Raw genomic sequence first — 56,518 nt, 5'->3', positions numbered from 1 at the left:
CCAGGTCGCCGTACGCTCCGACTCGGTGGAGACCGGCATCGACCGGGCCGCCCGCGGGCTCGCCGTCGTCGCCGCCGCGGGGGTGCTGCTGGCCGCGGTGCTCGGCTACTGGGTCGCGCGCACGGGTCTGGCGCCGGTCACCCGGCTCACCGCCACCGCCGAGCGGATCGCCGCCACCCGGGACCCGAGGCACCGGATCGAACTGCCGCCTCCGGGGCGGGGCCGCGAGGACGAGGTCACCCGGCTCGCCGGGAGCTTCAACACCATGCTCGGGGAACTGGAACAGTCCGTCACCGCGCAGCGCAGGCTCGTCGCGGACGCCTCGCACGAGCTGCGGACCCCGCTGACCGCGCTGCGGACGAACGCGGAGCTGCTCGCGCGGGGGGACCGGCTGACGGCGGAGCAGCGGGAGCGGGCCTCGCTGGCGCTCGGGCGGCAGTTGCGGGAGGTGACGGGGCTGGTCAACGACCTGATCGAGCTGGCCCGCGACGAGGAGCCGCAGCTGCTGGTGGAACAGGTGCGGCTGGCTCCGCTGGTGGAGTACTGCGCGGGGGCCGCGCGGGCGCACTGGCCGGGGGTGGCCTTCCGGGTGCGGGCGCCGTCGCCGTCCCCGTCCCGGGAGGAGGGGGAGGTGGTGGTTCCCGGGGTGCCGGCGCGGCTCAGCCGGCTGCTGGGGAACCTGCTGGACAACGCGGCGAAGTTCAGCCCGGCGGGAGCGGAGGTGGAGGTGGCGCTGGCCGTTCGGGGGGACGGCCGCGCGGAGGTGACCGTAAGGGATCACGGGCCGGGGATCGCGGAGGCGGATCTGCCCTACGTCTTCGACCGGTTCTACCGGGCGGGGGCGGCGCGGGCGCTGCCCGGGTCGGGGCTCGGGCTGGCGATGGCCCGGCAGATCGCGCGGGCGCACGAGGCGGAGCTGGTGGCCGAGGCCGCCCCGGGCGGAGGCGCGCTGTTCCGGCTGACGTTCGCGGCCCGGTCCTAGGCCGGCTGTTTCGGATCTTGCCGGGCCCGGCCGCCCGGCACCGCACCTCGCCGCGCTGCCGGGGCACCGGAGCGGGGGCCGGTCCGCTTCGCGCCTCCGGTTCGCGCATCCGCTCCCCGTAGGCCTCACCGTGCCCCCGGCGGGCGGGTCAGCGCAGGCCGGCGAAGAGGTCGTTCTCGGGCAGGGCCGCCCCGGTGGAGTCCTTGACGCGTACGAAGGTCTCCGTGCCCATCAGCTCGCCGAACCTCTCCTTGCCCATCTTGAGGAAGAAGATGCCCTCGCCCTGGCTGGCGTGTGCGGCCAGGGCGTCGAACTTCTGACCGCTGTAGGCGAGGGTGTCCACCCAGGTGGAGATCTCGTCGTCGGGGAGGCCGATCTCGGCCAGCGCGGAGGCCTCGGCGGACTCGGAGGCCTCGGTGGATTCGGAGGGCTGGGCGGATTCGGCGGTCTCGGAGGTCTCGGCGGGGGCCGTCTCCGGCGCGTCCGGCGTGTCCTCGCTGAACTCGTGCATGATCTCGCCGAACCGCCGCATCGTCGAGCGGGGCATCGTCGTCCAGTAGACCTTCGGCGTCAGCTCGGTCATCTCCAGCGCCGCCATCGTGATCCGGTGGGCCTGGATGTGGTCGGGGTGGCCGTAGAAGCCGTTCTCGTCATAGGTGACGACCACGTCGGGCCGGTAGTGCCGCATGAGGTCCGCGAGCCGGGCGGCGCCCTCCTCCACGGGGGTCTGCCAGAAGGATCCGGGGACGTCGTTGCTCGGCCAGCCCATCATTCCGGAGTCGGCGTAGTCCAGCGTCTCCAGGTCGCTGACCTTGAGGACTCCACAGCTCGCGTCGAGCTCCCGGCGGCGCACGGCGGCGACGGCCTCGGGGTCGTGGCCGGGACCGCCCGGTTTGGTGCCTCCCGGCCCGTCACCGCAGCGGCCGTCGGTACACGTCACGAGAACCGTGCGGATGCCCTCCGCCGCGTACTTCGCGAGGACCCCTCCGGTGCCGGTGGCCTCGTCGTCGGGGTGGGCGTGCACTGCCATGAGCGTCAAGGGCCGGTCAGCCATGGAACAGTCCTCCTGCGGACGTACGTCGTGGTCCGAGCACGCGGCGGACGTGCCGCGATCCCGGGGGGCCGGATCCTGGTGGGGCGCACGACCTCGCGGTCTCCGTGTTCCCCGCCCGTGCGGCGCCGGTCCCCCGGTCGGTACAACCGTGGCGGCCGTACCGGGTGTTCCCGGTACGGCCGCACGGTATTCGGACGTGGGCGTCCCGACCCGTCAGAAGCGCGGCGGAACGGAACCGACCGGCTCGGTGACGACGACGGCCTCGAAGACCTGCTCGCCGTCCTGGAAGCCCGTCACCCGGACCGACCGGGACGCGGCGGCGCCCAGATCCGCCGGGGCGGGTTCCGCGTGGATCCACAGCGGGCTGCCGAACTCTGCGTAGCGCTGGTAGGTGCTCATGACGGAGACCGGCATGACACCGGGTTCGCCGCCGACGGTCACGGCCTGGCGGGCGGCCTCCAGGAGGACCATGCCGGGCACGTGGTCGCCGACGTGGTCGAAGAGCACGGGGTGGCGGATGTCGTAGCGCAGTTGCCATACCCGTGGGTAGGAAGACGCGGAGAGGACGACGTCGAAGGGGGAGAGGCGGCCCACCTCGGCGGGCGGGAGCGGGGTGGACCCGGGCACGGAGACCGGCTCCGCGGCCAACTGCTTGGCGCGCAGCCGCTGGTACACGGCGGGGGAGGTGACGGTGTAGCCGACGCGGCCGGTGGCGACGACGCGGTCGTCCTGACGGATGACCACCTCGTAGGTGAGCGCCGTGAGTCTGGTGCCCCGGCGTCTTATCTCGGGGCAGGTGACGATGAGGTCGAGGTCCGCGGGGGCCCCGCCTAAGACGAGCTGCTCGGGGACGGTGGAGTACTCCAGCGACCAGAGCAGGAACTGGTGGCCGATCGGTACGTCGAAGGCCTCGTGGGCCAGGTACGCGCCGACCTGCCGGATGGTCTCGGCGATCAGCATCGGGTCGTAGTGGGAGCCCGCTATGGGCGCGAAGAAGCTGTGCCCGCGCGGCCATTGGGCCTTGATGTGGAAGCGGTCCTCGGTGATGCGGCACATGCCGGTGAGGAACACCTCGGCGACTGCCGCCCGGTGGACGAGGGCCCTCGGAACCGTGGCCGTCAGCCTGTTGTCCGTCTGGGCCCTACACGTGCAGTGCTCGGCCGGAGTTGACGTGGTGAAGTCCGTCGGTTCCAAGGTCGTGATCATGAAGTCCCTCATCGTGGACGAGTGCAGCAAACCTCTACGGGGTCCAGAGTACGTACTTCCGAGTTTGGTTATCGGGTCGATTTTGGCTGAAGGGGCACCCCTGCGTCCGCATCGAGTGACGCACGCCACATGTCAAGTTGCCCTCAGGGTGCACGAGTTACGGCAAATATCCGCTCACACGCCGGTTTGTGGTGTGGGCTACGGAACATCGGCGAGATCATGCGGCCTGGCGAGAATCAGAGGACGTCCGGTATCTTTCCCGCTGCAGAGCAACGCGGATACTGCTGGGTATTTTTCGGGGGCTACCAAGTGCGCCCGCGTCGCGGCTGATTCGGAGTCCGGAAAACCTCTGCGCCGGCCCTCCCCCGCGTGATCGGAGCGCCATGCGCCCCCTGCAGCACCTGCGGCTCGCCGCCCTGAACATCGACGGCGTCCTGCTCAACGACACCTTCAGTCCGGTCATCCACGGGTTCGTCACCCGCCGGGGCGGAACCTACGACGGCGACGTGGAGCGCACGATCTTCTCCCAGCCCCGGGCGGTCGCTGCCCCGGCCCTGGCCCGGGCCGCGGGGCTCGACTGGCCCCCGGAGCGCATGCTGGAGGTGTACTTCGAGGAGCGCGCCGCCTATCTGGCCGAGCACCCGCTGCACGTGATGGAGGGGGTCGAGGAACTCCTGCTCCGGCTCAGGGGTCTCGGGCTGCGGACCGTCTGCTACGGCGGCCTCGACAAGGAGCACTTCGACCGCCACCTGGGGCACGTCGCGCACCTCTTCGACGGCCCCGGCTACATCAGCACGGACACGTTCCGCCCGGGCGTCCACGAGATCACCGTCGACCGGTTCGGACTCGACTACTCCCGGGCGCTGTTCGTGGACGACGTGGCACGCGTCGCCGCGGTGGCCCTCGACCTGGGTGTGCCGTTCATCGGGCACCCCAGTACCTTCGAACACGGCTTCCAAGGGCGCCAGATGCGCGAAGCCGGGGTGCGGAACCTGGTCGGCTCGCTCGGCGAGATCGACGAGGAACTCCTGCGCGCGGTGGACGCGCAGGCCGCCGCGGGCGCCGGCCGCGCGGCCTGAACCCGCCGCCGTGCCCGCCGGCGCGGAGCGGCACACCGAGTGCGAGGACGTGGAGAGCGCGTGGAGACGAAGGGAACGGCGATGCAGGGGAACGGCCTACTGGAGGGCAAGGTCGCGCTGATCACGGGGGCGAGCAGTGGCATAGGAGCCGCGGCCGCCCGGGTGTTCGCGCGGGAGGGCGCCCGGGTGGTGCTCGCCGCCCGGCGCGAGCAGCGGATCAAGGAGCTCGCCGAGGAGCTGCGGGCGCAGGGCGCGCAGGCGGCGTACGTGGTGACGGACGTGACCCGGCGCGCCGACGCGGAGGCCGCCGTCGCCCGCGCGGTCGGGGAGTTCGGCCGGCTGGACTGCGCCTTCAACAACGCCGGCTGGGGCGTGGGGCGTACGCCGCTGCACGAGATGGACGACAAGCTCTACGACGAGATCATGGAAGTCAACGTGCGCGGGGTGTGGAACTGCCTGCGCCCGGAGATCGCCGCGATGCTGGAGACCGGCGGCGGCGCGATCGTCAACAACAGCAGCGTCGGCGGGCTGCTCGCCACCCCGGTGGCAGCCCCGTACGTCGCGGCCAAGCACGCGGTCATCGGCCTGACCAAGGCGGCCGCGGCCGAGTACGGTGCCCAGGGCATCCGGGTGAACGCGGTGGCGCCCGGAACCACCCGCACCGAGGTGGTCGAGCAGTGGTTCGCGGCCGTGCCCGGCATCGAGGCCCAGCTGCACGCGGGGACGCCGCAGCCGCGGACCGCGGAGCCCTCGGAGATCGCCGAGGCCGCCGCCTGGCTCTGCAGTGCGAGGTCCTCATTCGTCACGGGTGTGACGATGCCGGTGGACGGCGGGTTCTCCATGGTGTGAAACTGCCCTGAGTAAGAACGTACCCGACGGCATGTAAAGCGTCGGTGTACGAGGGATGGCGGGGGAGATAAAGACTCCATCCGCCGCTTGCCCCGGAAAGGCGGGCGCAGCGGCATGACGGATGGGGGCGGGAGAGGTCGCATCACATGAGGACAGAACGACCACAGGTCAAGCAGGACCGTGCGGTACGCACCCGCCGGGCGATCCTGGAGGCGGCCGCGGTGGTGTTCGAGGAGCGCGGCTACGAATCGGCCAAGCTCTCGGACATCGTCAACATCGCCAAGGTGACCAAAGGCGCGCTCTACTTCCATTTCGACTCGAAGGAGCACCTCGCCCAGGCGGTGATCGACGCCCAGGTGGCCTCGGCCCCGCGCGCCATGCCGCAGGCGTTCAAGGTGCAGGAGTTCGTGGACACCGGGATGATCTTCTCGCACCGGTTGCGGCACGACGTGCTGATGCGGGCGAGCGCGCGGCTCACGCTGGACCAGACCGGCCTGAGCCTCGACCGGGCCTCCCCGTACGAGGCGTGGATAGATCTCCACCTCACGCTGATGACGGAGGCCAAGGAGCGCGGCGAGTTGCTGACGACCGTGGACCCCATCGTGCCGGCGCGGCTGATCGTCGGGTCCTACGCGGGGCTCAACATGATGTCCCACATGCTCGGATTGGACATGGAGGAGCAGGTTTCGGCCCTCTACACCCATGTCATGCCGAACCTGGTGGTGCCGTCCCTGGCGATCCGGCTGGACACGGCCCCGGGCCGGGGCGCGCGGGCGCTGTACGGGCCGCAGGGGACGCATCCGTGCGACTACGGCTGCGTATCGGGCGTGCCGCGGTCCGCGGCGGGCGTCGACGCCGAGCCGTGGACCTCGGAGGCCGGCGTGCAGGAGGAGAGCCGCGCGGGCGGGGCGCGCCCCTGACGGTGGCGTGCCGCAGGCGGCGCTGACGGATGTGCGGATGCCCGGACGGGGCCCGGAAGGGTTCCCCGTCCGGGCATCCGCATGTCCGCGCCGGCAGGTCCGCGCCCGCGCGTCCGGGGCCCCGTTCCGCGCGTCCGGGCCTCCGTTCGTCATGGCTTGCGAAAAATCCTTCCGGGTATTATTTTTCTGATTCCCAGCGTCGCTGTGTCGTGCCTCCAGGGAGGGAACCGTGGACATTGACGTACTCGGAGGGCTGCGTGTCACCGAGAACGGGGTCCCCATCGCGACGCCCACCCCGCAGGCCCGGCACGTCCTGGCGGTCCTCGCGGCCCACGCCGACCAGGTCGTACCCGTGTCGGTACTGGCCGACGAGCTGACCAGCTGCGCCCCGCCCGAGCACACCCGGGCCGTCGCCCACGCCGCGGTGCGCATGCTGCGCGAGCAGTTCGCCGGCGCCCTGCAGTCCGGTCCGGGTGCGGTACGGACTCCCGACACGGTGCTGTCCGCGGTGCCCGGCGGGTATCTTCTCGACACCGGCGGCGGCCGGTGCGACTTCCGCGAGTTCGAGCGCGAGGCGGGCGCCGGCTACCGGGCCATCTCCTGCGGGGACTTCGAGAAGGCGGCCCGCCGGCTGCACGGCGCCCTGGAACTGTGGTCCGGCCCGGCCTTCGCCGGGGTCGACGCGGGCGCCTGGCTCGGCGAGCGCATCGCGGCCCTGGAGGAGACCCGGCACGCCGTGCTCGGCCAGTGGGTGGAAGCCGGACTGGCGCTCGGCCGCCACTGCGAGCTGGACTCGGAGCTCTCGGCCCTGCTCGTCCGGCACAGCGGCCACGGACACCTCGACGAGCGGTACTTCGCGGCCCTGCGCCGCTCCGGGCGGCGCGTCGTACCGCAGCGCGGCCACTCGCTCGCGGCGGAGCGGCGCCCGAACGGCGGACCCGCGACGGTGGTCTGGCCCGCGGGCCGCGGCGTCCTGCTGGGCGCCGCCCCGGCCCACCGGGCGGCCTGACCGGGGCGTCCGGCTCCGGGCGTTCCCGTACGTCCGGCTCCGGCCGGCGACGTCTCCGCCCGTCCGGCCCGCGACGGCGCGGGCCGGACGGGCGGTGGGGACCAGCCCCCAGCGCGGATCAGCCCCAGCGCGGATCAGCCCGCGGGGCGGGCGCTGCCCGCGTGGGGGAGTGCGTCGACCGAGATCGCACCGAGGACCGCGTCGAGCAGTCCGGGGAAGCGCGCGTCGAGATCCTCGCGCCGCAGGGACAGCAGCAGCTCTCTGCCGGACGGGCGCTGCCAGATGATGCCGCCCTCGCGCAGTACCCGCCAATGGTGGGTGAGCGTCGATTTGGAGACGCCTTCGAGCAGGCTGCCGCACGGGTACTCGCCGCCGGCCGCCAGGGCGCGGACCACGGTGAGTCGCATGGGGTTGCCCAGCGCGGTGAACACGTTCTCCAGCTTGATCTGGTCCCTGGTCGGGTGGTTGACAGTCATGCCTTCAAAAGTAGCTCGTATGTCCAAGGATGGTCGAACAGTTGCTGGTCAGTACTCGTGCGCGAACCGGCCGAGGTCGTTCCCGACCTGACACACCCACCGGATCCGGTTGACAGGCACCTCAGAACCGTACGACTATCCGTGAACAGTAATTGTACGTACACAGTCGTACCGTTGAGCCCTGGAAAGGTCGTCACTCCCCATGTCTGCCACCCGTTCCGCCTCCCCGTCAGGCACGGGGACTCCCCGCCTCGGCTGGATTCTTGCTCTCCTGGCCTTCGCCCAGCTGATCATTTCCCTGGACTTCAACATCGTCTACGTGGCCCTGCCGGAGATCGGCGAGGAGCTGGGCTTCACGGACCAGTCGCTCCAGTGGGTGGTCAGCGCCTACGCGGTGGTCTTTGGCGGTTTCCTCCTGCTCGGCGGCCGTGCGGCCGACCTGCTCGGCAAGCGCAACATGTTCGCCCTCGCCCTCGGCCTGTACGCCGTGTCCTCGCTGGTCGGCGGCTTCGCCGGCAACCCGGAGACGATGATCGCGGTCCGCGCGGTGCAGGGTCTGGGCGGCGCCCTGCTCTTCCCGGCCACGCTGTCGCTGATCAACACCCTGTTCGCCGAGGGCAAGGAGCGCAACAAGGCACTCGCGATCTGGGGCGGCGCCGGTGCCTCCGGCCTCACCCTCGGCTCGCTCCTCGGCGGCGTCCTCACCGGCGCCTTCGGCTGGGCCTCGGTCTTCTTCGTCAACGTCCCGCTGGCCGGCATCGTGCTCATCGCCGCCCTCGCCGTCATGCCGCGCGACACCAAGGCCACCGAACGCCGCAGCTTCGACCTGCCGGGCGCCATCACCGCCACGCTCGGCGTGACCCTGCTGGTCTACGTGCTGGTCCAGGGCCCCGAAAGCGGCTGGGCCTCCACCGAGATCATCGTCAGCGCCGTCGTCGCCGTGGGCCTGCTCGCCCTGTTCGCCCTCATCGAGGCGAAGAGCTCGGACCCGCTGATGCCGCTGCGCCTCTTCGGCAACCGCAGCCTCGCCGTCGGCATGGCCGTCACCTTCATCTTCATGGGCACCTTCAGCTCCCTGCCGTACTTCCTGACTGTCCTCTTCCAGAGCGTGCACGGCTTCAGCGCCCTGGAGACCGGCCTGGCCTTCCTGGTCCCCTCGCTCTCCATCGCCGCGGGCACCCAGATCGGTGAGCGCATGGCCACCCGCACCGCGACCCGGACGACCCTCGTCACCGGCCTCGTCGTCGGCGCGATCGGCACCGCGGTCCTCGCCTACTCGATCTCCGCCGACGCTGGCTACGCGAGCGTCGTCCCCGGCCTCGTCATCGCGGGCATCGGCCAGGGCATCACCTGGACCGGCATGTGGATCGCCGCAGCCTCCGGCGTGGCCCCGCACGAGCAGGGCATCGCCTCCGGCATGGCCTCCACCACCCAGCAGATCGGCGGCGCGGTCGGCCTCGCCATCCTGATCGCCATCGCCAACGCCAACATCGACGGCCTCGCCGGCGACGCCCTGAAGACCAGCATGGCGGACGGCACCCAGACCGCCGTCTACATCGCCGCCGCGGGCATCCTCCTCGGCGCACTCATCTCGCTCGCCCTCCCCGGCAAGCCCGCCGCCACCACCCAGACCCCCGTCCAGGGGGCCCCGGACCAGCGGGGCGAGGAGCACACCGTCAGCTCCCCCGCGAAGGTGTGACCTCGTCACCACCGCTGGACGGAGGGGAAGCGGCGCACGATCTGCCCGCTTCCCCTCCGTCATGTCCTGACACCCCGTACGCCCGAGATCCAGCACAGCACCACCCAGCAACCTGGAGGTCCCCCATGTCCCTGGACACCGACGTCGCCGTGGTCGGCGGCGGCCCGGTCGGCATGCTGCTCGCCGCCGAGCTCGCCCTGTACGGCGTACGCGCCACCGTCCTGGAACACCTGCCCGAGCCCACCGGGGAGTCCAAGGCCGGCACCCTGCACGCGCGCACCGCGCAGACACTGCACCGGCGCGGCCTGCTGGGCGCCGTACAGCCCGGAGCGCACAAGTCCCTGGGGCATTCCCGCGGGCCGGTGCCGTTCCACTTCGGCGGGATGTTCGAGCTCGACCTGTCGGCGGTGGTCCACGAGGGACCCGCCATGGTCGGCAGCCCGCAGGCCTACGCCGAACAGGTCTTCGCCCGGCGGGCCACCGCGCTCGGCACCCGCGTCGAGCGCGACAGCGAGGTGATCGGACTCCGGCAGCACGAGGACCACGTCACGCTGACCGTCCGCAACGAGGCCGGGACCGAGCGGACGCTCACGGCCGGCTGGGTCGTCGGCTGCGACGGTGCGCGCAGCGCCGTACGCAAGCTCAGCGGCATCGACTTCCTGGGCACCCCGGCGACGGTGGGCGCACTGATGGGCGAGGTCGAGCTGCTCGACCCGTACCGCGCGCCGTCCGGCTGGGAGCGCAACGCCCGCGGCTGGACGCTGATCTGGCTCAACCCGTACGGCCGCAGCCGGGTCTCCACCTACGATTTCCGCGGCCCGCACGCGGACCGCGGCGCGCCCGTCACCCTCGACGAGATGCGCGGCGAGGTCGAGCGCATCGCCGGATACCCCGTACCCATGGCCAACCCCCGCTGGCTGACCCGCTTCAGCGACGCGGCCCTGCAGGCCGAGCGCTACCGCACCGGACGGGTACTGCTCGCCGGCGACGCCGCGCACGTCCACTTCCCGGCCGGCGGCCAGGGCTTGAACCTGGGCCTCCAGGACGCGGTCAACCTGGGCTGGAAGCTCGCCGCGCAGGTGCAGGGCTGGGCCCCCGAGGCACTGCTCGACACCTACCACGCGGAGCGCCACCCGGTCGCCGCCAAGGTGCTCCACAACGTCCGCGCGCAGGTCGCGCTGATGAACCCGGACCCGCGCACCGACGCACTGCGCGAGCTCTTCACCGAGCTGATGCACATGCCCCAGGTCAACGAGTACCTCAGCGGAATGATCAGCGGCACCGCGGTGCGGTACGACATCGGCGACCCGGCCGACCCCATGGCGGGGCTGCTCGCCCCCGACATCCCGCTCAAGACCGGTGACGCCGAGACGGGCCTGGCCGAGCTGCTGCACGGCGGGCGGCCGCTGCTGCTGGACCTCGGCGGGCGCGACGACCTGCTCGAAGCGGCCCGGCCCTGGGCCGACCGCGTCACCACGGTCTCGGCGGTGACCGACGTACGGACACCCGGCGCGCTCCTGGTCCGTCCCGACGGCTACACGGCGTGGAGCGCGGCCGGCATCCCGGAGGACGCGCGGACCCTGACGGCGGCGCTGCGCGCCTGGTTCGGCACGCCGCTCCAGCGGTGATCCGCGGGAGCCGGCGGTGAACCGGAGAACGCGAAGGGCCCGCCCGGCACACGAGGTGCCGGGCGGGCCCGCCGTCGTGCCGCCCGTCCTACGGCAGCCGGACGGACTGCCCGTGGCTGAAGCGGTTCGCCGGGTCGTACTTGGCCTTGATCTGCTGCAGGCGCGGGTAGTTGGAGCCGTAGTACAGCGTGTACCAGGGCACGCCCGACGTGTTGTGGGCCGGGTCGTTCAGGTCGATGTCGGCGTAGTTGATGTAGCAGCCGTCGGTGACGTCGTTCAGCACGGGGACGCCGCCGGTCGCCGCGTACGTCTCCTCGTACAGGTCGCGCAGCCAGGAGATGTTGACCGCGTCGTCGGCCGCGGACGGCCAGTAGCTCTGGAAGAGCAGCTTGAAGACCGAGTCCCGGTGCACGGTGGCCGTGGCGCCGGGGCTGACGGTGTTCACGTTGCCGCCGTAGGAGCTGAGCAGCACCATCGCGCCGGGGTTGTGCAGGTCGGTGCGGTTGAGGTGCTTCCAGAAGGCCGCTATCTGCGCGTCGGTCACGTTCTTCTTGTGGAAGGCCGACTTGTAGTCGCCGCGCAGGGTCGGGTCCACCAGGGTGCTGTTGGTGGTGCCCAGGTAGCGGGTGGCCTGCAGCCAGCCCATGCGCTGCGGGGTGAAGTACTCCGGCATCGGGCCGTGCTCGCCCATGGCCTTGGTGACCGGGCCGTGCGGGATGTCCACGCCCTCGGTGACCGCCGCGAGGAAGTCCTCCAGGAGCTGCTCCGCGTTCGGGACGGTGGCGTCCAGCTGGGTGAGCAGACCTATCTCGCCATTGGACTTGTGGTTGAGCTTCAGGAAGCTCATCAGGCTTCCGTACGTGCCGCCGGGCGCCCCGTTGGCCACGTGCCAGGCGCCGAAGTTGCGGGTGAGGCGGGTGAAGGCCGCCTCGGTGACCTGGTCCCACTTCCAGGAAATGGCGCTGATGAAGACCTCGGCCGGCGGCTTGACGAGCGACTGGTCCGGCGCCGTGCCCGTGGCCTTCGGCGACCGGAACCAGTAGCGGGTGATGACGCCGTAGTTGCCGCCGCCCGCTCCCGTGTGCGCCCACCACAGGTCGCGGTGGGGGTCGTTCGCCTCGCGGGTCGCGACGACGGTGCGGGCGGTGCCCGCCGCGTCCACGGTGACGACCTCGACCGCGTACAGGTGGTCGACGATCAGGCCGTGCTCGCGGGCGAGCATGCCCCAGCCGCCGCCGCTGACGTGGCCGCCGGCGCCCACGGAGTAGCACATGCCGCCCGGGACGGTCACGCCCCAGACCTTGAACAGCCGCTCGTACACGTCCAGCAGGGTGGCGCCCGCCTCCACGGCGAAGGCCTTGTACGTGGCGTCCCAGTAGACGGAGGTCATCTCGGACATGTCGAGGACGATCTGCGTGTCCGCGTTGAAGACGAAGTCCTCGTAACAGTGGCCGCCACTGCGCACGGTGAGCTTCTTCTTGGCCTTCGCGGCCTCCTGGACGACCGCGAGGACCTGGGCGGTGGAGTCCACCACCCGCACGCTCTCTGGACGGCCGGTCCAGCGCTGGTTCATGCCGCGCACCAGGTCCTGGTAGCGCGGGTCGGTCGCGGAGACTTTCGCCGCGGGGAACTCCGCGGCCGGTCCGGCCACGGGACCCGTCGCGGGACCCGTCGCGGACCCGGCGGCCCGCGCCGTGAGGGCGCCGCCCGCGGTGACCGCCGCGCTCGCGCCGACGACCGCCGCCGCGTTGCCCAGCAGCTTCCTGCGACTCCACTGGCCGTTCGATACGTCTGTCATTGCTGTTGGCAAACCTTTCGTGGAATGTGCGTGGTCCCGCTGCGCCCAGAGGCGTCAGGAGGCCTTCTCGATCCGCTCGGACAGGCGGGGCAGGAGGCGCAGCGCGTTGGTCCGGCCGATGGCCGCGCGCTCCTCGTCGGACCACCCGGGGAAGGCGCGGAAGCCCGCGGTGTTCTCCGTGGTGTGCGCGGCGGGCATGAAGGGGAAGTCGCTGCCGAACAGGATGTTCCCGGTGCCCGCGAGCTTGGTGAGCGCCGGAAGGGCGTACTCGGTGGCGGACATCGCGATGTCGTAGTGCAGGCGCCCGAGCGAACCGATGAGGTCCTCGGGCGCGCGCTCCTTGAGGTACGCGCCGATGGTCGGCCCGTACGTCATCCGCTGGGCCAGGAACGGCAGGGTGCCGCCCGCGTGCGACAGGATCAGCTTCAGGCCGGGCAGCCGGTCGAGGGTCCGGTTGAACAGCAGGCTGGCGACCGTGCGGGTGGTCTCGAAGGTGAACTCGTAGAGCGAGGGCGGCAGATCGAAGGTGGCGAGGTCCTTCGCCGGCGGGGTCATCGGGTGCACGTGGACCGGCAGGCCGCGCTCGGTGAGCTCGGCGAGGAGCGGCTCGAACTCGGGGTCGCCGAGGTAGCGGCCCTCGTAGCTGGTGAGCAGTCCGACGCCGTCGAGCCCCAGCTCGTCGATGGCGTACGCCAGTTCCTCCCGCGCCGCGGCCACGTCGGGCAGCGGCAGGATCGCGAAGGCGCCGAAGCGGCCGGGGTGGCGGCGGATCAGCTCGGCGAAGTACTCGTTGACCTGGCGGGCGAGCTTGCGGCTCTCGTCGCCCTCGAGGAAGGTCACGCCCGGAGCGGTGATGGACAGGACGGCCGCGTCGATGCCGTGCCGGTCCATGACCTCGAGGCTCTCCTCGGGCGTCCAGGTCGGGTAGTCCACGCCGGGGATGGCCGTCTTGCCGCCGAGCGCCTCGGCGTAGACGGGCGGAATCGCGTGGTGGTGAACGTCAATCAGTCCGTGGGGTCCGGGCATGAGGGGCTCCAACGTCAATAGTTCGTGAAGAGATTGCCGCCTTCGGGGAAGGCGTTCACAAGGAATTTACGAGAGGTATTCGTCGCCGTACTGCGCGGCGACCCTGAGCGCCCGCTCCACGTCCAGCTCATATTGCGAGGCCGGTGGCATCGGAGCATTGTCGTCCGCCGATACACCGGCGCCGAGAAAGAATCCGTCCTTGCCGCCGGGCATGAACATAATGAGAAGTTTCGACGGCTCGTCACTGACGTTCTTGAACGAATGGACGCTGCCGCGAGGCACGTGGATGAAAGAGCCGGAGTTCAGCTTCAGCTGCTCGGTTCCGTCGAACATGTCCACCTTTCCCTCGAGGACGTAGAACGCCTCCTCCTCGTGGTGGTGGATGTGTGGAGGCGGGCCGCCACCCGGTGGGACCAGCGCTTCCATCATGAAGAAGTGCTTTCCGGTGTTGTGCTCGCCCGATTTGACCGTGTACTTGTCGCCGAATGCCCAGCGGCTCGGGCCCTCGCCCGGGGGTACGTGCACGATCTTGCGCGACCACTGTTCTTCGAAACTCAAGGCGCCGCTCCGTCCTCTGCTTTTGTCGGGACACCCGTCCTGTCCCGGAATGGCCCAGCAGAGTGTCCGACGGTCGGCAGGCCGGGACAACCGCGAACGAGAGAGTAAGTCATGTCCAAACGGATATTCGGCGCCATCTGACATAGTCCCGCGGTCGCCTTTGATCCCCTCCGCAGGCTTCGTCCAGAGTCGGCGGCGGCCGCTTTCCCGAACCCGATCGGAGGCGGCATCACTTCACCCCAGGAGGTACCAGGTGAACGGTGTCCACGCATTCCTCCGCTCCTTGCCCGCCGCGCAGCAGCCGGACTGGGCAGGGCACGCGGAGCTCGGGCGGGTACAGGAGGAACTGGCATCCCTGCCCCCGCTCGTCGACGCCGACGACGTCGACGGACTGCTCGCCCTGCTCGCCGGGGCCGCGGAGGGCCGCGTCCAGATCATCCAGTCCGGCGACTGCGCGGAGGACTGGGCCGACTCTTCCGCGGACAGCGTGGCCCGCAAGGCCGGCCTGCTGGAAGTGCTCGCCGGCACCATGAAGATGATCTCGCACAAGCCCGTGATCCGGGTGGGCCGGATAGCGGGCCAGTACGGCAAGCCGCGCTCCAACCCGACCGAGATCGTCGGTGGCGTCGAACTCCCCGTCTACCGAGGTCACATGGTCAACGCCCCCGAGCCCGACCCCGAGCTGCGCAAGCCCGACCCCACCCGCATGCTGACGGGCTACGAAGCGGCGCGGGGCGTCATCGAGGGCCTCGGCTGGCACCGGGACGAGCGGAGCCCGCGCCCCGACACCACCGTGTGGACCAGCCACGAGGCGCTGCTGCTCGACTACGAACTGCCCATGATGCGGACGCGGGCCGACGGCCGGGTGCTGCTCGGCTCGACCCACTGGCCGTGGATCGGCGAGCGCACCCGTCAGGTCGAAGGCGCGCACGTCGCGCTGCTGGCCTCGGTGTCGAACCCGGTGGCCTGCAAGGTCGGCCCCGGCATGACGACCGAGGACCTGCTCGCGCTGTGCCTCAAGCTCGACCCGGACAAGACGCCCGGCCGCCTGACCCTGATCGCGCGCATGGGCGCCGACACGGTCGGCGAGAAGCTCCCCCCGCTGGTCGCGGCGGTCCGGGAGGCCGGCCACCCGGTCATCTGGCTGACCGACCCGATGCACGGCAACACCGTCAGCGGCCCCGAGGGCCTCAAGACGCGCCTCGTGAAGACCGTGGTGCGCGAGGTCCTGGAGTTCCACCGCGCCGTCACCGGGGCGGGCGGCGTCGCCGGCGGCATCCACCTGGAGACCACGCCCGAGGCGGTCACCGAATGCGTGGCCGACCAGGACCGGCTGCACGAGGTCGGCAACAAGTACACGAGCTTCTGCGACCCGCGCCTCAACCCGCGGCAGGCCGTCGCCGTGGCCGCCTCCTGGCTCGGCTGAAGGGGACGGGGACAGTGATGTACGGAGAGGGAACGATGGACAGCGGGATCGCCCTGGTCACCGGCGCGGCCGGAGGCATCGGTGAGGAGGTCGTCCGCACCCTGGCCGAGCGCGGCCTGACCGTAGCGGCCGTGGACCGGCACGCCGAGACGCTCGGCGACACCGTCGCCAAGCTGCGCGCCGAGGGACGAGACGTCGAGGGGTTCACCTGCGACGTGACCGTCTCGTCCCAGGTGGACGGCCTGGTCGACACCGTCGAGCGGGTCCTGGGGCCGGTGGAGTACCTGGTCAACTCGGCCGGCGTGCTGCGGCTGGGCCAGGCGGTGGCCCTGTCCGACGAAGACTGGGCGGCCACCTTCGCGGTCAACACCACCGGCGTCTTCTTCGTCTCGCGCGCCGTGGTCGGCCGCATGGTGGAACGCCGCTCGGGAGCGGTGGTCACCGTCGCCTCGAACGCCGCCGGCACCCCCCGGACCGGGATGGCCGCCTACGCGGCGTCCAAGGCGGCGACGGCCATGTTCACCAAGTGCCTGGGCCTGGAAGTGGCCCGGTACGGGATCCGGTGCAACGTCGTGGCCCCCGGATCCACCGCCACCCCGATGCTGACCTCCCTCTGGACGGACGGCGGCGCGGACGGCAGCGGCGCGCGGGGCTCGATCGACGGCATCGCCGACGAATTCCGGGTGGGGATCCCCCTCGGCAAGCTGGCCCACCCCCGTGATGTGGCCCAGGCGGTGGCGTTCCTGCTCTCCGACCACGCCTCGCACATCACCCTGCACGACCTCACCGTCGACGGCGGCGCCGCACTCGGCGTCTGAACCGCGGCCGAACCGCCGCCGAACCGCCGCCGAACCGGCACCAGAGCCCACACCCAAGCGAGAGGAAGGCGACCATGGCGGGAATTCCGCCCATCGACCCGTACCCCATGCCCTCCGAGGGCGACCTCCCCGTCAACACCGCCGACTGGACGGTCGACCCCGACCGGGCGGTGCTGCTGATCCACGACATGCAGCGCTACTTCCTGCGCCCGTTCCCCGAGGGCGAGGCCCCGGTCGGCGACCTGGTGCGCAACGCGACGCTGCTGCGCGAACAGTGCGCCGCCCTCGGCATCCCGGTCGCGTACACCGCGCAGCCCGGCGGCATGTCGGAGCAGGAGCGCGGTCTGCTCAAGGACTTCTGGGGCCCCGGAATGAAGGTCTCACCCGAGGACCGCCGGGTGGTCGACCCCATCGAACCGGGCCCCTCCGACTGGGTGTTCACCAAGTGGCGCTACAGCGCCTTCTTCAAGTCGGAGCTGATGGAGCGCATGCGCTTCCAGGGCCGCGACCAGCTCGTCGTCTGCGGGGTGTACGCCCACGTGGGCGTGCTGGCGACGGTCGTGGAGGCCTTCACCAACGACATCCAGTCCTTCCTCGTCGCGGACGCGGTGGCCGATTTCTCCGAGGCACAGCACCGGATGGCCCTGGACTACGTCGCCCAGCGCGCGGGGGTCGTCAAGACCACCAAGTCCGTGCTCTCCGAGCTCACCACGAAGTCCGTGCTCGCCGGACTCACCACGACGGGCGGTGCCCGGTGATCCCGGACCTGCTGAACCAGGTGCTCACCGGCCACGCGCCGGCGTACGCCCTGCTGTACCGGCCCGAGACGACCGGGCAGGAGCTCCTGGAGGTGCTGCTCGGCGAGGTGTCGAGCGCGGACACCCTCGCCGAGATCCCCGTGCCGCAGGGCCCGGCCACCGGACCGCGGCACGAGACCCTGGCCGTCATCCCCTACCGGCAGATCACCGAGCGGGGGTTCGCCGGCACCGACGACGGCGAACCGCTGATCACCATGGCGGTCGGCGAGCAGGCGCTCCTCCCGCTGGCCGACGCGCTGCGCAGGCTCCCCGACGAGCCCGTCACCCTGACCGGCGGCCACTTCGACGTGGACGACGACGCGTACGCCGCGGTCGTCCGCGAGGTCATCGAGCGCGAGATCGGCAACGGCGAGGGCGCGAACTTCGTCATCAAGCGCTCGTTCGTCGCGGAGATCACCCACTACTCGCCGACCAGCGCGCTCTCCTTCTTCCGGCGGCTGCTGGAGCGCGAGTCGGGCGCCTACTGGACCTTCCTCGTCCACACGGGGGAGCGCACCTTCGTCGGTGCCAGTCCCGAGCGGCACGTCAGCCTGCACGACGGCACCGCCGTGATGAACCCGATCAGCGGCACCTACCGCTACCCGGCCGCGGGTCCCGACCTGCCCGGCGTGATGGCCTTCCTCGCCGACCGCAAGGAGGCCGACGAGCTGTACATGGTCGTGGACGAGGAACTCAAGATGATGGCCCGGATCTGCGAGGGAGGCGGCCGCGTCGTCGGCCCGTACCTCAAGGAGATGGCCCGCCTCGCCCACACCGAGTACTTCATCGAGGGGCAGACCTCCCGCGACGTACGGGAGATCCTGCGCGAGACGATGTTCGCCCCCACCGTCACGGGCAGCCCGCTGGAGAGCGCCTGCAAGGTGATCAACCGGTACGAGCCGGAGGGCCGCGGCTACTACAGCGGCGTCATGGCCCTCATCGGCCGGGACGCCGACGGCGGCCGCACCATGGACTCCGCGATCCTCATCCGCACCGCCGACATCGCGGCCGACGGCCGGGTGCGCATCGGCGTCGGCGCGACGCTCGTACGGCACTCCGACCCGCTGAGCGAGGTCGCCGAGACCCGGGTGAAGGCGGCCGGACTGCTGTCCGCGCTCGAAGCGGGCGGCGCGAGCCGCTTCGCCCGGCACGCCGACGTACGCGAGGCCCTGGAGGAGCGCAACGAGGGCATCGCCGGATTCTGGCTGCGCAAGACCGCCGAGCGGTCCCTGCCGGTCCCGGAGCTGGCCGGCCGCAGCGTGCTCATCATCGACGCCGAGGACACCTTCACCTCGATGATCGGCCACCAGCTGGCCTCCATGGGCCTGGAGGTGACGGTCAGCCGGTTCGACGAACCGTACGACACCGATGCCCACGACCTGGTCGTCATGGGACCGGGTCCCGGCGACCCGGGCGAGAGCGCACACCCCAAGATCGCGCACCTCAGGGCGGTGGTCACCCGGCTGCTGGACGAGCGGCGGCCGTTCCTCGCGGTCTGCCTCAGCCACCAGGTCCTCTCCACCCTGCTCGGCCTCGACCTGGTCCGCAGGACCGTGCCCAACCAGGGCGTCCAGCGGCGGATCGACCTCTTCGGCGCACCGGAGCGGGTCGGCTTCTACAACACGTTCGCGGCGCGGCTGGCCGAGGACAAGTTCGAGCACCCGCAGGCCGGCATCGTCGAGGTCAGCCGCGACACCGAGACCGGTGAGGTGCACGCCCTGCGCGGACAGGGCTTCGCCTCGATGCAGTTCCACGCCGAGTCGGTGCTCACCGAGGACGGCGTGCGGATCACCCGCGACCTGCTGATCGGAGTGGTGCGCTCGTGCGAGCGGTGATCGTCTGGTGGGACCTGAAGGACTCCGCGCAGACCATCGACTCGCTGCGCGGGTTCCTGCGCGACGAGGCGGTCGACCGGTTCAGCCAACTGGCCGGTCTGCGGCTTAAGTTCTGGATATCCGACCGGGAGACCGACCGGTGGGGCGCGGTACTCCTGTGGGAGTCCGCCGAATCGGCCGCGCTCGCCGCGGCGCTGCCCAACCGGGCCGCGGAACTCATCGGCTACCCGCCCACCGAGCGCTCCTTCTTCGACGTCGAAGCCACCGCGGAGGGCGTCTTCTCGCTCGACCGGCTCGCCGGCCGCGGCCTGGCCCTCGAGAGCTGAGCGGTGCCCGGACCGGGGGAGGGGGGCGGGCCGGGCGGTCCCCGCCCCGGCCGCCCTCACGCACTACCCGTACGCCGTGCGGGACGCCGTGGCCGTGGCCACGGCCACGGCGCCGGTCATCGAGGCGCACCTGTCCAACCCCGGGGCACACGAGTCCTTCCGCCACGTCTCCGAGCCCACTCCAGCGGTCACCGCGACCATCGCGGGGCCCAGCCCAGCCCTTGCCCACGCCCACGCCCGAGCCCACGCCAGCGAACAAGGAGCCCTGACCGTCCGGTGAATACCCAGGCGAGCACCAGCAACCCCGCCTTCGAGTGGTCCGCACTCGACCAGCAGTCCGTCGAAGTCGCTCGCGCCCTCGCGGTCGACGCAGTCGAGAGGGCCGGGCACGGCCACCCCGGCACGGCCATGAGCCTGGCGCCGGCGGCGTACCTCCTCTTCCAGCGGCTGCTGCGCCACGACCCGGCGGCCCCCCGCTGGACCGGTCGCGACCGCTTCGTCCTGTCCTGCGGACACTCCAGCCTCACCCTCTACACCCAGCTCTACCTCTCCGGCTACGGCCTGGAACTCGACGACCTCAAGGCGCTGCGCACCGAGGGCAGCCTCACCCCCGCCCACCCCGAGTACGGGCACACCCCCGGCGTCGAGACCACCACGGGCCCCCTCGGCCAGGGCCTCGGCAACGCCGTCGGCATGGCCATGGCCGCCCGCCGCGAACGCGGCCTCTTCGACCCGGACGCCGCCCCCGGCACTTCCCCGTTCGACCACACCGTCTGGGTGTTCGCCTCCGACGGGGACCTCGAAGAGGGCATCAGCCACGAGGTCGGCTCGCTCGCCGGACACCAGCGGCTCGGCAACCTCGTCGTGCTCTGGGACGACAACCGGATCTCGATCGAGGACGACACCTCCATCGCCGTGTCGGAGGACGTGCTCGCCCGCTACGCCGCCTACGGCTGGCACGTCCGGCAGGTCGACTGGACCCGGACCGGCTCCTACGAAGAGGACGTTCCGGCCCTGCACGCGGCGCTGGCCGCCGCCCGCGAGGAGACCGGCCGTCCCTCGATCGTCGCGCTGCGCACGATCATCGGCTGGCCCGCCCCCACCAAGCAGAACACCGGCAAGATCCACGGATCCGCGCTCGGCGCCGGCGAGGCGGCCGCGGCCAAGGCCGCCATGGGCCTGGACCCGGAGGCCGCCTTCCAGGTCCCCGCCGAGGTGCTCGCCCACGCCCGCGAGGTCGCCGACCGCGGCCGGGCGGCCCGCGCGGAGTGGGACAAGCGTTACCAGGACTGGCGCACCGCCCGGCCCGAGCAGGCGGCCCTCTTCGACAGGGTCGACGCCAAACGGCTGCCCGAGGGCTGGAGCGGCGCGCTGCCGGAGTTCACCGCGGGCGGCGAGATGGCCACCCGCAAGGCCTCGGGCGAGGTGCTGTCCGCGCTGGCCGGCGTACTGCCCGAACTGTGGGGCGGCTCCGCCGACCTCGCCGAGTCCAACAACACCACCATGAAGGACGAACCCTCCTTCATCCCCTCGGAGTTCGCCACCCGGGCCTTCCCCGGCCACCCCTACGGCCGCACGCTCCACTTCGGCATCCGCGAGCACGGCATGGGGGCCGTCCTGAACGGCATCGCCCTGCACGGCGGAACCCGCCCCTACGGCGGCACCTTCCTCGTCTTCTCCGACTACATGCGCCCCGCCGTCCGCCTCGCCGCCATGATGAAGCTGCCCGTCACCTACGTCTGGACCCACGACTCCATCGGACTCGGCGAGGACGGCCCCACCCACCAGCCCGTCGAGCACCTCTGGTCCCTGCGCCTGATCCCCGGCCTCGACGTGGTCCGCCCGGCCGACGCCAACGAGACCGCCGCCGCCTGGCGGGCGATCCTGGAGCGGGACGACCGGCCCGCCGGACTCTGCCTGACCCGCCAGAACGTCCCCGTCCTGCCCGACCCCGGCGCCGCGGCCGTCGCCCGGGGCGGCTACGTACGGGCCGAAGCCGAGGGCGCAGAGCCCCGGGCGCTCGTCCTGGCCACCGGCAGCGAGGTCCACATCGCGCTCGCGGCACGCGAACTCCTGCAGCAGGACGGCATCCCGACCCGGGTCGTCTCGCTGCCCTGCCTGGAGTGGTTCGCGGAGCAGCCCCGGGAGTACCGCGACCGGGTACTCCCGCCGCGCCTGCGCGCAAGGGTCTCGGTGGAGGCGGGCTCCACCCTCGGCTGGCCCACCCTGATCGGCGATGCGGGCGAGGCCGTCGGCATCGACACCTTCGGCGCCTCCGCGCCGTACCCGGCCCTGTACGAGAAGCACGGCCTCACCCCGGAGCGGGTCGCGGCGGCCGTCCGTACGAGCATAGCCCGCGCCGCCGAACGGCAGGCGGCGCCCGGGTCCGAGGGGCCGTCGCCGAAGGAGGGAACCCGATGACCGCGGGGACCCTCGCCGGTACGGGCCGCACGGCCCGGATCCCGGGCTCGAAGAGCATCACCAACCGCGCGCTGCTCCTCGCGGCCGCGGCGGACGGCACCAGCTGCCTGCGCGCCCCCCTGGTCAGCGAGGACACCACCGCCTTCCGGACCGCCCTGACGGGTCTCGGAGTCCAGGTGACGGCGACCCCCCACGACGAGTTCTGGGAGGTCGCGGGCCTCGCCGGAGGACCGGCCCGCGGCGGCCGCGTCTGGTGCGCCGACGCCGGGACCGCGGCCCGCTTCCTGCCGCCCTTCGCCGCGGCCGGCCACGGCTCGTACGTCTTCGACGGCTCGGAGCAGCTGCGCGCCCGCCCGCTCCGCCCGCTCGCCGACGCCCTGGGGCGGCTCGGCGCGAGGGTGCGGACCGAGGACGGGGGCACCCTGCCGCTGCGCATCGACGCCGGGGCGCTCGACGGGGGCGAACTCGCCGTCGACGGGGGGCTGAGCAGCCAGTTCCTGAGCGGGCTGCTCATGGCCGCACCCCTGCTGCGCTCCCCGCTGACCGTGACGGTCGGCGAGCTCGTCAGCCGCCCGTACATCGACATGACCATCGCCCTGATGCGCCGCTTCGGCGCGCGGGTCACCGAAGACGCGCCGGGCGTGTTCGGGATCGGCACCGGCGGATACCGCGCCACCGACCTCGTGATCGAACCGGACGCCTCCACCGCCTCCTACGTCTTCGCGGCCGCGGCCGTCACCGGACGCTCGGTCACCGTGCCCGGTCTCGGGCGGGACAGCCTCCAGGGCGACCTCGGCTTCGCCGGCGTCCTGCGCCGGGCCGGAGCCGAGGTGGAGATCGGCGATCACGCGACGACGGTCACCGGCACCGGCCGGCTCCGCGGCGGATTCGACGTGGACATGGGCACGATCTCGGACACCTTCATGACGCTGGCCGCGATCGCGCCGCTCGCGGACGCCCCCATCACCATCCGCGGCATCGGCCACGCCCGCCTCAAGGAGTCGGACCGGATCGCGGCGGTCGCCCTGAACCTCTCCGCGTGCGGGGTGCGGACCGAGACCGGCCGGGACTGGATCACCGTGCATCCGGGCGAGGTCCGCCCCGCCCGGATCGCCTGCCACCGCGACCACCGGATCGCCATGGCCTTCTCCGTGCTCGGACTGCGCGCACAGGGCCTCCACCTCGACGACCCGGCCTGCGTGGGCAAGACCTTCCCCGGCTTCCACGCCGAACTGGCCCAGCTGTTCCCGAAGACAGAAGGAGAACGAGGATGACGGACGTACTCGTCGCCGGCGGCGGCATAGGCGGACTGGCGACGGCGCTCAGCCTGGCGGCCCGGGGCCACCGGGTGACCGTGCTGGAGCGCCGGCCCGGATTCGCCGAGCTCGGCGCGGGAATCCAGCTGGGCCCCAACGCCTTCCACGCCCTCGACCGGCTCGGTGCGGGACAGGCCGTGCGCGACCGGGCCGTCTTCATCGACGAGCTGCGCTTCATGGACGCCACCACCGGGGAGCGCGTCGCGCGCATGCCGCTGACGGGCGCCTACCGGGAGCGGTTCGGCAACCCGTACGCCGTCGTCCACCGCGGCGACCTCTACCAGCCGCTGCTCGACGCCTGCCGGGCCGCCGACGGAGTCACCCTGCTGGCCGGGCACCCGGTCATCCGGTACGAGCAGACGGCCGAGGAGGTCACGGCGATCACCGACACCGGGCAGCGGTTCACCGGTGACGTACTGATCGGAGCCGACGGCATCCGGTCGGCCGTACGCCGCCAGCTGATCGGAGACGGGGACCCGCGGGTCTCGGGCCACACGATCTACCGCTCCGTCATCCCCATGGAGAAGGTGCCCGAGGAGCTGCGCTGGAACAGCGTGACCCTGTGGGCCGGCCCCAAGTGGCACTTCGTGCACTACGCGATCGGCGGCGGCGAGTTCCTCAACCTGGCCGCCACCCGCGACAACGGCGCGCGCGAGGCGCTCGTAGGGCTGCCGGTGGACCGGGACCACGTACTGGGCGAGTTCCCGGAGCTGGGCGACGCGGCCCGGCGGCTGCTCGAGCTCGGCGAGGAGTGGAAGACCTGGGTGCTGTGCGACCGGGACCCGGTCGAGGGCTGGACGGACGGCCGGGTCGCGCTCATGGGCGACGCCGCGCACCCGATGCTCCAGTACGCGGCCCAGGGCGCCTGCATGGCGCTGGAGGACGCGGTCGTGCTCGGCGAGGTGCTGGACCCGGACGGCCAGGACGTCGTCCGGCGGCTGGCGCGGTACAACGAGCAGCGGCGCGAGCGCACGGCGAAGACCCAGCTGGTGGCCCGGGAGATGGGCACGCAGCTCTACCACCCCGCGGGCGAGGAGGCGACGGCCCGCAACCGGATGCTCGCCGGGTACAGCGCGGACGACCTCTACGACTCGGTGGCGTGGCTCCACGGGTCCCGTGACTTCACGGCCGGGCCGGCGCGGTCCGCCGAACTCGTCGAGGGAGGCGTCCGTTGAGCAGGCTGCGCTGGCTGACGGCCGGGGAATCGCACGGACCGGCCCTGGTGGCGACGCTGGAGGGGCTTCCGGCCGGTGTTCCGGTCACCACCGCCCTGGTGGCCGAGCACCTGGCCCGGCGCCGGCTCGGCTACGGGCGTGGTGCGCGGATGACGTTCGAGCAGGACGAGATCACTTTCCTCGGCGGGGTCCGGCACGGCCTGTCGCTGGGTTCTCCGGTGGCGGTGATGGTCGGCAACAGCGAGTGGCCGAAGTGGCGGACGGTGATGTCGGCCGATCCGGTGGATCCGTCGTCGCTGAAGGAGACGGGCCGCAATGCTCCGCTGACGCGTCCGCGTCCGGGGCACGCGGACCTGGCGGGGATGCAGAAGTACGGGTTCGACGAGGCCCGGCCGGTCCTGGAGCGTGCCAGTGCGCGCGAGACGGCCGCGCGGGTCGCGCTGGGGGCGATCGCCCGGTCCTTCCTGAAGGAGGCCGCCGGGATCGAGATCGTCTCGCACGTGGTGGAACTGGCCGGGGCCAGGGCCCCGTACGGGGTGTACCCGAAGCCGGCCGACGTGGAGGAGCTCGACGCGGACCCCGTGCGATGCCTGGACGCGGACGCGGGCAAGGCGATGGTCGCGGAGATCGACCGGGCCCACAGGGACGGCGACACCCTGGGCGGCGTGGTCGAGGTCCTGGCGTACGGCGTACCCGTCGGGCTCGGCTCGCACGTCCACTGGGACCGGCGCCTGGACGCACGTCTGGCGGCCGCGCTGATGGGCATCCAGGCCATCAAGGGCGTCGAGGTCGGCGACGGCTTCGAACTCGCCCGGGTGCCCGGCTCGAAGGCGCACGACGAGATCGTTTCCACCCCCGAGGGCCTGCGGCGCACCTCCGGCCGTTCCGGCGGCACCGAGGGCGGGCTGAGCACCGGCGAACCGCTGCGGGTGCGGGCCGCGATGAAGCCCATCGCGACGGTGCCGCGGGCGCTCGCCACGGTCGACGTGGCGACCGGCGAGGCGACGGTCGCGCACCACCAGCGCTCCGACGTGTGCGCCGTGCCGGCGGCGGGCATCGTCGCCGAGGCCATGGTCGCCCTCGTGCTGGCCGACGCCCTCGTCGAGAAGTTCGGCGGGGACTCGGTCCCCGAGACCCGCCGCAACGTGCAGTCGTACCTCGGCAACCTCCGGTACACCTGACCCTCCCGGGCCGTACCCGGGCCACACCCCGGTCACATCTCGGCCGACCCCCTACACCCCTTGTGCCGCACGGGGTGTGGGGTCCCGCCACCACCCCCGGCCACAGGCAGGTGGCCGGCGCACCTCCCCCGCGAGGGGGCCCGGGGGCGACGGTATGACTGCATTCGAAGCAGCCTAGGGGGGCCTGTGGTGACCACCGTCATGAACACCATCGTCCGAAGGGAACTGTCCGTCGTGGGTGCGCGGGAGGGCCGCTCCACCGCGGTCCACGACCGGCGCGACCCGCTCCGTGAAATCACCGAGGACCTGTGCGGCACGGTCTTCGCCTCGCTCCGCCGCAAGGACCAGCGGGAGAAGGCCCAGGGGTACGTACGGGGCCTGCTCGCCACCTCGGGGCGCAAGTCCATCCGCAGCATCGCCGCCCACGTCGAGGGGGACGCCGCCGAACAGAGCCTGCACCACTTCATCTTCAGCTCCACCTGGGACTGGCAGCCCCTGCGCACCGCGCTGTCGGGCTACCTGGAGCGCACCACCCCGCCGACGGCGTGGGTCGCCCAGCCGATGGCGATCCCCAAGGGCGGCGAGCACTCGGTCGGCGTGGGCCACCACTTCGACCCGCACCAGGGCCAGATGTTCCGCGGCCAGCAGGCGTTCGGCACCTGGTTCACCTCACCCGAGGTGGCCACGCCGATCGGCTGGCGGCTGTTCGTACCGGACGGCGAGAACGACGCCGGGGCCACCGCCAACTCCGTGCGGCGCAGCGTCGGCAGCCCCGAGCGGGCGCACCACACCTCGTACGAGGAGTGCGCGGCCAGCGGTGTCATCGAGACGGTCAAGGCCGCCGCGATGCCCGCCCACCCGGTGGTCCTCGACATCCGCGACATCGGCACCCGCCTGACGATGAACCGCTTCGCCGAGGCCCGGATCCCCGTCCTCGCCCGGATCAGCCCGGTCGGCCGGCTGCTCGTCACCGACCCCGCGCTGCCCGGCTACGGCGCCGGCCCGCTGAACGCCGAGGACATCCTCCAGTCCCTCAAGGGGCTGCGCGCGCCCGTCGAGTGGGCCGACCCGGTCAACCCGTCGGTGCGCCGCAGCTCCCTCGCCGTCGCCGTCGGCGTGATGATGCCCGACCCGTCGGCCGCCCGGCGGCGCCAGCTCGTGCTGGTCGGCGAGTGGACCGACCCGCACCGGCTGCCGACCCGTCTGTGGATCACCGACATGACCCGGCTGTCCGTGGTCCGCCTGCTGCGGCTGACCAAGCAGGCCCCGCGGGTGGCGCTCGCCTCCCAGCGCAGCGGCCGGGAACTGGGACTGCGCGACTACGCCGGACGTTCCCTGCACGGCTGGCACCGGCACGTCACCCTGGCCTCCATCGCCCACGCCGCCCACAGCCTCGCCGCGGCGCGGCAGTAGCCCCCCGGCCCCCGCCCCACCCGCCTCACCCGTCACACCATGCGAGGAGCGGCCCCGGAGTCGGACCCCGACTCGGTGCGCCGTTCGTGCAGGACGTCGCGGGCCTTGCGCAGCCGCAGCGCCATCTGGATCTCCAGGGCCCGGTCCGGCCGCTGCCAGTGCGGGCCGAGCAGTTCCGTGATGCGCGCCATGCGGCGCGAGACGGTGTTGGCGTGGACGTGCAGCGCCTCGGCCGCACGGGTGGGGCTGCCCCCCGACTCGAAGTACGAGTCCAGGGTGCGGGTCAGCTCCGTGAAGCGGGTCCCGTCGTAGTCCAGGACCGGTCCGATCGTCGACCCGATGAACGCCTCGACATCGTGGTCGGTGGACAACAGCAGTCCCAGGAAGCCCAGTTCGCTCAGCGAGGCGGTTCCGCCGGCGCCGTCGAGCGCCGTCAGGGCGTCCAGGCAGCGCACGGCCTCCGCGTACACCTGGGCCACGTCGCGGGCGCTGCGCGAGGGCCCGGCGGCCCCGGTGGACACCGGGTGCCCGAGCAGCGGTGACAGTTCGGCCGAGACCTGGCGGGCGGCGGCCCCGGCGTCGGAGCCGGGGACCACGAGGACGATGCACCCGCGGCGCACGCCCCCCAGCCCGTTCATCCGGTGGGCGTACGAGGACGCCCAGGCCACCGCCCTGCCCAGCTCCCCGCCCTCCGGCCGGGCCACCACCACCACGTGCGGGCGGTCCAGCTCGATCCCCAGGCGCCGGACGCGCTCCAGCAGGTGCCGGTCGGAGCGGGTCGGCCGGTGCCGGTCCAGCAGTTCCTGGAGCAGCTCCTCGTGGACCGGGCCCTCCGCGGCGGCGGTGCCGCGCTGGATCAGGATCAGCGAGGCCACGGTCTGGGCGGCCATCCGCAGGAGCCGTACGTCCTCGACCGTCAGCGGCGCCGAGGCGTGCAGCACCAGGACGCCGAGCTCCTCGGCGCCGGCCAGCACCGGGACCAGCCACACGTCGCCGGGCAGTTCCACGGGACGCAGCCCGTGGGCCGCCAGGGCCGCCCTCGCGACGGCCTCCTCGTCGAGGTCCGCCGGGAGCTCACCGGTGGAGACCAGCAGCCGCCCGCCGGGATCCCGGACCTGGACGACCCCGTCCAGCGCGTCCGCGGTCGCCCGCGCCAGCGCCGACAGGCTCGCCCCGTCCAGTACCAGCCCGGCCAGCCGGGCGTGGCACTCCCACAGGTAACGGACCCGGGTCAGGGTGGAGTTGGTCTGGGATCCGAACCGCTCCAGCTCGGCGACCTCCTCCTGGGTCTGCTCCAGCAGGCGCGCCTTCTCGATGGCGACGGCCGCCAGGTCGGCGAGCGAGAGCAGCAGCCCGATCTCGTCCGGGGTGAAGCGGCGCACCTCCCGGTCGGCGCCGTACAGGGCGCCCAGCGTGGAGTCCCCGTTGCGCAGGGGCACGGCGATGATCGCGCGCAGCCCCTCGGCCCGGGCCACGGTGTCGAGGCCGGGGCCGTGCGGGACGGCGTCGTCGTTGAGGTAATCGGCGCTCCACAAGGGCGCCCGGTGGGTCTGGGCGGCGCCGCCCAGACCCGAGCCCAGTTCGAGCCCGGTGTTCTGGGTGGTGCTCTCGCCCTCGGAGGTGCGCACGTAACCGGTGCCGTCGGGGCGGTTGAGGGACACCCAGGCCATGTCGAGGCCGAGCAGTCGCCGGGCCCTGCGGTTGATCACCCGGAGCAGGCCGTCCAGGTCGTACGGTGAGGTCAGGTCGTGTGCGGTGTCCACCAGCGCGGCCAGGGACGCCTTTCGCTGCCGGCCGAGCGCGGCGTTGCCGCGGACGGTCTCGGCGAGCTCCAGGGCGCGGGTCAGCTCTGTTATCTCCGCCGCACCGGCCCCGGATCTTCGGGCCTCGTGCAGCAGGGCCTGTAAGACCCCGGGCGGAGCCTCCTGCGCGAGCAGTTCCAGCACGGCCAGCGCGCCGGACCCTCCCCGGTGGGCACCGGTCTCCGGTCCCATACGTGTCTCCCCTCGTCTGACCAGCGCAAATCAAGCCAGCTCCACGAACCTAGGTTCCGTCCGCCGAAGGGTCAAGCGGGGCCTGGCCTTTGGCGCCGGGGAGGTGGTGCGGGGGAGCCAACACCCCTGCCCGGCCTGCCTGTACGTCAGGGGGCGGGCGGGTGAACCGCCTCCGTCATGATGATGCGGGGCAGGGCGTACGGATGGTGGGCCGTCAGCCAGGTGATGAGGCGTTCGCGGACCGCGCAGCGGACGGTCCACACGGCGTCGCCGTCCTTCGCCGTGACCACCGCGCGGACCTGGATGGTGTGCGGGGTGGTGTCGGTGACCGCCAGGGAGCCGGTCCGCCCGTCCCATTCCGGGATGTCCGCCAGGATCCGCTGGAGCTGCTCGCGCATCAGCCCCACCGGGGCACTGTGGTCCAGGTGCCAGAACACGGTGCCCGTCATCTGGGCGCCGCCGCGCGACCAGTTCTCGTACGGCTTGCTCGTGAAGTAGGAGACCGGCATCGTGATCCGGCGCTCGTCCCAGGTGCGGACCGTGAGGAAGGTCAGGGTGATCTCCTCCACCGTGCCCCACTCCTTGTCCACCACCACCGTGTCGCCGATCCGGACGGTGTCGCCGAAGGCGATCTGGAGTCCGGCGAAGAGGTTGCCGAGGGCGGCCTGCGCCGCGATGCCCGCCACGATGCCGAGCACGCCCGCCGAGGCCAGCATCGAGGTGCCGACCGTGCGCATCTCGGGGAACGTCAGGAGCATCGCGCCGAGGGCCACGACGATCACCACCGCCGTGACCACCCGCTGGATCAGCGTGACCTGCGTGCGGACCCGGCGGACCCTGGCCTGGTCGGAGGCGTCGGCCGCGTAGCGGGCGTACGTGGAGTCCACGATCGCCGTCGTGATGCGGATCAGCAGCCACGCGGCCGCGGCGATCAGGACCAGGGTCAGCACGTGCCCGGGGCCGTCCGCGCGCCGCCGCACGGCCTGGAGCAGGGAGGCGGCCAGGACCACCAGGAACGGCGGGCGGCAGCGGCGCAGCAGCCCCCACAGCGGGGTCTCGCTGTGCCGGGCGTCGGCGCGGCGCAGCAGCAGGTCCAGCAGCCAGCCCGCGAGCAGGGTGACGGCCAGGGTGCCGGCGACGGCCGCGATCGGGCGCAGGAAGGAGTCCGTGTCCATGCAGGCCAACGTAACCGGAGGGGCCCGCTCGAAACTGGCACGATGGGGGCATGAACATCATGCTTTTCCATTCGACCTACGGGCTGCGGCCCGCCGTGCGGGAGGCGGCCGACCGGCTGCGCGCGGCCGGGCACCAGGTCCAGGTGCCGGACCTCTTCGAGGGACGCACCTTCGAGACCGTCGAGGAGGGCATGGCCCACCAGGAGGAGATCGGCCGCGACGAGCTGCTCAAGCGGGCGGTACTGGCCTCGGCCCCCTACTCCGACCAGGGCCTGGTCTACGCCGGCTTCTCCTTCGGAGGCTCGATCGCCCAGCACCTGGCGTTCGCCGACGAGAAGGCGCGCGGGCTGCTGCTCCTGCACGGCACGGCCGACCTGGAGGAGAACGCCTACGTCGACGAGCTGCCGGTGCAGCTGCACATCGCCGATCCGGACCCCTTCGAGCCGCACGACTGGCTGACGGCCTGGTACCTGCGGATGCGCAAGGCCGGGGCGGACGTGGAGGTCCACGGCTATCCGGGGGCCGGCCACCTGTTCACCGACCCGGGGCTGGACGACTACGACGCCGAGGCCGCGGAGCAGGCCTGGGCGGTGGCCCTGGCCTTCCTCGACGGCCTTTAGGACGGTCCTCGGGCGGAACACGGCAATGGGGCCCCGCGTGCGGGGCCCCATCGTCATGCGTGCGTCACATCGTTACGGCGCCGGAGCGCCGGAGCGCCGGAGCGTCAGGCGCGGTAGGCCGTCCACATGCTCTTCATGCGGGCCACCTGGCCCGCGGTGAACTGGTACATGCAGTTGTCGTACGTGTAGTCCATGAAGTTGTGGATCGGGTCGACGCCCGCCTTGCTGGCGCAGGTGTCACGGCCCGTCGGGCACTGGAAGGCCGCGCTCTTCTCGGCCGGGGTGTCCGAGACGGAGTCGCCGCTGCCGTTACAGCCGCCCTGGAAGGTGTGGTACAGACCCATCCAGTGGCCGACCTCGTGGGTCGCGGTGTCGCCCTCGTTGTAGTTGGCGGCGGTGCCGCCCGGCAGCGAGGTGTCCAGGACGACCACGCCGTCCATCGACGGCTGGGAGGCGTAGGAGCTGGGGAAGGTGGCCCAGCCCAGCAGCCCGCCGGAGAGGTTGGCGGTGTAGAAGTTCAGGGCGTTCGCGCCGCCCTTGCGCAGGGTGCTCTTCATGGTCTTCTCGGCCGTGGAGCCGGAAGCCAGGTTGTACCAGCTGGCGTTGTCCGTGTAGTCGGTGCCCGCCAGGGTGAACTGGTAGGTGCTGTCGACGTTTCCGGTGCCCTGGCCGGCGTAGGCCGCGTTCAGGACCGCCAGCTGCTTGCTGAGATCGGTGGACGTCAGCTTTCCGGTGGTGCCGGAGTGGATGACGTGGAAGTACACGGGGATGCTGGTGGCGGCCTCGGCGGCGCGCAGGCTGCGCTGCTCCTTCGAGATCTTGTCCAGCTTTGCCTTGAGGTCGGCGTCCATGGCCTTGGACTGGGCCTCGGTGACCTCGTTCGGCTCGGCCGCGTGCTGGTCCTTCGGGCGCGCCACACGGGCGTTGGCCGCCGCGCCGGAGGCCTCCTCGGCGCACACCTCGGCGCCGGTCTTGGCGGCGGCGACCGTGGTGGGGGCGGCGAGCGGGGTGAAGGCCAGGGTGCCTGCGAGTACGGCGGTACCCATCAGGCGGCGGCGAAGAAGGGGGGATATGCGGGCAAGAGCGCGCACGTGTGCTCCTCGCGAGTGGGGGGTTGAGCGGGAGGGATCTCCTCAGCTGGCGGGAATCTTACGTGCGCATGTCATAAACAGGTCAAGTGCTCTACGTAAAAGATTTGTTGCTTCTGATGTCAAAGGGGCGCCTGGTCTACGCCAAGCGCCCCTCCGGACGAAAGATCTGGCTGAGTGTCAGCGCACCGGCCGGTCCGCCCGCTCGACCTTCTGGGTCCCGTTCAGCGTGCGGTAGGAGCGTGCCCAGGCGGCCGTGGCGTCCTGGCGCCGCTTGTCCGAGACGACGTAGTAGTCCATCTGGGAACGCTCGGCCGTCACGTCCAGCACGCCGTAGCCGTGGGCGTCCATGTCCAGCCATTTCACGTGCCGGTTGGCGGCCTTGATGGCCGTCTCGGCGACGAGCGAGGCCGTGTCGGCCGGTACGTGCAGCAGGTCGTCGATGTTGTCGGAGGTCACCGACGTCACCACGAACTCCACGCCCGCCGACCGCGACCACGGGTAGGTGGCAGCCGTCACCGGGACGTCGTTCGCCCAGGCCATGTGGATGTCACCGGTCAGGAAGACGGTGTTGCGGACGGAGCGGTCCGTCAGGTGCCCCAGCAGCTCCCGGCGGTCGTCCGTGTACCCGTCCCACTGGTCCACGTTGACCGCGAGGCCGCCCGCGGGCAGGCCGAGCAGTTCGGCGAGGGGCCCCAGCAGGTGCGCCGGCAGCGACCCGAAGGCCACCGGCGAGATCATCACCGAGGTGCCCACCAGCTTCCAGGTGGCCTGGGAGCCGGCCAGTCCGGCCTTCAGCCAGTCCAGCTGGGCCCGCCCGGTGAGGGTGCGCTCCGGGTCGTCCACCGCGCCGCTGCCCGTGCTCGCCTGCTGCGAGCGGAAGGTGCGCAGGTCCAGCAGGTGCAGGTCGGCGAGGGTGCCGAAGCGCAGCCGGCGGTAGACGGTGCCCTCGGTGGAGGTGCGGACCGGCATCCACTCGAAGTACGCCTGCCGGGCGGCGGCCGCGCGGCCCGCGAAGGAGCCCTCGGTGGCGGGGTCGTGGTTCTCGGCGCCGCCGGACCAGGTGTCGTTGGCGATCTCGTGGTCGTCCCAGATCGCGATGACCGGGTGGGCCCGGTGCAGGGCCTGCAGGTCCGGGTCGGTCTTGTACTTCCCGTGGCGGGTGCGGTAGTCGGCCAGGGTGAGGATCTCGTGCAGCGGCTCGTGCTGCCGTACGACGTACTTCGCCTCGGGGTAACCGCCGCTCTGGTACTCGTAGATGTAGTCGCCCAGATGCAGGACGGCGTCCAGATCGGCCCGCGCGGCCAGGTGGCGGTACGCGGAGAAGTAGCCGGCCTCCCAGTTGGCGCAGGAGACCACGCCGAAGCGGACCCCGGCGGGCGCGGTCGTGGCGGCGGGCGCGGTACGCGTGCGGCCGGCCGGGGAGACGGTGGCGCCGGCGGTGAACCGGTACCAGTAGGCCGTCTGCGGCCGCAGGCCCCGCACGTCGGCCTTGACGGTGTGGTCCGAGGCCGCGCTCGCGGTGACGGTGCCGCTCGCGACGATCCGGGAGAAGGCCTTGTCCTCGGCCACCTCCCAGCCCACCGCCACGGCCGGCCCGACGCCGGAGCCCGGTACGGCCCCGGAGACCGGGGTGACGCGGGTCCACAGCAGGACCCCGTCGGGGAGCGGGTCGCCCGAGGCGACGCCGTGCAGGAAGGAGGGTGTGTCTTCGCTGGTGCCCGTGGCGGCGTGGGCGGCTTCGGCGCCCAGCGCGGCGATCGGGACGAGTGCCGCCGTGGCAGCCGCGGCCAGGACGACCGTACGGCGGCGGGGGGTCGGCGCGATCGCCGATTCCGGGGCGGAAGAGGAGAGTTGACTGGTCACGGATGATCATATTACCGACGGGTATTCGGTCGGGGCCAGACCCGTGAAAGCAACGGACGGGCGAACTCTGGGAGTTCGCCCGTCCGTCGGTGGTCCAGCCCGGAAGCGTCAGCCGGCGATGGCCTTGTCGATCGCCGCCGTGAACGCCTCGGGCGACTGCGGCAGCGGGTCGATCTTCTTGCCGTCCATCTTCAGGGTCGGCGTGCCCTTCACGTCGCTCTTGTCGAAGGTCTTCGACATCTCCAGCGCCCACCGGTCGTAGGTGCCCTCGTCGAGCGCCTTCTTGAACTCGGCGTTCCCCTTGAGCGCCGGGACCTGGTCCGCGACCGTCAGCAGGTAGGAGTCCTTGGCGAACTTGTCGTCCTTCTCCTCCGGGTGGTTCGCCGCGGAGTAGAGGGCCGTCTTGTACTCCAGGAACGCCTCGGGGCTGACGTTGAGGGCCGCGCCCAGCGCGCTCAGGGCGTTCTTCGAGCCGCTGCCGGGGAAGCCGTTGTCCAGGAAGGTGGCGCCGATGAACTGGATCTTGTACTTGCCGGCGTCGACGTCCTTCTTGACCTGCGGGCCGACCGCCTGCTCGAAGCTGGCGCAGACCGGGCAGCGCGCGTCCTCGTACAGCTCCAGGGTCTTCTTGGCGTCGGCCTTGCCGATGACCACCGTCGTGCCGTTCTCGCCCGAGGTGTTCTTCGGCGCGACCACGGGAGCGTCGGCGGCCTTCTCCCAGGCGCTCGGCTTGTTGGACTGGACGACGGCGTAACCGACGCCGCCGGCCAGGGCGAGGGCGGCCACCACGCCGCCCGCCACGAACACCTGCCGGCGGACCTTGGCCTTCTTGGCCTGCTGCTCGCGCTCGATGCGCAGCTTCTCGCGGGCCGCCGCCTTGTTCGCCTGGCTGTTGCGTGCGCTCATCGTTCTCTCCGTGGGGGTGTGGCTCCGCGGTGGAGCCGGCTGTCAGGGGGGACTGTCCTCGTACGTCAGGCGCGAGCGAACGCGCCGGGCGTGCGAGGAGGCCCCCGCCGTCCCACGGAGTGCACGGGGAAGCGGGTACGGGCCACCGCGCTGCGCAGCGCCGCCCGCGGCGAGCGCCGCACCGGAGCCGGCGCCCGCACCGCACGGGCCGAGGCCATCCGCAGCGGCCGGAAGGCGCAGGCGGACGCGGCGCGCAGCAGCCGGCCGAGCGCCCGCTCCCCGCGGTGCAGCCACACCGAGGCGAGCAGTCCGACCGATACGTGCGCGCCCAGCAGCAGCCACGGCGCCCACGGTCCGGGCGCGGCCAGCAGCGCGGCCGGATCGGCGGGCCCGCCCACCTCGGCCAGCGCCCCGCCCACCGGGCTGCCCCCGCAGAAGTCGGCCAGCCCCATGGCCCGCAGCGGACCCGAGACGGGGCCGCCCGCGGGGCCGTAGCAGAGGTGCTGGCCGGAGGTCAGGACGGTGTCGGCGGCCAGCTCCAGGGGGACGAGCAGCCCGGCGATGTGACCGAAGCCCCGCTCGCGCCCGGCCAGGGCGAAGGCGATCGCGAAGACCACGGCGAAGGCCCCTCCCACCAGGGCGGGAGGCAGCGGCACCCGGGACATCAGGACGTGCGAGCCCGTAGAGAGCAGCACGACGACCGCGCTGAACAGCGCGGCCCGCAGCCCTCGGAGACCCACCCCTGATATGTCCATCGTCGCGAGTGTGCCACGAGTCCCTGTGGGGGAGGGCCGGAGGTCCACCCCCTAAGGCAGGATCCTGCCGTTGCGGAAGAGGTCCACGAAGATCTGGTGGTCGGCCCGGGCCCGGGCGCCGTAGGCGTGCGCGAAGTCCACCAGCAGGTTCGCGAAGCCCTCCTCGTCGGCGGCGATGGCCGCGTCGATGGCCCGCTCGGTGGAGAACGGGACCAGCGTCTGACCGCTCTCCTGCTCGTCCGCCGCTCCGTGCATGGTCGCCGTCGCCCGGCCCAGGTCCGCGACCACGGCCGCGATCTCCTCCGGGTCGTCCAGGTCCGACCAGTCCAGGTCCACCGCGTACGGGGAGACCTCCGCGACCAGCTGTCCGGCCCCGTCCAGCTCCGTCCAGCCGAGCCACGGGTCGGCGTGCGCCTGCAGGGCCCGCTGGGAGATCACCGTGCGGTGGCCCTCGTGCAGGAAGTACTCGCGCACCGCGCGGTCGGTCACGTGCCGTGACACCGCCGGGGTCTGCGCCTGCTTGAGGTAGATCACGACGTCGTTCTCCAGGGCGTCGCTGTGCCCCTCCAGCAGGATGTTGTACGAGGGCAGGCCCGCCGAGCCGATCCCGACGCCCCGGCGGCCCACCACGTCCTTGACCCGGTAGGAGTCCGGGCGGACCAGGGACTCGTCGGGCAGGGTCTCCAGGTACCCGTCGAAGGCGGCGAGCACCTTGTACCGGGTGGCCGCGTCCAGCTCGATGGTCCCGGGGCCGGGGGAGAAGCGGCGCTCGAACTCGCGGATCTCGGTCATCGAGTCGAGGAGCGAGAAGCGGGTGCGGCGCCGGGCGGCGCGCAGGGCCTCCAGCAGTGGGCCGTCGGCGGTGTCCAGGGTGAAGGCGGGCACCTCCTCGTTCTTGGCCCCGGTGGCCAGCGCGTGGATGCGCTCCCGGTAGGCGGCCGCGTAGATCCGGACCAGCTCGCTGATCTGGTCGTCGCTGAGCGCCTTGGTGTAGCCGAGCAGGGCGACGGAGGCGGAGAAGCGCTTCAGGTCCCAGGTGAAGGGGCCGACGTAGGCCTCGTCGAAGTCGTTGACGTTGAAGACCAGCCGGCCCTGCGCGTTCATGTAGGTGCCGAAGTTCTCGGCGTGCAGATCGCCGTGGATCCACACCCGGCCCGTGCGCTCGTCCAGGTACGGGCCGCCGTGCCGCTCGCGCTCCAGGTCGGCGTAGAAGAGGCAGGCGGTGCCCCGGTAGAAGGCGAAGGCCGAGGCCGCCATCTTGCGGAACTTGACCCGGAAGGCCGCGGGGTCGGCGGTGATCAGCTCGCCGAAGGCGATGTCGAACACGTCGAGTATCTGCTCGGCGCGCTGCTCGTCGGTCGTCTCGGGAACCGCCATGGCGGGTGCCTCCAGGTGGCGCGGGGTGGAACGCATATCGGACACGGGTCCTTGGGTCTGCAACGGATGAAGCTACCCCGCCGTGCCCGGGAACTGTCACTCGGGCCACGTAGGATTCATAGCTGCCGCCCCCTCTCTCCCCGCCCGGAGGCCCCCACCGTGACCAAGACGCCGTTCACGCACCTGCACGTCCACACCCAGTACTCCCTGCTGGACGGTGCCGCGCGGCTGAAGGACATGTTCAACGCGTGCAACGAGATGGGCATGACGCACATCGCCATGTCCGACCACGGCAACCTGCACGGGGCCTATGACTTCTTCCACACGGCGAAGAAGGCCGGTGTGACGCCGATCATCGGCATCGAGGCGTACGTCGCCCCGGAGTCCCGCCGCAACAAGCGGCGCATCCAGTGGGGCCAGCCGCACCAGAAGCGCGACGACGTCTCCGGTTCCGGCGGTTACACCCACAAGACGATCTGGGCGGCGAACTCCACCGGGCTGCACAACCTCTTCCGGCTGTCCTCCGACGCGTACGCCGAGGGCTGGCTCACGAAGTGGCCGCGCATGGACAAGGAGACCATCAGCCAGTGGTCCGAAGGCCTCATCGCCTCCACCGGCTGCCCCTCCGGCGAGCTCCAGACCCGACTGCGCCTCGGCCAGTTCGACGAGGCCCTGAAGGCCGCGTCCGAATACCAGGACATCTTCGGCAAGGACCGCTACTTCCTGGAGCTGATGGACCACGGCATCGAGATCGAGCGCCGGGTCCGCGACGGGCTGCTGGAGGTCGGCAAGAAGCTCGGCATCCCGCCCCTGGTCACCAACGACTCGCACTACACGTACGCCCACGAGTCGACGGCGCACGACGCCCTGCTGTGCATCCAGACCGGCAAGAACCTCTCCGACCCGGACCGCTTCCGCTTCGACGGCACCGGCTACTACCTGAAGTCCACGGAGGAGATGTACGCCGTCGACTCCTCGGACGCCTGGCAGGAGGGGTGCCGCAACACCCTCCTGGTGGCCGAGCAGATCGACACCACCGGCATGTTCGAGGCCAAGAACCTCATGCCGAAGTTCGAGATCCCCGAAGAGGGCTACACCGAGATCACCTGGTTCAAGGAGGAAGTGCGGCGCGGCATGGCCCGCCGCTACCCCGGAGGCGTCCCCGACGACCGGCAGAAGCAGGCCGACTACGAGCTGGACGTCATCATCCAGATGGGGTTCCCGGGCTACTTCCTCGTCGTCGCCGACTTCATCATGTGGGCCAAGAAGCAGGGCATCGCGGTCGGCCCCGGCCGAGGCTCCGCCGCCGGCTCGATCGTCGCCTACGCCATGGGCATCACCGACCTCGACCCGATCACCCACGGCCTGATCTTCGAGCGCTTCCTGAACCCCGAGCGCGTCTCCATGCCCGATGTCGACATCGACTTCGACGAGCGCAGGCGCGTCGAAGTGATCCGGTACGTGACCGACAAGTACGGCGACGACAAGGTCGCCATGATCGGCACGTACGGAAAGATCAAGGCGAAGAACGCCATCAAGGACTCGGCCCGCGTCCTCGGCTACCCGTACGCCATGGGCGACCGGCTCACCAAGGCCATGCCCGCCGACGTCCTCGGCAAGGGCATCGACCTCAACGGCATCACCGACCCCTCGCACCCGCGCTACGGCGAGGCCGGCGAGATCCGGGCGATGTACGAGAACGAGCCGGACGTGAAGAAGGTCATCGACACCGCCCGCGGTGTGGAGGGCCTGGTCCGCCAGATGGGCGTGCACGCCGCCGGCGTGATCATGTCCAGCGAGCCGATCGTCGACCACGCACCGGTCTGGGTCCGGCACACGGACGGCGTCACCATCACGCAGTGGGACTACCCCCAGTGCGAGTCGCTCGGCCTGATCAAGATGGACTTCCTGGGCCTGCGCAACCTCACGATCATGGACGACGCCGTCAAGATGGTGAAGGCCAACAAGGGGATCGACCTCGACCTCCTCGGCCTGCCGCTCGACGACCCCAAGACCTTCGAACTGCTCGGCCGCGGCGACACCCTCGGCGTCTTCCAGTTCGACGGCGGGCCCATGCGCTCCCTGCTGCGCCTGATGAAGCCCGACAACTTCGAGGACATCTCCGCCGTCTCGGCCCTGTACCGGCCGGGCCCGATGGGCATGAACTCGCACACGAACTACGCCCTGCGCAAGAACAAGCAGCAGGAGATCACCCCGATCCACCCGGAGCTGGAGGAGCCGCTCAGGGAGATCCTCGGCGTCACCTACGGCCTCATCGTGTACCAGGAGCAGGTCCAGAAGGCCGCCCAGATCATCGCCGGCTACTCGCTCGGCGAGGCCGACATCCTGCGCCGCGTGATGGGCAAGAAGAAGCCCGACGAACTGGCGAAGAACTTCGTCATCTTCGAGGCCGGCGCCAAGGAGAAGGGCTTCAGCGACCAGGCGATCAAGGCGCTGTGGGACGTGCTGGTCCCCTTCGCCGGCTACGCCTTCAACAAGGCCCACTCGGCCGCGTACGGCCTGGTCTCCTACTGGACCGCCTACCTCAAGGCCAATTTCCCGGCCGAGTACATGGCCGGCCTGCTCACCTCGGTCAAGGACGACAAGGACAAGTCCGCGATCTACCTGAACGAGTGCCGCCGGATGGGCATCAAGGTGCTCCCGCCGAACGTGAACGAGTCGGAGGCGAACTTCGCCGCCCAGGGCGACGACGTGATCCTCTTCGGCCTCACCGCCGTGCGCAACGTCGGCACCAACGTCGTCGAGTCGATCATCAAGAGCAGGAAGGCCAAGGGGAAGTACTCCACCTTCCCCGACTTCCTCGACAAGGTCGAAGCCGTCGTCTGTAACAAGCGCACCGTCGAATCCCTGATCAAGGCCGGCGCCTTCGACGAGATGGGCCACACCCGCAAGGGCCTGGTCGCCCACCACGAACCGATGATCGACAACGTGGTCGCCGTCAAGCGCAAGGAGGCCGAGGGGCAGTTCGACCTCTTCGGCGGAATGGGCGACGAGAGCGCGGGCGACGAGCCGGGCTTCGGCCTCGACGTGGAGTTCTCCGACGTCGAGTGGGAGAAGGCCTACCTGCTCGCCCAGGAGCGCGAGATGCTCGGCCTCTACGTCTCCGACCACCCGCTCTTCGGCCTGGAGCACGTGCTCTCCGACAAGACCGACGCCGGCATCTCCCAGCTCACCGGCGGAGAGCACGGCGACGGCGCGGTCGTCACCATCGGCGGCATCATCTCGGGTCTCCAGCGCAAGATGACCAAGCAGGGCAACGCCTGGGCCATCGCCACCGTCGAGGACCTGGCCGGCTCCATCGAATGCATGTTCTTCCCCGCGACCTACCAGCTCGTCTCCACCCAGCTGGTCGAGGACACGGTCGTCTTCGTCAAGGGCCGCCTGGACAAGCGCGAGGACGTCCCCCGGCTCGTCGCCATGGAAATGATGGTCCCGGACCTCTCCAACGCCGGCACCAACGCCCCCGTCGTCCTCACCATCCCGACCGTCAAGGTCACCCCGCCGATGGTGACCCGGCTCGGCGAGATCCTGCGCCACCACCAGGGCAACAGCGAGGTGCGGATCAAGCTCCAGGGGCCGCGCACCACCACCGTGCTCCGGCTCGACAAGCACCGGGTCAAGCCCGACCCGGCGCTCTTCGGCGACCTCAAGGTGCTGCTCGGCCCGTCCTGCCTGGCCGGCTAGCCACCACCCGCCCCCCGGCACCACTGCCTCATGCGTGGGAAGGCCCGCCCCTGTCGACGGGGGCGGGCCTTCCCGCATACGGAGTGGTGCGGGGTGGAGGTGTCAGTTGTGGCCGAACTTCTTTTCCCTCTTCTTGCCGGCCATCTGCAGCGGACTCGGGGCCGCCGGGGTCGAGGTCGAGGACGAGGAGTCCATCGAGCTCTTCGCCGGATCCTGTGCAGCCGAGCGCTCTTCGGACTTGGCGGGCTGCTGGCGGTTCTTGTTCTTGGCCATGGGATGCCTCCGTGGGGGGTTTAGGGGCCAGGGCCGCCTTCACACTCACACAGGGCCGTAAACGGCGCATTTTGGATCATTACCGCGCGTAGTCGGGGCTCCTGCCGGGGACCTCTGAGAGATACGCCACGCCGATGATCGAGTTCCGGCCGTCAAGGCCGTTGCCGTCGGGCAGACTCGGGGAAACCGCGAAAGACACAGAGGACCCCCAGGGAAGAGGGTGGTACGCGTGGACCGCTGCGTCGTCCTGGTGGACGCCGGCTATCTGCTGGGCGCCGCCGCGAGCCTCCTCGCAGGAGAGCCGTCCCGCTCCCGGATCACCGTCGACCATGCGGCGCTCATCCAGGGCCTGCGCGAGCGCGCCGAAGCCGACACCGAACAGCCGCTCCTGCGGATCTACTGGTTCGACGGCGCACCCGACCGGGTGCCCCAGCCCGAGCACCGGCGGCTGCGCGTCATGCCCCGCGTCACCGTCCGCCTCGGCGCCCTGACCCGCAGCGACGGCCGCTGGGCCCAGAAGGGCGTCGACGCGGCCATGCACGCCGAGCTCACCGAGCTCGCCCGCAACCGGGCCTGCTCGGACGTCGTGCTCGTCACCGGCGACGGAGACCTGCTGCCCGGCCTGATGTCCGCCAAGGAACACGGGGTCGCCGTCCACCTGTGGGCCGTCCAGGCCGCCGACGGGGACTACAACCAGTCCGAGGACCTCGTCGCCGAAGCCGACGAACGCCGCGTCCTGGACCGCACCTGGATCACCCGCGCCGTCCGCGCCCGCGACCTCACCGGACTCTGCGCCCCGGCCCCGGCCCCGCGCCCCGAGATCGCCGCCATCCTCTCCGCACCCCTGCCCGAGGCAGCCCTCGCCGAAGCCGCCCGCGGCAACGGAAGCCGGCCCGCGGCCCCCGTGGAGCCCGAGGAGGGCGGCGCACCGGCCGCCGCCGGATCCACCACCGCCAACGGCAGGACCGTCCCGACCCCGAAGGACCTCGCGGGCGCCCTGCGCGCCCCCGGCGCCCCCGCGGCCGCACCCGGGCCCGGCCAGGCCCTCGGCGGGGCCCCGGCCGGCAGCGCCCTGCGGTGGTCCTCCGACAAGGGGTGGATCGACCGGGCCGGGCCGCTCGGCGAGCCCGCCGAGACCGCCTCGCTGCCCACCCTCGCCCAGCTCACCTCCGCCGAGCAGCGCTGGGCGGACCGCGAGGAGGACATCACCACGGTCGGCGGCGACCCCTTCGAGGTCGGCCAGGTGTTCGCCCGGCGCTGGATGGAACGGCTCCCGGAGACCGTGCACCTGCAGAAGCTCGCCACCATGTACCCGCGGATCCCGCACCGGATCGACGGGGAGCTGCTGCGCTACGCCGCCCGGTTCGGACTCCTCGCGCACAAGGACGACCAGATCGACGAGCACGACCGCTACGCCATCCGGGCCGGCTTCTGGCGCGAGATCGACGTACGGGCGGCCGCGGAACACGTGGCCGGGGCCGGATCGGCGACCGGCCCGGCCCTCGTCCCCGGTGCCCCGGTGGCCCCCGCCGCGGCCCCCGTCGCGGTGGCCCCGGCGGCCCCGGCAGCCGAGTAGGGGCCGCAACCCCGTAGGCTGCTCCCTCGTGAGTACGGGGACAGCACAGGCGGATACGGACACGGCAGGGGCCGCGGGACCGGCCCCCGACGTGGTCTGCGCGGTACGTGACCTGGTCAAGACGTATCCCGCGGTACGAGGACGGCGCGGGGCCCCGGCCCTGCCCGAGACCCGTGCCACCGACGGGATCTCCCTGGACGTGCGGCGCGGCGAGATCTTCGGGCTGCTCGGCCCCAACGGCGCCGGCAAATCGACCCTGGTCCGCCAGCTCACCGGCCTGCTGCGGCCCGACTCCGGCTCGGTGAACCTGCTCGGCCACGACCTCGTGCGCCACCCCGACCGGTCGGCCCGGCTGCTCTCCTACCTCGGCCAGGAATCCACCGCCCTCGACGAGCTCACGGTCTCGCTGGCCGCCGAGACGACCGGCCGGCTGCGCGGGCTCGGCCTGCGCGAGGCGCGGACCGTACGGGACTCCGTACTGGAGGAGCTCGGGCTGACGGGGATCGCCGGGCGCCCCCTGAAGAAGCTGTCCGGCGGGCAGCGGCGCCTCGCGTGCTTCGCCGCCGCGCTGGTGGGGGAGCGGCCCGTCCTGGTGCTCGACGAGCCCACGACCGGCATGGACCCGGTGGCCCGGCGGGCCGTCTGGGCCGCCGTCGACCGCCGCCGCGCCGAGACCGGGGCCACCGTGCTGCTGGTCACCCACAACGTCATCGAGGCCGAGACCGTCCTCGACCGGGTCGCCGTCATCGACCAGGGCCGGGTCATCGCCTGCGACACCCCGGCCGGGCTCAAGGCCCAGGTGTCCGGAGAGGTCCGGCTCGAACTGGTCTGGCGCACCACGCCGCCCCTGGAGCTCCCGGAGGTCGCCGCGCTCGCCGCGGCGGCCACCGAATCCGGTCGGCGCTGGGTGCTGCGGCTCGGCCCCGACGAGGCGCGGGCGGCGGTGGCCGCCGTGACCGGCGGCCCGGCCTTCGCAGCCCTCGACGATTTCACGCTGGCCACGCCGAGCCTGGAGGACGTGTACCTCGCCCTGGGCGGACGCACCTCGAAGGGACTGGTGAAGGCGTGAGCGCCACCGCCACGACGGCCACGGCCGCCGCCGACACCGCCGCGGGCGTACTGGCCCCGCGCGCCCGGTTCTTCCCGGCGCTGGCCGCCGTCTACCGGGCCCAGCTGTCCCGCGCGCGGGTCTCGCGGATCCCCCTGCTGTTCGTGGCCACCTTCCAGTCCGTCGGGATCATGATCCTGATGCGGGGCGTGGTCGACGGGGGCTCCGAGGCGCGGGCCGTCGTCGCCGGTTCCTCCGTGCTGGTCGTCGCCTTCGTCGCGCTGAACCTGCTCGCCCAGTACTTCGGCCAGCTCCGGGCCAGCGGCGGGCTCGACCACTACGCCACCCTGCCGGTGCCACCCGCGTCCGTGGTGCTGGGCGCGGCCGCCGCGTACGCCTCCTTCACGCTGCCCGGCACGCTGGTGACGGCCGTCTTCGGCAGCGTGCTGTTCGGGCTGCCGATGGGCGGCCTGTGGATCCTGGCCGCCGTGGTGCCGCTGGCCGGCGCCGCCCTCGCCGGACTCGGCGCGGCGCTGGGCCTGCTCGCCCCCCGGCAGGAGCTGGCCACGCTCGCCGGACAGCTCGGCATGTCCGCGGCCCTGCTGCTGGGCGTACTGCCGCCCGAGCGGATGCCGGACGTCATCGTCTGGGCGCGGGACCTGCTGCCGTCCACGTACGGCGTCGAGGCCTTCGCCCGGACCTTCGAGCCGCATCCCGACTGGGCGGCGGTCCTCCTCGACCTCGGCGTGTGCGCGGGGGTGGGGGTGCTGTCCCTCGCCCTCGCGACCTGGGCCTACCGGCGGGCAGCGGTCCGCTGACGCCCGCCGGGGCCGATCGTTAAATCAAACACTTCCTGGCACGATGTGGGGGTGACCGAAGCCGTGACCCCCTATGACAAGCCCGACCAGCCGCCGTCGGAGTCCCCTTCGGCCGCGACAGCGGCCGAGTCCGCGCCCGCGCCGGAGCCCGCCTTCTCCCCGTCCGACATCCGCGACGGGGCCGCCATCGCCCTCGTGGTCGGCGTGGCCGGCGTGCTGCTCGGACTGCTGTGGGTCTGGCTCGCGCCGAGGGTGCAGTACGTCTCCAACGGCGAGGCGGTGTTCCTGCGGGACACCGAGAGCGAGGCCCGCATCGGGGCCGACGGGACCTTCCTGCTGCTGTCCGTGGGATTCGGCGTGCTGAGCGCGCTGGGCGTCTTCCTGTGGCGCCGTGCCGGGGGCGCCGCGCAGGTGGTCGGGCTCGCGGTCGGATCGGTCTTCGCCGCGCTGGTGGGCTGGCGCGTGGGCCTGTGGCTCGGCCCCTCCTCGGACCTGGTGGCGGCCGCGCGGGAGGCGGGGAAGGGTGTCCCCTTCGAGGCCCCGCTCGAGTTGCTCGCGCACGGGGCGCTGCTCGGCTGGCCGATGGCCGCGGTCGTCGTCCACCTCGCCCTGACGGCCCTGTGGGGTACGCGGGATCCCGCGCCTGATCTCGCGATGTGGCCGTCCGGGTACTACCAGGCCCCTGCCGGGCCTGCCGTGCACCCGTCCCCGGACCCGTCCGGTACGGAGCCTCCGCGGCCGTAGGCCCTGCGGGAACTGTCCCCTACCCGCCCTTCGCCCGTTCCCCGGGGCTCCGCCCCGGACCCCGCGCCTCAAACGCCGGCGGGGCTGGATATATCCAGCTCCGCCGGCGTTTGAGGCGATCTTTTCAGCCCGTCCGGCGTTTGAGGACCGGGTCCGGGCAGAGCCCGGGGAACGGGCGAAGGGCGGGTAGGGGAACTCCGCCCCGCAGGGCGCCGGGGCGCTACGCGCGGGCGATCGGGGCCGGAGTGGCCGCGGTCAGGGCGGTCAGGGTGGCGGGGGCGAGCTCGACCTCCAGGCCGCGGCGGCCCGCCGAGACGCAGATGGTGGGGAAGCCGGAGGCCGAGGCGTCCAGGACCGTGCGGAGCCGCTTGCGCTGGCCCAGCGGAGAGATGCCGCCCAGGACGTAGCCCGTGGTGCGCTCGGCCAGGGCCGGGTCGGCCATCGCCGCCCGCTTGCCGCCCACCGCGGCGGCCAGGGCCTTCAGGTCGAGGCTGCCCGAGACCGGGACCACCGCCACCACCAGCGCGCCGTCCACCTCGGCCAGCAGCGTCTTGAAGACCTGCGCGGGGGAGACCCCGAGGGCCTGGGCCGCCTCCTCGCCGTACGACGGGTGGGCCGGGTCGTGCTCGTAGGCGTGCACGGTGAAATCGGCGCCGGCCGCCGTCAGGGCCACGATCGCCGGAGTGCCCGCCGGCTTCTTCTTCGCCATCGGTGCGCCGTCCGTCAGTTCGGGCTCGTCGGGGCGCGGGTGAGGTCCACGGCCGGGAGCGAGGGGAGGTGGCGGATGACGGCCGTCTCGGTGCGCAGCAGCTTCAGCTCCTCCGCGAGGCGGGTCGCCGTGTCCGGGGCCTGGAGCAGGCGCTGCTTCGCCGGGATGTCCAGCACCGCGGCGGCCGCGACCAGGTACGAGACCACCGAGGGCTCGTCGGGGAGGTCCATGCCGGTCAGGGACCGTTCGCGGGCTCCGGCCAGCCGCTTCTGGTACGTGCGGAACGCCCGCAGCACGCCCTCCGCCAGCGCGCCCGCGCCGTCGCCCGCGTCCTCGGGGAGCTCTTCCAGCTCCGCCACGAGGAAGGGGCCGGAGGCGTCGACGGACAGCAGCCGGACCCGGACCGTGCCGGTGGCCATCACCTCGAAGCTGCCGTCCTCCCGCTCCCGGATCGAGGCCGCGTCCGCGATGCAGCCCACCCGGTGGAAGGCCTGGACCGGGTCCGCGCCGAAGCCGGCGGCCGGCCCGCGCTCGGGCACGGCCGTCTGGTCCGGCAGGCCGGGCGCGGTCGGGGCGACCTCCCGGCCGTCGCGGATCGCGACGACCGCGAAGCGGCGGGGCTCGTCCTCTCCCGCCTTGAGCAGCTCGCGCATCATGGCGCGATATCGCTCCTCGAAGATGTTCAGCGGGAGGACGAGTCCCGGGAACAGCACCGAGTTCAGCGGGAAGAGGGGCAGGCGAACGGTGGTCACGAGGCACAGGGTAGTGGCCGTGGCCAGGGGACCGTCACCCCCGACCGTCGCCCCCGCCCGTCATCCCCGCCTCAGCACGCGGGAGGCGCCCGCGGCGACGGTCGTGGCCAGGATCCAGCCCAGGATGACCAGGGCCGCCGTGCCCCACTGCCAGCCGCCCCGCAGAATCCACTGGTCCTGCTGGCCCAGGTCGATCACCGGGAGCAGCAGGTCCAGGGCGAACAGCACCGGGTTCCAGTCCGGGTGCTCCTCCGCCTTGAGCGGCGGCGGCCGGCCGTGCATCGCGAAGAGCACGGCCCCGGCCGCCCACAGCACGGCCATCCACAGCGCCGCCCGCCCCGGCCGGTAGCCGTAGACCACCGTCCAGTCCTGGAGGTACCCCCACGCGCGCAGCGCCGGCGGCAGCGTCGTGCGCCGGCGCCGCTGTTTGGCCAGCAGCACCTCGCGGGCGTCCGCGTCCTCCCCGGAGGCCCGCAGGACCGCGGCGAGCCGCTCGTACGGTTCCGGGGAGTAATCGGGGGTGGCCATCTCGACCCACTCCAGCCGGCGGGCCGGCGGGAAGAGGCCCCGGGGCGCGAGGTTCTCGTAGGCGAAGCCCTCGATGGACAGCCGGCCCGGGCGGGCCGGCCAGCTCGTGGCCGTGTCCACGAGCTTGACCACCTTCGAGCCCGACAGGACGACGCGCCCCTGCTCCGGCCGCTCGCCGACGAACCGCAGCTCCGGGGTGTGGATGCGGCGCAGCGAGACCTCCTGGTCCTCCGTGAGGGTGAAGCGGGCCCCGTAGAAGTCCACGGCGTCCCCGAAGCGGCCGTCGTCCAGCCGCAGGCCGCCCCGGCACTCGAAGTGCTGCGCGCGCTGTCCCCGTACGGGCGTGTGGCCGAGCCCGTAGGGGGGAGTGGAGGAGTCCGGGTCGCCCGGGGTGTGGCCCAGGGCGATGGAGGTCAGGTAGAGCGTGCGCTCCACGGTGAGCTGCGGGGCGTTCAGCGCCCGCTTCCCGTACGGATTGCTCAGGCGGGCCCCGCGCAGGCTCATCGACACGCCGACCTTGGCCCCGCGCAGGCTCAGCTCCCCGTGGGTCTGCAGCAGCTCGCCCTGGAAGTCCTGCGCGACCGACATCCCGTCGGCCGCCAGGGCCCGCCCCTTGCCGTCGCGCTGCAGCACCGCCTCGCTGATCAGCAGGTCGGTGCCGATCTGCGCGTCGGTCAGCCGGATCCCGCGGGCCACCCGGCAGCGCGGCAGGTGCAGATCGCCCTCGGTGTGCAGCCGGGCCGCTTCCAGCCGGGGTATCGCGCAGTTGACCAGGCGCAGCGTGCCGAAGCGGGCCTCCGAGAGCTGGACCTCCCCGTCGAAGCGGCAGGACTGGAGCTCCACGTACGGGGTGACCGTGCCCCCGGAGAGGTCGAGGCGGCCGGTGATCCGTACGCCCCGCAGCTTCAGCGAGGCCACCCGCCCCGGCACCGGGCCCGGCCCGTGGAGCAGCAGCAGCGCCACCACCGCCGCGCGGACGCTGCGCCCGGGGCCCCAGACCCGGTCGGCGTGCGGATCGTCCCGTTCGGCGGTGCGGGTGCTGAGATCGCAGACGCTGCCGGTCCGGAACGCGTCCCACATGAGCCGTTCGGAGCCGGTGAGATCGGCCGGTTCCCCGTCCGGGCGTGCTTCGGCCATGGCGGCCCCCCTCCGCTCGTCCGCGTGGACGTCGCCGCGCGGCCCCTCCCGCTTGTACGCGCGGACCAGCAGCGCGTACCCGCACGCTAGAGGCCCTGTGTGACATCAGGGAACGTCCGTGGCTTGTATCAGCCAGTGATACGGACGAACGGCGGCGCGAGGCGGTCTGAGAGAATTGCCAGGTGATCTCTCGTATCGACCTGCGCGGCGACACCCTCCCCGAGGGTGGCGCCCTGCGCGATCTGCTGCCCCGTGCCGAGTTCGACGTAGAAGCCGCCCTGGAGAAGGTGCGGCCCATCTGCGAGGACGTCCACCATCGTGGAACGGCGGCGCTGATCGAGTACGCGCAGAAGTTCGACGGGGTCGAGCTCGACCGGATCCGGGTGCCCGCCGAGGCCCTGAAGACCGCTCTCGACCAGCTCGACCCGGCCGTCCGCGCCGCCCTCGAGGAGTCGATCCGGCGCGCCCGGATCGTGCACCGCAACCAGCGCCGGACCGAGCACGTCACCCAGGTGGTCCCCGGCGGCACGGTGACCGAGAAGTGGGTTCCGGTGGAGCGCGTGGGGCTGTACGCCCCGGGCGGCCGCTCGGTGTACCCGTCCTCCGTCGTCATGAACGTCGTCCCGGCCCAGGAGGCGGGCGTCGAGTCCATCGCGCTCGCGTCCCCGCCGCAGAAAGAGTTCGGGGGCCTGCCGCACCCGACGATCCTGGCCGCGTGCGCGCTGCTCGGCGTGGACGAGGTCTACGCCGCGGGCGGCGCCCAGGCCGTCGCGATGTTCGCGTACGGGACGGAAGACTGCCTGCCCACCAACATGGTGACCGGTCCCGGCAACATCTGGGTCGCCGCCGCCAAGCGCTACTTCACCGGCAAGATCGGCATCGACACCGAGGCGGGCCCGACCGAGATCGCGGTCCTCGCGGACTCCACGGCCGATCCGGTGCACGTCGCCGCCGACCTGATCAGCCAGGCCGAGCACGACCCGCTGGCCGCCGCCGTCCTCGTCACGGACTCCGCGGAGCTCGCGGCCGCCGTCGAGGCGCAGCTGGAGCCGCAGGTCGCGGCGACCAAGCACGTCGAGGACCGGATCAAGCCCGCGCTGGCCGGCCGCCAGTCCGCGATCGTGCTGGTCGACAGCCTGGAGGACGGCCTCAAGGTCGTCGACGCGTACGGCGCCGAGCACCTGGAGATCCAGACCGCCGACGCGGCCGCCTGGGCCGCCCGCGTGCGCAACGCCGGCGCGATCTTCGTCGGCCCCTGGTCCCCGGTCTCGCTCGGCGACTACTGCGCCGGCTCCAACCACGTGCTGCCCACCGGCGGCTGCGCCTGCCACTCCTCGGGCCTGTCCGTGCAGTCCTTCCTGCGCGGCATCCACATCGTCGACTACACGCGCGACGCCCTCGCCGAGGTCACCCACCACGTGGTGACCCTGGCCGAGGCCGAGGACCTGCCCGCGCACGGCGCGGCTCTCAAGGCACGATTCGGTTGGAAGGTTCCGCAGGCATGACCGGCACCACTGGCAGCACCGACGCCCCGGGTACCGAGGCCGTCATCGGCATCGACGACCTCCCCATCCGGGACGAGCTGCGCGGCAAGACCCCGTACGGCGCCCCGCAGCTGGACGTACCCGTCCAGCTCAACACCAACGAGAACCCGTACGGCCTGCCCGAGGCGCTCGTCGCGCGCATCGCCGAGCGCGTCGCCGAGGCCGCCCGCACGCTGAACCGGTACCCCGACCGGGACGCGGTCGAGCTGCGCACCGAGCTGGCCGCCTACCTCACCCGTACCGGCAAGCACCCGGTCGCGCGGGAGAACGTATGGGCCGCCAACGGCTCCAACGAGGTCCTCCAGCAGCTGCTGCAGACCTTCGGCGGGCCCGGCCGCACCGCGATCGGCTTCGAGCCCTCGTACTCGATGCACGCGCTGATCGCGCGCGGCACCGGGACCGACTGGATCTCCGGCCCGCGCAACGAGGACTTCACCATCGACGTGGAGGCCGCCGAGCAGGCGATCACGGAGCACGCGCCCAACGTCGTCTTCATCACCTCCCCCAACAACCCCACGGGCACCGCGGTCGGCGCGGAGACGGTCCTGGCCCTCTACGAGGCCGCGCAGGCGGCCGGGCCCAGCCTGGTCGTCGTCGACGAGGCCTACGTGGAGTTCAGCCACCGGGACTCCCTCCTGCCGTTGATCGAGGGCCGCCCGAACCTGGTGGTCTCCCGGACCATGTCCAAGGCCTTCGGCGCCGCGGGCCTGCGCCTGGGCTACCTCGCCGCGCACCCGGCCGTGGTCGACGCCGTACAGCTCGTACGCCTGCCGTACCACCTGTCGGCCGTCACCCAGGCGACCGCGCTGGCCGCCCTGGAATTCACCGACACCCTGCTCGGCTACGTCGAGCAGCTCAAGGCCGAGCGCGACCGCCTGGTCACCGAGCTGCGGGGGATCGGCTTCGAGGTCACCGACTCCGACTCGAACTTCGTACAGTTCGGCCGGTTCGAGAACTCCCACACCGCCTGGCAGAAGATCCTCGACCAGGGCGTCCTGGTCCGGGACAACGGCGTACCGGGATGGCTGCGGGTCACCGCGGGCACCCCGGCCGAGAACGACGCGTTCCTGGAAGCGGTTCGCGCACTGAAGAAGGAGCAGCACGCATGAGCCGCATCGGACGGGTCGAACGGACCACGAAGGAGACCTCGGTCCTCGTCGAGATAAACCTCGACGGCACCGGCAAGGTCGACGTCTCGACGGGCGTGGGCTTCTACGACCACATGCTCGACCAGCTCGGCCGCCACGGCCTCTTCGACCTCACGGTCAAGACCGAGGGCGACCTGCACATCGACAGCCACCACACCATCGAGGACAGCGCGCTCGCCCTCGGCGCCGCCTTCAAGCAGGCACTCGGCGACAAGGTCGGCATCTACCGCTTCGGCAACTGCACCGTGCCGCTCGACGAGTCCCTCGCCCAGGTGACCGTCGACCTGTCGGGCCGCCCGTACCTCGTGCACACCGAGCCCGAGAACATGGCGCCGATGATCGGCTCGTACGACACGACGATGACCCGGCACATCTTCGAGTCCTTCGTCGCGCAGGCCCAGATCGCCCTGCACATCCACGTGCCGTACGGCCGCAACGCCCACCACATCGTGGAGTGCCAGTTCAAGGCGCTGGCCCGGGCCCTGCGCTACGCCGCCGAGTTCGACCCGCGCGCCGCCGGGATCCTGCCTTCCACGAAGGGCGCCCTCTAGCGTGAACGGGCTCAACACGATCCTGATCGTCCTCGGCCTGTTCCTGGCCGGCGGCGTCTACTCCTTCAAGAAGCAGGAGATGCCCACCTCGGTCATCGCCCTGCTCGCCATCGGCTCCGTGATGTGCCTGGTCGCCGGAGTCCTGCGGATCCAGGGAATTTGGGAATGAGCGCAGTCAGCCCCACCAAGAAGGTCGTGGTCTTCGACTACGGCTTCGGCAACGTCCGCTCCGCCGAGCGCGCCCTCGCGCGCGCAGGCGCGGACGTGGAGATCACCCGCGACTACGACAAGGCCATGGACGCCGACGGACTCCTCGTCCCCGGCGTCGGAGCCTTCTCCGCCTGCATGCAGGGGCTCAAGGACGCGCGCGGCGACTGGATCATCGGCCGCCGGCTCTCCGGCGGCCGCCCGGTCATGGGCATCTGCGTGGGCATGCAGATCCTCTTCGAGCGGGGCATCGAGCACGGCGTGGAGACCGAGGGACTGGACGAGTGGCCCGGCACGGTCGGCCCGCTCCAGGCCCCGATCGTCCCCCACATGGGCTGGAACACCGTGGACGCGCCGGCCGACAGCCAGGCCTTCGCCGGCCTGGACGAGGACGCCCGCTTCTACTTCGTGCACTCCTACGCGGCCCACGACTGGTCGCTGGAAGTCACCAACCCGCTGATCAAGGCCCCCAAGGTCACCTGGGCCACGCACGGCGAGCGGTTCGTCGCGGCGGTGGAGAACGGGGCCCTGTGGGCCACCCAGTTCCACCCCGAGAAGTCCGGGGACGCCGGCGCCCAGCTCCTCACCAACTGGATCGAGACCCTGTGATGACGACGTCGAAGAAGCTCGAACTGCTCCCCGCCGTCGACGTCCGCGACGGCCAGGCCGTCCGCCTCGTGCACGGCGTCTCCGGCAGCGAGACCTCCTACGGCTCCCCGCTCCAGGCCGCCCTCGCCTGGCAGGCCGCCGGCGCCGAATGGCTGCACCTGGTCGACCTGGACGCCGCCTTCGGCACCGGTGACAACCGCGCGCTCGTCGCCGAGATCACCGGCGCCATGGACATCAAGGTCGAACTGTCCGGCGGCATCCGCGACGACGCCTCGCTCGCCGCGGCCCTCGCCACCGGCTGCACCCGCGTCAACCTCGGCACCGCCGCCCTGGAGACCCCCGAGTGGGCCGCCAAGGCCATCGCCGAGCACGGCGACAAGATCGCCGTCGGCCTCGACGTACGCGGCACCACCCTCAAGGGCCGCGGCTGGACCAGCGAGGGCGGGGACCTCTACGAGACCCTCGCGCGCCTGGACTCCGAGGGCTGCGCCCGGTACGTCGTCACCGACATCGGCAAGGACGGCACCCTCACCGGCCCCAACCTGGAGCTGCTGAAGAACGTCTGCGCCGCCACCGACCGGCCCGTCGTCGCCTCCGGCGGCATCTCCTCCCTCGACGACCTGCGCGCACTGGCCGGGCTCGTCGGGGCCGGCGTCGAGGGCGCCATCGTAGGCAAGGCCCTGTACGCCAAGGCGTTCACGCTCGAAGAAGCCCTGAAGGTGGTCTCCGCATGAGTTCCGAGAACAGCTCCACGAACCGTTCCGAGGTCCGACGCATCTCGTCCGGCGGCGCCTACGAGGACGTACTCGGCTACTCCCGCGCCGTCCAGCTCCCCAACGGGCTGGTCCTGGTCTCCGGATGCACCGGGGCCGACGCGGGCGGTCCGTACGACCAGACGAAGAAGGCCTTCTCCGTGGCCTTCAACGCGCTGGAGCAGGCCGGGCTCGGCCCCGAGCACGTGGTCCGCACCCGCCTCTACCTCACGCACGCCCGTGACGTGGACGAGGTCGGCCGCGCCCACAGCGAGCTCTTCGACAAGATCCGCCCGGCCTCGACGCTGATCATCGTCAACGGGTTCGTGGACCCGAGCATGGTCGTCGAGGTGGAGGTCGAGGCCTTCGGCCCCGTAGCGGGAGGCTCGGCATGACCCTCGCCGTACGGGTGATCCCCTGCCTGGACGTGGACAACGGCCGCGTGGTCAAGGGCGTCAACTTCCAGAACCTGCGCGACGCCGGCGACCCCGTCGAGATGGCCAAGCTCTACGACGCCGAAGGCGCCGACGAGCTGACCTTCCTCGACATCACCGCCTCCTCCGGGAACCGGGAGACCACCTACGACGTGGTGCGCCGCACCGCCGAGCAGGTCTTCATCCCGCTGACCGTGGGCGGCGGCGTCCGCACCGCCGACGACGTGGACAAGCTGCTGCGGGCCGGCGCCGACAAGGTCGGCGTGAACACCGCCGCCATCGCCCGGCCCGAGCTCATCCAGGAGATCGCGGAGCGCTTCGGCCGCCAGGTGCTCGTCCTGTCGGTCGACGCGCGCCGCACCGCCTCCGGCTCCTTCGAGGTGACCACCCACGGCGGCCGGCAGAGCGCCGGCATCGACGCCGTCGAGTGGGCGCACCGGGCGGCCGAGCTGGGCGCCGGGGAAATCCTGTTGAACTCGATGGACGCGGACGGTACCAAGGACGGCTACGACACCGAGATGATCGCGGCCGTGCGCAAGCACGTCACGGTCCCGGTGATCGCCTCGGGCGGCGCGGGCAAGCTCGCGCACTTCCCGCCGGCGATCGCGGCGGGCGCCGACGCGGTGCTCGCGGCGTCGGTGTTCCACTTCGGAGACCTGCGCATCGGCCAGGTCAAGGACGCGCTGAGGGAAGCGGGCCACCCGGTCCGCTGAAGTTCGCTTCGCCCGTGGGGGGCCGGTTCGTGAACGGGAACGTGTGGCGGGACGGCAACGTCCTGCGCTGGCTGGCCGCCTACGGGGCCTCGCTCGTCGGGGACGGGGTCTACTTCCTCGCCCTCGGCTGGGCGGCCGCCCAGACGGCCGGCCCGGCCGAGGTCGGCCTGGTCATGGCGGTCGGCGCGATACCGAGGGCGCTGCTCATGCTGGGCGGCGGGGTGATCGCCGACCGCTTCGGCCCCCGGCTCGTGGTCATCTCCTCCGACGCGGTGCGGTGCGGGGTCGTCCTGGCCCTGGCGCTCGTCCTCGCCCTCGGCTCCCCGGGCCTGTGGGTCCTGGTGCTCGTCGCGCTGGTCTTCGGCATCGTCGACGCCCTGTTCATGCCGGCCGTCGGCGCGCTGCCGCCGCGGATCGCGGGGCCCGGGCAGCTCGTACGGGTCCAGGGGCTGCGCAGCCTCGCCGAACGCGTCGGGCACACCGCCGGGCCGCCGGTGGCGGGGCTGGCGATGGGGCTGGGCGGTCCGGCGTCGGCCTTCGCGGTGGCCTCGGCGCTGTTCGGGGTCTCGCTCGTCCTGCTGGTGGCCGTACGGATCGCTCCGCTGCCGGCTCCGGATCCCGGCTCGGTGCCGGCTCCCTCCTCCGAGTCTCCCTGGAAGCAGCTCCTCTCCGGACTCGGCTACATCCGGCGGCACGGGCTGATCGGACCCCTCGTCCTGTCGGGGGCACTCAGCCAGCTCGGCACGTCCGCGCCGATGACCCTCGGCCTGATCCTGGTCTCCGAGGAGCGCGGCTGGGGGCCGGCCGGAGTCGGCTGGATCATCGGCGGGATGGGTGCGGGCGCGGCGTCGAGCGCGCTGGTACTGACCCTGATCCCCAGGTTCCCGCGGGCCGGGGCGGTCCAGAACCTCACCCTGATCATCGGCTCCGCGGGCATCGGCGGCCTGGTCCTGGCCCCGAACCTGCCGGTGGCGGTGGCCCTGGCCGTGCTGACGGGGCTCGTCTGCGGGATCTGCGGAGGCTTGGCCATCGCCCTCATCCAGACGGCCACGGACCCCTCGTACCTGGGGCGGGTCAGCTCCGTGATGGCCTTCACGGCGGTCGGCCTGGCCCCGCTGGCCTACCCCGCCTTCGGCTTCGCCGCCGACCTGTGGGGCGTGACCCCGGTCTTCCTGGCGGGTGCGGCGGTGAGCATGGCCGGCGCAATAGTCGGCACCTCGGCCCCAGCGGTCCGCCGCGCGGAACTCGCCTTCGCTTCCTGACGCGGGCTTCGGCCCGCTGCGCCGGACGGAGTCCGGCGCAGCGGGCCGAAGCCCGCGCAGCGGTGCGAGGGCTGCGTGGAGAAGGAGCGCGGGCTACATGCCCAGCTGGGCCACCGTGAGCTTCGCGATGGCTTCCTTCGGGCCGTCCAGTTCCACCGCGGCAGCGTCCTGGCGGCCGAAGCAGAAGAGCGTCAGCTCTCCCGGCTCGCCGGTCACCGTCACCACCGGCGCGCCCTTGTGGGCCACCGCCGTCTGGCCGTTCGGGCGGCGCAGGACCAGGCCCACCGGGGAGCGGCGGCCCGTCAGGCGGGCCAGCTTCTCCAGGCGGGACCAGAGGGAGTCGGAGAAGACAGGGTCCAGGGGGCGCGGGGACCAGTCCGGCTGGGCGCGCCGGACGTCCTCGGAGTGGACGTAGAACTCCACCGCGTTCGCCAGCTCGTCGATCTGCTTCAGCGCGTAGAGGGACATCTTCGGCGGCCCGGTCCGGATCAACTGGATGAGCTCCTCGTACGGCTTGGCCCCGTACTCCTCCATCGCCCGGTCCAGGCGGGCCTTCAGCGCGTTCAGCAGCAGTCCGCCCGCCGCGTCCGGGCGACGCTCCCGGACCACCACGTGCGCGGCGAGCTCCCGCGTCCGCCAGCCGTCGCACAGCGTCGGCGCTTCCGGTCCGGCCGACTCCAACAGGTCGGCCAGCAGCAGTCGTTCACGCTTCGCATGGGTAGACATGCGGGCCAGCCTACGGCCGGAACCGGCCCGGTGGCTGCCCATCAGGCGGACAGGGATCCATGATCGTCCCCCCGGCCCGGCACAATGGCCCCATGAGTACGTCCTCCCTCGATCCCGCCATCGCCGACCGCCTCAAGCGCTCCGCGGACGGTCTGGTCCCGGCCATCGCCCAGCAGTACGACACCGGTGAGGTGCTCATGCTCGGCTGGATGGACGACGAGGCCCTGCAGCGCACCCTGACCACCGGCCGCTGCACGTACTGGTCGCGCAGCCGTCAGGAGTACTGGGTGAAGGGGGACACGTCCGGCCACTTCCAGCACGTGAAGTCCGTCGCGCTCGACTGCGACGCCGACACCGTGCTCGTCCAGGTGGACCAGGTCGGGGCGGCCTGCCACACCGGTGCCCGGACGTGTTTCGATGCCGACGTCCTGCCCCTGGCCGGTCCCTCCGGCCCCACCGCCGAAGCCGAATAGCCGAAGCCGATCATAGGTAAGGTCCCACGCCATGGA

The 56,518-nt window shown here is 72.1% G+C and carries 53 protein-coding genes (2 of these 53 running past the window's edge); 35 read left to right on the top strand and 18 right to left on the bottom strand.

The features are described from left to right. Positions 1–982, top strand: partial view of a sensor histidine kinase gene (locus ACODT5_RS27935; RefSeq protein ID WP_422521952.1) — the 3' portion only. Its footprint begins 443 nt before the window's first position; the window shows 982 of its 1,425 coding nt (coding positions 444–1,425); its start codon lies beyond the left edge, outside the window; its stop codon occupies positions 980–982. Between the two features lie 148 nt (positions 983–1,130). Here the strand turns inward: ACODT5_RS27935 and ACODT5_RS27930 are convergent, their stop codons facing one another. Continuing rightward, positions 1,131–2,036, bottom strand: coding sequence for a PIG-L family deacetylase (locus ACODT5_RS27930; protein ID WP_422521951.1), 906 nt, complete (start codon positions 2,034–2,036; stop codon positions 1,131–1,133). A gap of 213 nt (positions 2,037–2,249) precedes the next feature. Beyond that, positions 2,250–3,242, bottom strand: coding sequence for a ScbA/BarX family gamma-butyrolactone biosynthesis protein (locus ACODT5_RS27925; RefSeq protein ID WP_422521950.1), 993 nt, complete (start codon positions 3,240–3,242; stop codon positions 2,250–2,252). Between the two features lie 383 nt (positions 3,243–3,625). Between ACODT5_RS27925 and ACODT5_RS27920 the strand changes: the two genes are divergently transcribed. The 4 genes from ACODT5_RS27920 to ACODT5_RS27905 all read left to right on the top strand — a co-directional run bounded on the left by ACODT5_RS27920 (position 3,626) and on the right by ACODT5_RS27905 (position 7,099). Next, entirely contained in the window at positions 3,626–4,321 is a 696-nt protein-coding gene (locus ACODT5_RS27920) for an HAD family phosphatase (protein WP_422521949.1), read from the top strand. Between the two features lie 81 nt (positions 4,322–4,402). Further along, a complete protein-coding gene (locus ACODT5_RS27915; RefSeq protein WP_422525059.1) occupies positions 4,403–5,170 on the top strand; it encodes an SDR family NAD(P)-dependent oxidoreductase in 768 nt (255 codons plus the stop codon). A 146-nt stretch (positions 5,171–5,316) separates the two neighbouring features. Further along, on the top strand, positions 5,317–6,090 hold the full coding sequence (locus ACODT5_RS27910) for a ScbR family autoregulator-binding transcription factor (protein WP_422521948.1): 774 nt from the start codon (positions 5,317–5,319) through the stop codon (positions 6,088–6,090). 229 nt (positions 6,091–6,319) lie between these two features. Beyond that, positions 6,320–7,099 carry an AfsR/SARP family transcriptional regulator gene (locus ACODT5_RS27905; RefSeq protein WP_422521947.1) on the top strand — a complete coding sequence of 260 codons (780 nt, stop codon included), beginning with the start codon at positions 6,320–6,322 and terminating at the stop codon, positions 7,097–7,099. A gap of 134 nt (positions 7,100–7,233) precedes the next feature. Here ACODT5_RS27905 and ACODT5_RS27900 read toward each other — a convergent pair whose 3' ends face one another. Then, positions 7,234–7,575 (bottom strand): ArsR/SmtB family transcription factor, encoded by a 342-nt coding sequence (locus ACODT5_RS27900; protein WP_422521946.1) that lies wholly within the window; start codon positions 7,573–7,575, stop codon positions 7,234–7,236. Positions 7,576–7,777: 202 nt separating this feature from the next. On the opposite strand from ACODT5_RS27900, the gene ACODT5_RS27895 reads away from it, so the two are divergent. After that, entirely contained in the window at positions 7,778–9,274 is a 1,497-nt protein-coding gene (locus ACODT5_RS27895; protein ID WP_422521945.1) for an MFS transporter, read from the top strand. Positions 9,275–9,399: 125 nt separating this feature from the next. Next, a complete protein-coding gene (locus tag ACODT5_RS27890) occupies positions 9,400–10,902 on the top strand; it encodes an FAD-dependent monooxygenase (protein WP_422521944.1) in 1,503 nt (500 codons plus the stop codon). A gap of 88 nt (positions 10,903–10,990) precedes the next feature. Here the strand turns inward: ACODT5_RS27890 and ACODT5_RS27885 are convergent, their stop codons facing one another. The 3 genes from ACODT5_RS27885 to ACODT5_RS27875 all read right to left on the bottom strand — a co-directional run bounded on the left by ACODT5_RS27885 (position 10,991) and on the right by ACODT5_RS27875 (position 14,284). Then, positions 10,991–12,700 carry an FAD-binding oxidoreductase gene (locus ACODT5_RS27885; RefSeq protein WP_422521943.1) on the bottom strand — a complete coding sequence of 570 codons (1,710 nt, stop codon included), beginning with the start codon at positions 12,698–12,700 and terminating at the stop codon, positions 10,991–10,993. 54 nt (positions 12,701–12,754) lie between these two features. Beyond that, positions 12,755–13,726 carry an amidohydrolase family protein gene (locus ACODT5_RS27880; RefSeq protein ID WP_422521942.1) on the bottom strand — a complete coding sequence of 324 codons (972 nt, stop codon included), beginning with the start codon at positions 13,724–13,726 and terminating at the stop codon, positions 12,755–12,757. Positions 13,727–13,792: 66 nt separating this feature from the next. Next, a complete protein-coding gene (locus ACODT5_RS27875) occupies positions 13,793–14,284 on the bottom strand; it encodes a cupin domain-containing protein (protein WP_385370985.1) in 492 nt (163 codons plus the stop codon). Between the two features lie 253 nt (positions 14,285–14,537). Between ACODT5_RS27875 and ACODT5_RS27870 the strand changes: the two genes are divergently transcribed. The 11 genes from ACODT5_RS27870 to ACODT5_RS27820 all read left to right on the top strand — a co-directional run bounded on the left by ACODT5_RS27870 (position 14,538) and on the right by ACODT5_RS27820 (position 26,992). Continuing rightward, positions 14,538–15,710 carry a 3-deoxy-7-phosphoheptulonate synthase gene (locus tag ACODT5_RS27870; RefSeq protein WP_422521941.1) on the top strand — a complete coding sequence of 391 codons (1,173 nt, stop codon included), beginning with the start codon at positions 14,538–14,540 and terminating at the stop codon, positions 15,708–15,710. Positions 15,711–15,745: 35 nt separating this feature from the next. Further along, positions 15,746–16,528: a 2,3-dihydro-2,3-dihydroxybenzoate dehydrogenase gene (locus tag ACODT5_RS27865; protein ID WP_422521940.1), complete on the top strand. Its 783-nt coding sequence runs from the start codon at positions 15,746–15,748 to the stop codon at positions 16,526–16,528. Between the two features lie 74 nt (positions 16,529–16,602). Next, on the top strand, positions 16,603–17,286 hold the full coding sequence (locus tag ACODT5_RS27860; protein WP_422521939.1) for an isochorismatase family protein: 684 nt from the start codon (positions 16,603–16,605) through the stop codon (positions 17,284–17,286). After that, positions 17,283–19,160: an anthranilate synthase family protein gene (locus ACODT5_RS27855; RefSeq protein WP_422521938.1), complete on the top strand. Its 1,878-nt coding sequence runs from the start codon at positions 17,283–17,285 to the stop codon at positions 19,158–19,160. The genes ACODT5_RS27860 and ACODT5_RS27855 overlap by 4 nt, the downstream gene beginning before the upstream one ends. Further along, positions 19,148–19,486 (top strand): hypothetical protein, encoded by a 339-nt coding sequence (locus ACODT5_RS27850; protein WP_422521937.1) that lies wholly within the window; start codon positions 19,148–19,150, stop codon positions 19,484–19,486. The genes ACODT5_RS27855 and ACODT5_RS27850 overlap by 13 nt, the downstream gene beginning before the upstream one ends. Positions 19,487–19,562: 76 nt before the next feature. Further along, positions 19,563–19,766 carry a type II 3-dehydroquinate dehydratase gene (locus tag ACODT5_RS27845; RefSeq protein ID WP_422521936.1) on the top strand — a complete coding sequence of 68 codons (204 nt, stop codon included), beginning with the start codon at positions 19,563–19,565 and terminating at the stop codon, positions 19,764–19,766. After that, a complete protein-coding gene (gene tkt / locus ACODT5_RS27840) occupies positions 19,763–21,907 on the top strand; it encodes a transketolase (protein ID WP_422521935.1) in 2,145 nt (714 codons plus the stop codon). The genes ACODT5_RS27845 and tkt overlap by 4 nt, the downstream gene beginning before the upstream one ends. Continuing rightward, positions 21,904–23,181 carry a 3-phosphoshikimate 1-carboxyvinyltransferase gene (gene aroA, locus ACODT5_RS27835; protein ID WP_422521934.1) on the top strand — a complete coding sequence of 426 codons (1,278 nt, stop codon included), beginning with the start codon at positions 21,904–21,906 and terminating at the stop codon, positions 23,179–23,181. Before tkt ends, aroA begins: the two co-directional genes overlap by 4 nt. Further along, a complete protein-coding gene (locus ACODT5_RS27830; protein WP_422521933.1) occupies positions 23,178–24,398 on the top strand; it encodes a 3-hydroxybenzoate 6-monooxygenase in 1,221 nt (406 codons plus the stop codon). The genes aroA and ACODT5_RS27830 overlap by 4 nt, the downstream gene beginning before the upstream one ends. Next, entirely contained in the window at positions 24,395–25,579 is a 1,185-nt protein-coding gene (gene aroC, locus ACODT5_RS27825) for a chorismate synthase (RefSeq protein ID WP_422521932.1), read from the top strand. Before ACODT5_RS27830 ends, aroC begins: the two co-directional genes overlap by 4 nt. A 201-nt stretch (positions 25,580–25,780) precedes the next feature. Further along, entirely contained in the window at positions 25,781–26,992 is a 1,212-nt protein-coding gene (locus ACODT5_RS27820) for an IS701 family transposase (RefSeq protein ID WP_422521931.1), read from the top strand. A 32-nt stretch (positions 26,993–27,024) separates the two neighbouring features. Here ACODT5_RS27820 and ACODT5_RS27815 read toward each other — a convergent pair whose 3' ends face one another. Both ACODT5_RS27815 and ACODT5_RS27810 read right to left on the bottom strand, forming a co-directional pair. Further along, the gene (locus ACODT5_RS27815; RefSeq protein ID WP_422521930.1) at positions 27,025–28,986 is read right to left on the bottom strand and encodes a helix-turn-helix domain-containing protein; all 1,962 of its coding nucleotides are present in this window, start codon (positions 28,984–28,986) and stop codon (positions 27,025–27,027) included. Between the two features lie 146 nt (positions 28,987–29,132). Beyond that, entirely contained in the window at positions 29,133–30,161 is a 1,029-nt protein-coding gene (locus ACODT5_RS27810; RefSeq protein ID WP_422521929.1) for a mechanosensitive ion channel family protein, read from the bottom strand. A 50-nt stretch (positions 30,162–30,211) separates the two neighbouring features. On the opposite strand from ACODT5_RS27810, the gene ACODT5_RS27805 reads away from it, so the two are divergent. Continuing rightward, a complete protein-coding gene (locus ACODT5_RS27805) occupies positions 30,212–30,781 on the top strand; it encodes a dienelactone hydrolase family protein (protein ID WP_422521928.1) in 570 nt (189 codons plus the stop codon). A gap of 104 nt (positions 30,782–30,885) precedes the next feature. Here the strand turns inward: ACODT5_RS27805 and ACODT5_RS27800 are convergent, their stop codons facing one another. From ACODT5_RS27800 to ACODT5_RS27780, 5 genes are all read right to left on the bottom strand, one after another. Continuing rightward, complete coding sequence (locus ACODT5_RS27800) at positions 30,886–31,827, bottom strand: zinc metalloprotease (RefSeq protein WP_422525058.1); 942 nt, start codon at positions 31,825–31,827, stop codon at positions 30,886–30,888. A gap of 222 nt (positions 31,828–32,049) precedes the next feature. Next, positions 32,050–33,735, bottom strand: a complete 1,686-nt coding sequence (locus ACODT5_RS27795; RefSeq protein WP_422521927.1) for an alkaline phosphatase D family protein — start codon at positions 33,733–33,735, stop codon at positions 32,050–32,052. Positions 33,736–33,843: 108 nt separating this feature from the next. Beyond that, positions 33,844–34,641 (bottom strand): DsbA family protein, encoded by a 798-nt coding sequence (locus ACODT5_RS27790; protein WP_422521926.1) that lies wholly within the window; start codon positions 34,639–34,641, stop codon positions 33,844–33,846. 65 nt (positions 34,642–34,706) lie between these two features. After that, positions 34,707–35,396: a hypothetical protein gene (locus ACODT5_RS27785; protein ID WP_422521925.1), complete on the bottom strand. Its 690-nt coding sequence runs from the start codon at positions 35,394–35,396 to the stop codon at positions 34,707–34,709. Positions 35,397–35,447: 51 nt separating this feature from the next. Continuing rightward, positions 35,448–36,773: a DUF2252 domain-containing protein gene (locus ACODT5_RS27780; RefSeq protein ID WP_422525057.1), complete on the bottom strand. Its 1,326-nt coding sequence runs from the start codon at positions 36,771–36,773 to the stop codon at positions 35,448–35,450. A 159-nt stretch (positions 36,774–36,932) separates the two neighbouring features. On the opposite strand from ACODT5_RS27780, the gene dnaE reads away from it, so the two are divergent. Beyond that, entirely contained in the window at positions 36,933–40,478 is a 3,546-nt protein-coding gene (gene dnaE, locus ACODT5_RS27775; RefSeq protein WP_422521924.1) for a DNA polymerase III subunit alpha, read from the top strand. 102 nt (positions 40,479–40,580) lie between these two features. On the opposite strand, the gene ACODT5_RS27770 is transcribed toward dnaE, so the two are convergent. Beyond that, on the bottom strand, positions 40,581–40,751 hold the full coding sequence (locus tag ACODT5_RS27770; RefSeq protein ID WP_422521923.1) for a hypothetical protein: 171 nt from the start codon (positions 40,749–40,751) through the stop codon (positions 40,581–40,583). A gap of 229 nt (positions 40,752–40,980) precedes the next feature. Here ACODT5_RS27770 and ACODT5_RS27765 point away from each other — a divergent pair, with 229 nt between their 5' ends. From ACODT5_RS27765 to ACODT5_RS27750, 4 genes are read left to right on the top strand one after another with little or no spacing between them, the layout of a single operon-like run. Beyond that, complete coding sequence (locus ACODT5_RS27765) at positions 40,981–42,327, top strand: NYN domain-containing protein (RefSeq protein WP_422521922.1); 1,347 nt, start codon at positions 40,981–40,983, stop codon at positions 42,325–42,327. A 28-nt stretch (positions 42,328–42,355) separates the two neighbouring features. After that, the gene (locus tag ACODT5_RS27760) at positions 42,356–43,396 is read left to right on the top strand and encodes an ABC transporter ATP-binding protein (RefSeq protein ID WP_422521921.1); all 1,041 of its coding nucleotides are present in this window, start codon (positions 42,356–42,358) and stop codon (positions 43,394–43,396) included. Then, positions 43,393–44,193 carry an ABC transporter permease gene (locus ACODT5_RS27755; RefSeq protein WP_422521920.1) on the top strand — a complete coding sequence of 267 codons (801 nt, stop codon included), beginning with the start codon at positions 43,393–43,395 and terminating at the stop codon, positions 44,191–44,193. The genes ACODT5_RS27760 and ACODT5_RS27755 overlap by 4 nt, the downstream gene beginning before the upstream one ends. Before the next feature lie 51 nt (positions 44,194–44,244). Continuing rightward, positions 44,245–44,937, top strand: coding sequence for a hypothetical protein (locus ACODT5_RS27750; RefSeq protein ID WP_422521919.1), 693 nt, complete (start codon positions 44,245–44,247; stop codon positions 44,935–44,937). Between the two features lie 220 nt (positions 44,938–45,157). Here the strand turns inward: ACODT5_RS27750 and ybaK are convergent, their stop codons facing one another. The 3 genes from ybaK to ACODT5_RS27735 are packed head-to-tail and all read right to left on the bottom strand — an operon-like array spanning position 45,158 to position 48,063. Next, a complete protein-coding gene (gene ybaK, locus ACODT5_RS27745) occupies positions 45,158–45,646 on the bottom strand; it encodes a Cys-tRNA(Pro) deacylase (protein ID WP_422521918.1) in 489 nt (162 codons plus the stop codon). A gap of 14 nt (positions 45,647–45,660) precedes the next feature. After that, positions 45,661–46,398 carry an LON peptidase substrate-binding domain-containing protein gene (locus ACODT5_RS27740; RefSeq protein WP_327307196.1) on the bottom strand — a complete coding sequence of 246 codons (738 nt, stop codon included), beginning with the start codon at positions 46,396–46,398 and terminating at the stop codon, positions 45,661–45,663. A 60-nt stretch (positions 46,399–46,458) separates the two neighbouring features. Beyond that, on the bottom strand, positions 46,459–48,063 hold the full coding sequence (locus ACODT5_RS27735) for an oxidoreductase (RefSeq protein ID WP_422521917.1): 1,605 nt from the start codon (positions 48,061–48,063) through the stop codon (positions 46,459–46,461). A 182-nt stretch (positions 48,064–48,245) separates the two neighbouring features. Here ACODT5_RS27735 and hisD point away from each other — a divergent pair, with 182 nt between their 5' ends. From hisD to ACODT5_RS27690, 9 genes are read left to right on the top strand one after another with little or no spacing between them, the layout of a single operon-like run. Then, positions 48,246–49,568 (top strand): histidinol dehydrogenase, encoded by a 1,323-nt coding sequence (gene hisD / locus ACODT5_RS27730; RefSeq protein ID WP_422521916.1) that lies wholly within the window; start codon positions 48,246–48,248, stop codon positions 49,566–49,568. Then, positions 49,565–50,716 carry a histidinol-phosphate transaminase gene (locus tag ACODT5_RS27725; RefSeq protein ID WP_422521915.1) on the top strand — a complete coding sequence of 384 codons (1,152 nt, stop codon included), beginning with the start codon at positions 49,565–49,567 and terminating at the stop codon, positions 50,714–50,716. Before hisD ends, ACODT5_RS27725 begins: the two co-directional genes overlap by 4 nt. Continuing rightward, complete coding sequence (gene hisB, locus ACODT5_RS27720; RefSeq protein WP_215035049.1) at positions 50,713–51,306, top strand: imidazoleglycerol-phosphate dehydratase HisB; 594 nt, start codon at positions 50,713–50,715, stop codon at positions 51,304–51,306. The genes ACODT5_RS27725 and hisB overlap by 4 nt, the downstream gene beginning before the upstream one ends. A gap of 1 nt (position 51,307) precedes the next feature. After that, the gene (locus tag ACODT5_RS27715; RefSeq protein ID WP_243330269.1) at positions 51,308–51,475 is read left to right on the top strand and encodes a hypothetical protein; all 168 of its coding nucleotides are present in this window, start codon (positions 51,308–51,310) and stop codon (positions 51,473–51,475) included. Further along, on the top strand, positions 51,472–52,122 hold the full coding sequence (hisH, locus tag ACODT5_RS27710; protein WP_385370932.1) for an imidazole glycerol phosphate synthase subunit HisH: 651 nt from the start codon (positions 51,472–51,474) through the stop codon (positions 52,120–52,122). Before ACODT5_RS27715 ends, hisH begins: the two co-directional genes overlap by 4 nt. Beyond that, a complete protein-coding gene (gene priA, locus ACODT5_RS27705; protein ID WP_385370929.1) occupies positions 52,122–52,856 on the top strand; it encodes a bifunctional 1-(5-phosphoribosyl)-5-((5-phosphoribosylamino)methylideneamino)imidazole-4-carboxamide isomerase/phosphoribosylanthranilate isomerase PriA in 735 nt (244 codons plus the stop codon). Before hisH ends, priA begins: the two co-directional genes overlap by 1 nt. Next, positions 52,853–53,269 (top strand): RidA family protein, encoded by a 417-nt coding sequence (locus tag ACODT5_RS27700; RefSeq protein ID WP_422521914.1) that lies wholly within the window; start codon positions 52,853–52,855, stop codon positions 53,267–53,269. The genes priA and ACODT5_RS27700 overlap by 4 nt, the downstream gene beginning before the upstream one ends. Continuing rightward, a complete protein-coding gene (gene hisF, locus ACODT5_RS27695; protein ID WP_266909499.1) occupies positions 53,266–54,021 on the top strand; it encodes an imidazole glycerol phosphate synthase subunit HisF in 756 nt (251 codons plus the stop codon). The genes ACODT5_RS27700 and hisF overlap by 4 nt, the downstream gene beginning before the upstream one ends. A gap of 29 nt (positions 54,022–54,050) precedes the next feature. Continuing rightward, the gene (locus ACODT5_RS27690) at positions 54,051–55,283 is read left to right on the top strand and encodes an MFS transporter (protein ID WP_422521913.1); all 1,233 of its coding nucleotides are present in this window, start codon (positions 54,051–54,053) and stop codon (positions 55,281–55,283) included. 93 nt (positions 55,284–55,376) lie between these two features. On the opposite strand, the gene ACODT5_RS27685 is transcribed toward ACODT5_RS27690, so the two are convergent. Next, complete coding sequence (locus ACODT5_RS27685) at positions 55,377–56,009, bottom strand: TIGR03085 family metal-binding protein (protein WP_422521912.1); 633 nt, start codon at positions 56,007–56,009, stop codon at positions 55,377–55,379. Between the two features lie 59 nt (positions 56,010–56,068). On the opposite strand from ACODT5_RS27685, the gene hisI reads away from it, so the two are divergent. Then, complete coding sequence (gene hisI, locus ACODT5_RS27680; RefSeq protein ID WP_422521911.1) at positions 56,069–56,482, top strand: phosphoribosyl-AMP cyclohydrolase; 414 nt, start codon at positions 56,069–56,071, stop codon at positions 56,480–56,482. Between the two features lie 31 nt (positions 56,483–56,513). Beyond that, positions 56,514–56,518, top strand: partial view of an anthranilate synthase component I gene (locus ACODT5_RS27675; RefSeq protein WP_422521910.1) — the beginning only. The gene runs 1,486 nt beyond the window's last position; the window shows 5 of its 1,491 coding nt (coding positions 1–5); the start codon lies at positions 56,514–56,516; its stop codon lies beyond the right edge, outside the window.

The sequence above is a fragment of the Streptomyces tatrensis genome (assembly GCF_049310065.1).
GTDB lineage: Bacteria > Actinomycetota > Actinomycetes > Streptomycetales > Streptomycetaceae > Streptomyces.
The sequence above is the reverse complement of the archived record's forward strand: the minus strand, read 5'-3'. Positions and strand labels throughout refer to the sequence as shown.

Excerpts from the sequence above, each read along its gene's own strand:
- ACODT5_RS27890 (WP_422521944.1), top strand. The coding sequence starts at position 9,400 with ATGTCCCTGGACACCGACGTCGCCGTGGTCGGCGGCGGCCCGGTCGGC.
- ACODT5_RS27815 (WP_422521930.1), bottom strand. The coding sequence starts at position 28,986 with ATGGGACCGGAGACCGGTGCCCACCGGGGAGGGTCCGGCGCGCTGGCC.
- ACODT5_RS27920 (WP_422521949.1), top strand. The coding sequence starts at position 3,626 with ATGCGCCCCCTGCAGCACCTGCGGCTCGCCGCCCTGAACATCGACGGC.
- ACODT5_RS27930 (WP_422521951.1), bottom strand. The coding sequence starts at position 2,036 with ATGGCTGACCGGCCCTTGACGCTCATGGCAGTGCACGCCCACCCCGAC.
- ACODT5_RS27880 (WP_422521942.1), bottom strand. The coding sequence starts at position 13,726 with ATGCCCGGACCCCACGGACTGATTGACGTTCACCACCACGCGATTCCG.
- priA (WP_385370929.1), top strand. The coding sequence starts at position 52,122 with ATGACGACGTCGAAGAAGCTCGAACTGCTCCCCGCCGTCGACGTCCGC.
- aroA (WP_422521934.1), top strand. The coding sequence starts at position 21,904 with ATGACCGCGGGGACCCTCGCCGGTACGGGCCGCACGGCCCGGATCCCG.
- ACODT5_RS27820 (WP_422521931.1), top strand. The coding sequence starts at position 25,781 with ATGAACACCATCGTCCGAAGGGAACTGTCCGTCGTGGGTGCGCGGGAG.
- ACODT5_RS27805 (WP_422521928.1), top strand. The coding sequence starts at position 30,212 with ATGAACATCATGCTTTTCCATTCGACCTACGGGCTGCGGCCCGCCGTG.
- ACODT5_RS27780 (WP_422525057.1), bottom strand. The coding sequence starts at position 36,773 with ATGGCGGTTCCCGAGACGACCGACGAGCAGCGCGCCGAGCAGATACTC.
- ACODT5_RS27810 (WP_422521929.1), bottom strand. The coding sequence starts at position 30,161 with ATGGACACGGACTCCTTCCTGCGCCCGATCGCGGCCGTCGCCGGCACC.
- ACODT5_RS27725 (WP_422521915.1), top strand. The coding sequence starts at position 49,565 with ATGACCGGCACCACTGGCAGCACCGACGCCCCGGGTACCGAGGCCGTC.
- hisH (WP_385370932.1), top strand. The coding sequence starts at position 51,472 with ATGAGCGCAGTCAGCCCCACCAAGAAGGTCGTGGTCTTCGACTACGGC.
- ACODT5_RS27700 (WP_422521914.1), top strand. The coding sequence starts at position 52,853 with ATGAGTTCCGAGAACAGCTCCACGAACCGTTCCGAGGTCCGACGCATC.
- ybaK (WP_422521918.1), bottom strand. The coding sequence starts at position 45,646 with ATGGCGAAGAAGAAGCCGGCGGGCACTCCGGCGATCGTGGCCCTGACG.
- ACODT5_RS27925 (WP_422521950.1), bottom strand. The coding sequence starts at position 3,242 with ATGATCACGACCTTGGAACCGACGGACTTCACCACGTCAACTCCGGCC.
- ACODT5_RS27770 (WP_422521923.1), bottom strand. The coding sequence starts at position 40,751 with ATGGCCAAGAACAAGAACCGCCAGCAGCCCGCCAAGTCCGAAGAGCGC.
- hisF (WP_266909499.1), top strand. The coding sequence starts at position 53,266 with ATGACCCTCGCCGTACGGGTGATCCCCTGCCTGGACGTGGACAACGGC.
- ACODT5_RS27830 (WP_422521933.1), top strand. The coding sequence starts at position 23,178 with ATGACGGACGTACTCGTCGCCGGCGGCGGCATAGGCGGACTGGCGACG.
- ACODT5_RS27860 (WP_422521939.1), top strand. The coding sequence starts at position 16,603 with ATGGCGGGAATTCCGCCCATCGACCCGTACCCCATGCCCTCCGAGGGC.
- ACODT5_RS27910 (WP_422521948.1), top strand. The coding sequence starts at position 5,317 with ATGAGGACAGAACGACCACAGGTCAAGCAGGACCGTGCGGTACGCACC.
- ACODT5_RS27735 (WP_422521917.1), bottom strand. The coding sequence starts at position 48,063 with ATGGCCGAAGCACGCCCGGACGGGGAACCGGCCGATCTCACCGGCTCC.
- ACODT5_RS27785 (WP_422521925.1), bottom strand. The coding sequence starts at position 35,396 with ATGGACATATCAGGGGTGGGTCTCCGAGGGCTGCGGGCCGCGCTGTTC.
- hisB (WP_215035049.1), top strand. The coding sequence starts at position 50,713 with ATGAGCCGCATCGGACGGGTCGAACGGACCACGAAGGAGACCTCGGTC.
- hisI (WP_422521911.1), top strand. The coding sequence starts at position 56,069 with ATGATCGTCCCCCCGGCCCGGCACAATGGCCCCATGAGTACGTCCTCC.
- ACODT5_RS27800 (WP_422525058.1), bottom strand. The coding sequence starts at position 31,827 with ATGGGTACCGCCGTACTCGCAGGCACCCTGGCCTTCACCCCGCTCGCC.
- ACODT5_RS27900 (WP_422521946.1), bottom strand. The coding sequence starts at position 7,575 with ATGACTGTCAACCACCCGACCAGGGACCAGATCAAGCTGGAGAACGTG.
- ACODT5_RS27685 (WP_422521912.1), bottom strand. The coding sequence starts at position 56,009 with ATGTCTACCCATGCGAAGCGTGAACGACTGCTGCTGGCCGACCTGTTG.
- ACODT5_RS27885 (WP_422521943.1), bottom strand. The coding sequence starts at position 12,700 with ATGACAGACGTATCGAACGGCCAGTGGAGTCGCAGGAAGCTGCTGGGC.
- ACODT5_RS27915 (WP_422525059.1), top strand. The coding sequence starts at position 4,403 with ATGCAGGGGAACGGCCTACTGGAGGGCAAGGTCGCGCTGATCACGGGG.
- ACODT5_RS27865 (WP_422521940.1), top strand. The coding sequence starts at position 15,746 with ATGGACAGCGGGATCGCCCTGGTCACCGGCGCGGCCGGAGGCATCGGT.
- ACODT5_RS27895 (WP_422521945.1), top strand. The coding sequence starts at position 7,778 with ATGTCTGCCACCCGTTCCGCCTCCCCGTCAGGCACGGGGACTCCCCGC.
- ACODT5_RS27790 (WP_422521926.1), bottom strand. The coding sequence starts at position 34,641 with ATGAGCGCACGCAACAGCCAGGCGAACAAGGCGGCGGCCCGCGAGAAG.